Below are 48,908 nucleotides of genomic sequence, written 5' to 3' on the forward strand. Positions count from 1 at the left end.
AGCTCAGCCGCCCGATGATCAACGCGAAGACATAGATCATCGCGCCGAGCAGCAGCATGCGCCAACTCCATGCGGCCAGCGTGACGAGAACGCGGGGAACCGCGGCGTCTTCACGCTCACTAGGCGAGATCACGCGTCAAGCCTGGCACGTTCTCCGCCCGAACGCGCACGCCTTTTGTTCACGCTCTGCATTTGCCACAAACGCAGCGTCCACATGAGGTATGCACGCCTCCCCTGGGCGTGATCATGCACAGGTTCGCGGAAGTGTGCCCTGACCTGCGTCGCCACCGGGCGTGATCATGCACGGATTCGGAAAAACATGCCACGACCTGGCCGTTTCCGCTCCGTGATCATGCATGGGTTCCCAGACGTATGCCCTGATGTGCAGAAACACCATCCGTGATCTGACAATGACAGCGGAACTGCCAGATCACGGCGCAGCCCGCACCTGCTCAGACGGCGCATTCGCGAATCTGTGCATGATCACACTCGGCTTCTGCGCAGGTCAGAGGGCATGTTTCCGAACCTGTGCATGATCGCGCCCGGTGAAGTGGCAGGTCAGGGCGCACTTCCGCGAACCTGTGCATGATCACGACCCGGGGAGGGGCTGGCCGGGAAGGAGATCTACGAATGTGTGCATGATCACGCCGAATGGCGTGGGGGTGTTTGCGATGGGTAGAGACTAAGGTCATCACTGAGGAGGAACCATGGCGGACAATACGCGGGCTGACGCGGACAAGCCCGACATGCAGTGGCGGATCGTGGGCGGTCTCGTGGGGCTCGCCGTGGGCTTCGCCTCACGCAAGGTGCTCTCGTACGCCTGGGAGAAGTCCACGGGCAAGAAACCCCCGGCGAGCGCCGACTCTCTGGAGATCAGCCTCGGCGAGGCCATCGCCTACGCCGTCGTGATGGGCCTCGGCATGGAGGTCGCCCGGATCGTGGCCACCCGCGCCGCCGCCAGGAAGTGGCGGTCGTGGAAGGACGCGGCGAAGGACCTCCAGCCCTAGTGGGCGTCGAGGGCCGTGAGGAAGTCGCTGGCCCACTTGTCGACGTTGTGCGTGGCGACCCTGCGCCTCAGTGAGCGCATCCTGCGGCCCAGTTCGTGCGGGGTCGCCCGCATGGCCGCGATCATGGCCCGTTTCATCCCCTCGATGTCGTACGGATTGACCAGGAACGCCTGCCGCAGTTCGTCGGCCGCCCCGGCGAACTCGCTCAGCACCAGCGCGCCCCGCAGGTCGTGCCGGCAGGAGACGTACTCCTTGGCCACCAGGTTCATGCCGTCACGCAACGGGGTGACCACCATGACGTCGGCCGCGCAGTAGAGCGCCGCCAGTTCGGCCTTGCTGTACGACTGGTGGAGATAGGTGATGGGCTGGCTGCCCAGCATGCCGTGCTCGCCGTTGATCCGGCCCACCTTCAGCTCGATGTCGTTGCGCAGCCGGATGTACTCCGCGACCCGTTCCCGGGTGGGCGTGGCCACCTGCACGAACGCCGCCTCGCCCGGCTTGACCGTGCCGTCGCCGAGCAACTCGCCGAACGCCTTGAGCCGCTGGCCGATGCCCTTGGTGTAGTCGAGCCGGTCCACCCCGAGCAGCACATGTTCGGGATCGCCGAGTTCCGCCCTGATCTCCTTGGCCCGGGCCTGGATCCGCGGCTCGCGGACCATCTGGTCGAGCTCGCCGAAGTCCACGGAGATCGGGAACGCGTCGGCCCGGACGGTCCGGCCGTCCACGAGGATCTCGTTGCGGTGGTTCTGCAGGCCGAGCAGGCGGCGGCAGAGCCGGATGAAGTTCGAGGCGCCACCGGGACGCTGGAATCCGACGAGGTCGGCGCCCAGCAGTCCCTCGAGGATCTCGTTGCGCCAGGGAAGCTGCCAGAACAGCTCCGCGGGCGGGAACGGGATGTGCAGGAAGAACCCGATCTTCAGGTCGGGGCGCAGCCTGCGCAGCATGGCGGGCACGAGCTGGAGTTGGTAGTCCTGCACCCACACGACGGCCCCCGGGGCGGCGGCGTCCGCGGCGGCGCGGGCGAACCTGTCGTTGACCGCCCGGTAGGCGTCCCACAGCACTCGCGAGTAGACCGGGGCCGCGACCACGTCGTGGTAAAGCGGCCACAGGGTCGCGTTGGAGAAGCCCTCGTAGTAGAGCTCGACTTCGAGGGCGGACATCGGCACCGGGATCAGGTGCATGCCGTCGTCGTCGAAGGGTTTCAGCTCCTCCTCGGCGGCGCCGGTCCAGCCGAGCCAGGCCCCGTTGCGCCGCTGCATCACCGGCGCGATCGCCGTGACGAGTCCGCCGGGGCTGCGCCGCCATTCCTTCTCGCCCACGCGGTCCACGGGAAGCCGGTTCGCGACGATCAGAAACGAGCTGGTGCCATGCATGAAGCCCCTCCAGGGTCGCCTGTGCCCCACCATATGAAAGGCCACTGCGATCGCCCATACCCGTAAGGACGTGCACAATTCGCAAAGGGCGATGTGAGGATGATCTCACGCAGCTCACAGCCACCCGCCAAGAGGTTTAGACCAATTGGCCATACTTCGCTACCGGGCTTCACGGGCCTGCCCCAGATCAGGCGAGGGACAGGCCGGAAATCAGGCGGGAGGCAGGGCCCGTTGCCGGCGCAGATCCGCGCGTACGGCTTCCGCGAGCCTCTTGGTGGCCGCCCGGTTGAGCGCGCCACCGGCGACCGCGCCGGTCAGGAAAGGGCCGAGGGTGGTGAGGTGCCGGCCGAGCGTCCGCATCAGGCGGTTGCGCAGCGCCGTCTTCGCCGCCGCCCCCAGAGCGAAGGTGGCGGAGCCGGGAGTGAGGGGGTTCACACCACGCTGCTTCGACCAGGCCATGGTGTAGGCGGCCGCCCGCTGAGAGCCGTTGCCCTCGACCGACACGCCGTACACCTCGTGCAACTCGGCGAGGAGCTTGACCTCGATCGCGGCGACGACCAGCGTCTCGGCCACGAGCTGCGCCGGAGCGGACAGCAGCAGGGGTGGGGCCGCGAACTCGGCGGCGGCGAGGGCTCCCCCCACCGCGCCGATGGCCGTCGTGGCCTTCGCCGCTGTACGGACCAGATCGTCGGCCAGTTGCTCTCCCGTCAGGCCGTAATGATGCTCCTGCAAGGTCGCGTAGTCGCGGATCGGCAGCCGCTGGGCGATGTTGACGAACACGTCGGCCAACCATCGTCCCCGCCCCGCACCTGACCCGCGGGCGTTCTTCGCAGACCTCGCGAGCGCCTTGCTGAGGCGGCCGAGCAGCCGACGCCGCTCGGCCCCGTCCGCCTCCTCAGGGGCCACCAGCTTGCCGACCAGGTCGGCGACCTCTTCGTTCGATCGATCCGTTTCGGGAGTCAACGGACCCTCCTCAAGAGACTCCTAGGCCGCACACTCTCGGCAGACCTGCTGACCGTTCTTCTCGGAGGCCAGCTGGCTGCGGTGATGCACCAGGAAGCAGCGAGAGCAGGTGAACTCGTCCGCCTGCCGCGGAATCACACGAAGAGACAGCTCCTCGTTGGAGAGATCAGCCCCCGGCAGCTCGAGCGACTCGGCAAGATCCGTCTCGTCGATGTCGATGCTGCCCGACGACTTGTCACTGCGCCGCGCCTGAAGCTCCTGAAGGCTGTCCTCATTCAGGTCGTCATCAGTCTTGCGCGGGCTGTCGTAGTCGGTTGCCATTTGCGTACTCCATCCCCCTCATCTATCTGTCTGCGCCTACGTCGCGCGTCTTCAACGCTCGGGAGGCGGAAATTGTGCCCGTCGCCGCCGGGAGATTTGCAATCGGTACCCGCATCGACGAACACTCAACCTCCCAACACGAGAGGGGCATCCCGCACTAGGCTCTGGTTAGCCAAATATGGCGAAAACCACAGTATCGACGGTATGACCCACCGCGTTTCGACGGCACATCCAACCACATGTGCGGCGCGGGCGCTCCATCAGCGCGCCGACTGCACCCCACCGGTGGTCACCCCGACCCCCGACAGACGCACCGTCATCACGAGTCCTCCGCCGTCACGGGGGACGGCGCTCACCGATCCGCCGTGCGCACGGACGATCCCGCGCACGATGGACAAGCCGAGACCCGCGCCTTTGGCCGACTGGATCCGGTCGGCGTTCAGTCTCCTGAACGGCTCGAACAGACTGTCCACCTCGTACGCGGGGACATGCGGTCCCGTGTTCGCGATCTGAACAACGGCACCCCCGTCGACAATTCCCGTCCGGACCCACACTTTTCCTGAAGGACCGGCATTGTGCTTGATGCCGTTCTCGATCAGGTTCGAAACGCAGCGTTCGAGAAGAACCGGATCACCTGTCGTGGTCGCGGGATGAAGGTCGTATTCGACGGCGATCTCTTCCTCCGCCGCGAACGAGGCGAGTTGGTCGATGGCCGTCCTCGCGACCTCCTGAATGTCCACCGGTTTGCGTACGGACAACTCCCGATCACTTCGCGCGAGCAACAACAGCCCCTCGATGAGACGCTCATTGCGCGCGGTGGTCCCCAGAAGAGTACGGCCGAGCACCTTCAGGTCTTCGGACGCCTCTGGATCGGCGAGCGCGACCTCCAGAACCGTCCGGTTGATGGCGAGAGGCGTCCGGAGCTCGTGGGAGGCGTTGTCGACGAACCTGCGCTGGGCGTCGAAGGCCGCGTTGAGCCTGATCAGCATCGCGTCGAAGGTGTCGGCGAGCTCCTTGAGCTCGTCGTCGGGTCCGGTCAGGTCGATGCGCTCGTGGGCGAGCGACGTCTCGGACAGCTTCCGCGCCGTGGCGGTCATCTGCTTGATCGGGCGCAACGCCCGGTCGGCCACGACGTACCCGAGGATGAGCGCGATGACGCCGACACCCAGGAGCGCCAGGAGGCCGCGGGTGACCAGCGCGCCGAGCACCGCGTCGCTCACGGAGGCGTTCCTGACCGTGATCTCCTGCTTCCAGTAGTCGATGAGCCACTGGGGCGTGTCGCCCGGGACGGTGAGGTAGAGGTCGAGGGCATTGGTCAGAACCGGCCGTACCAGCAGGTACATCACGAGGAGGAGCAGGGCTCCCGCCACGAAGAAGAGCGCGCTGTAGGTGATCGTCAGCCGCCATCGGATGCTCATGCGGTCCGACAGGGCCTTGATCTGGTCGAGGAGGCTTACCTTCACGGGGTTGGCCACGAGGGGTGGCGGTCCGTCCCAGGCGGGCGGGCCGCTGGGAGGCGGCGGGACCTGGCCGCGATAGTGCCCGCCGGCACCCGGCCCGGACCGCCTGCCGCCTGCCGCGACGGGCAGTTCCTCGGTCCGCTGACGTTCCTCTACGCGCGGCGCCACGGCGGGCGGGGAGAGCATCGGCGGGCTCTCCGTCCTGTCCCCCGGGCGGGCGCCGGATTCATCCGGTCCGCTCACCATGTCACCTCGAACTCCTGGCGGCCGCGGAAGCCCATGCCGCCGACCTGCCCGTTCACAACCGGTATCCCACCCCTGGGACGGTCTCGATGGCCTGGGGCTCACCGAGCTTCTTTCGCAGGGTCATCATGGTCACCCGTACGACATTGGTGAACGGGTCGATGTGCTCGTCCCACGCCTTGTCGAGGAGATCCTCCTGGCTCACGACCGCGCCCTCGGCGCGCATCAGCTCCTCGAGGACCGCGAACTCCTTCTTGGTCAGCGCGATCTCCTTGCCGTCCCGCGCGACGAGTCGCTTGCCCGGGTCGAGGCGGATCCCCGCCCGCTCGAGCACGGGGGGCAGCGGCGGCGCAGACCTGCGGCCCAGCGCGCGCACCCGGGCGACCAGCTCCATGAAGGCGAACGGCTTGGCGAGATAGTCGTCGGCGCCCAGTTCCAGGCCCTCGACCTTGTCGTCCACGTCGCCGGCGGCCGTCAGCATGATGATCCGCGAACCCGACCGCTGGGTGACGAGCTCGCGTGCCACCTGGTCACCGTGGACCTTCGGCAGATCACGATCGAGCACGATCACGTCGTAGTCGATGTAGCCGGTCTTCTCCAGCGCGGCGGCACCGTCGTACGCCACGTCCACGGCCATCGCCTCGCGGCGCAGCCCGGTCGCGATGGCATCCGCGAGCACACGCTCGTCTTCCACCACAAGTACGCGCATGTAGGTCCTCCTCAGCTGGAATGACGTCCTCATTCTCCCAACACCCGGCGTAAGCCTGCGGTAAGCGGTTCCCCGCGATCACGTGATGCAGAGCACATGAATTGGGTGGTTTGCGGCAAGCCCGTCAATGGGTACTGGGGTCTACACCCCAATTGTCGTGCGCCGGGGAAGGTTTACCCTCCCCAGGATCCGCTGCGGGGTCTGCACACGGCATGTTTCGCCCCGAGAAAGAAGGTGAGATGGGCGAGTTCACCAGCACGATCGAATCCCGGCTCGACCAGGCCTACAAGGGTCTCGAGGAGGCCCGGTCGAGCGGAGACGCTTTCCTCGCCGACGCCCTCACCGCCGAGATCGAGGACTTACGCCGCCTGGCCGACGATCACGGCATCCCGATCCAGCGATAGGACGGCACACACCTCAGGGGGCTCGCCAGTACGGCGGGCCCCCTTCGCCGTCTTCGACCGGCGCTCAGCCTTTGATCCGGGTCGGGCAGCGCTCAGTCGTGGTCGAGCGGCGCTCAGTCGTGGTCAGGGTCGAGCGGGGCCAGCAGGTCGTGCAACTCCTCGAACAGCCCAGGTGCGGCGCACATGACCAGGTCGGGATGGACCGGCCTGCCGTACAGGCCGTCGATCCTGGCGCCGGCCTCGGCCGCGATCAGCCCGCCCGCCGCGTGGTCCCAGTAGTTGGTGCCGCGCTCGAAGTAGGCGTCGACCCGGCCGGCGGCGACGGAGCAAAGGTCGATGGCGCAGGAACCCGACCTCCGGATGTCCCGGATCCGCGGCATGACCTGGGCGAGCACCTCGGCCTGGACGCGCCGCCGGTCGGCTCCGTAGCCGAACCCGGTGGCGACGAGCGCCCGGTCGAGGGGGACACCGGTGTTGCACCACAGGCGCTCTCCGTCCAGCCACGCCCCCTCGCCCTTGGCGGCACTGAACAACTGGCCGCGGGGGATGTTGTTCACCACTCCGGCGACGATCTCACCGTCCACCTCCACACCGATGCTCACCGCCCAGTCCGGCAGGCCGTACAGGAAGTTGACGGTGCCGTCGATGGGGTCCACGATCCACCGGGCGCCGCCCTCGCCAGGGGTGTCGCCGCCCTCTTCGCCGAGTACCGCGTCGCCGGGCCTGGCCTGGCCGATCCGGGCGCGGATCAACTCCTCCGCGGCTTTGTCCAGGGCGGTCACGACGTCGGTCGGGCTGGATTTGGTCGCCAGGACCTCGGGCCGTGCGGGACGCTTGGCGAGGAGCATCTCCCCTGCCTCACGGGCGATGTCGGTAGCCAGCGCCAGCAACTCCCCCGCCGTCACCCCTTCGCCGTGATCATGCACACCTTCGCGATCATCCACGGTGACCTGCCCCCTCACATTTCGTGATCATGCGCAGGTTCGAGATCATGCCCCGCCACCTGCGCGGACTCCTCGCATGATCATGCAGTCCGGATATTTCCGGACTGCATGGTCACGAACGACATCCTCCCAGACCAGCGTTCACCGGCCCGAAGACGTGCATGATCACGGCCGGTGACGCCGCAGGTCACGACGCCGATCCCCGAACCCGTGCATGATCACGGACAGCGTCGGTGCAGGTCAGCGGGGATACAACCGAACCTGTGCATGATCACGCGCGGAGGGGCGGGAGGTCAGGGCGGGTGAACACGAACCTGTGCATGATCACCACAAGTGTTCAGGGGGAATTCAGCTCAGGGACTCGGGGGGTGTCCAGGGGGTGCCGAGGACGTGGTGGGACAGGAAGGCCAGCACGGTCTCGTACCAGGCGATGGCGTTGCCCGGCTTGAGGACCCAGTGGTTCTCGTCGGGGAAGTAGAGGAACTTCGACTCCACACCCGACCGCTGGAGATCCCACCAGAGCCGCAGGCCCTCCCCGATCGGCACCCGGTAGTCCTTGTCGCCGTGGATCACCATCATCGGGGTGGTGATCTTGTCGAGCGAGTGGTGCGGCGACAGCCGTGCGTAACGGTCGGAGCCGGGCGTGCCGAACTCCCGCTGCCAGTACATCGAGGCGTCCGTGGTCCCGGCGAACTGGTCCAGGTTCCACAACGAGGCGTGGGTGACGATGGCCTTGAACCGGTCGGTGTGCCCGGCGACCCAGTTGGCCATGTATCCGCCGAACGATCCGCCCATGGCCGCGATCCGCTGGTCGTCGATCTCCGGCCGCTTGAGGCACTCGTCGGTGATCGCCATCAGGTCGGCGTGCGTGACCGGTCCCCAGTCGCCCCAGCCTCTGTCGATCATCGACTGGCCGTATCCGGTGGACAGCGCCGGGTCCGGCAGCAGCACGGCGTAGCCGCTCTTGGCCATCAGCCACGGGTTCCAGCGCCAGGACCAGTCGTTCCAGCTGGACACCGGGCCGCCGTGGATCCACAGGAGGAACGGCGCCGGGTTCTCCGCCGATGCCTCGGAGGGCACGACGAGCCAGCCCCGGATCTCCGTCCCGTCCTCGGCGGTGGCGCTGACCTCGGTCAGCGTGCCGGGCAGGTCCAGGGACGGCGCGGGCGAGGGCAGGTCGGCGACGGAGCCGTCCGGGGAGATCCGCACGGGGCGAGGGGGCGAGTCGACGGCGCCGCGCAGGGCGTAGAGCGAGCCGTCGGGAGCCGGGCACAGCTCCTGGTAGGCCCCGTCGTCCGAGGTCAGCCGGGTGACGACGCCATCGAGCGCGATCCGGAACACCGGCCGGCGGCCCAGGTGATCGGCCACGATGTAGATCACGTCCGACGAGGGCGCCCACGCGACGGCGGACGGGAACAGTTCGCCGCCCAGCGCGCGGCCCTCTCCGGTCTCCAGGTCGACGACCCACAGCTCGAGCGACGTCGAGAGTTCCTGGTCCCCCAGCCGTTCCCGCGTGCAGGCGACGTGACGCCCGTCCGGCGACACCACCACGGGGCCGCCGAACTCGTGACCGTCGGACGCGGCCAGTGTCCGCCGGGAGCCCGTCTGGATGTCGACGGCGACGAGGTCGGCCCGCATCTCGCCGTTGGGCAGGAAGACCTGCCAGGTCGTGATGACCGAGGCCCCGTCGGGGGTGACGGCGAACGACGCCCTGTCGAGCGCCCGTCCCGGCTCCGGCGTCAGGTCCGCGGCGTCGTCCAGGCCGTCCCGTACGGCACCGGCGAGCAGACGGGTCTGCGCCGGCCCGAGGTCGTGGTCCCAGTACCGGATGGGGTACTGCTCGTGCAGGATCGCGCTGATGCCGGCGTCCTTGCGAGCCTTGCGGCGGTCCTCCTCCGTGGCGGAGTCCCCGGGCAGCACGTCGGCGGCGAAGACCACCACGCCGCCCGCGGACCGCACGCCGCCGATCCCGCCGGGTCTGGACGCGATCCGGCGGGGCTCGCCGCGCTCGGGCAGCAGCCACAACGCCGGGACGTTCTCGTCGTTGTCCTTGACGGTCTCGTCGGGCCGCCGGGAGACGAACAGCAACTCGCCCTCGGCGGTGAACTCCGCGCCCGCCTCCCCCTTCGCGGACCGCGTCAGCCGGTACGGCTGGGCCTCGGCGCCGAGGGGGATCTCCCACAGCGCGGTGCCGTACGACGAGCGGTCGGGGCTGAGTGACTGGACCACGGACACGAGCCTGGTCCCGTCAGGGGAGAGCCGCAGCGACACCACGCGCGGCAGGGCAACGTATTCACGGATGTCCGGAAATTGGCTCACCGCTCGAACCTACCCGGATCTCCACGTGATCCCAACGGAGCGCACCTCCGGAGGAGACCGGGCCGGATCCTGCGTAGGCTGGACAGTCATGGGGAGCACCTTGCCTTACGACGCCTTGCTCGTCGTCTCGTTCGGCGGGCCGGAGAAGCCCGCCGACGTCATGCCGTTCCTGGAGAACGTCGTACGCGGCCGGGGAGTGCCACGCGAACGGCTGCTCGAGGTCGAGGCGCACTACCAGGGCTTCGGCGGGGTCAGCCCGATCAACCAGCAGTGCCGTGACCTGATCGACGCGCTCGACGTCGACCTGCCGATCTACTGGGGCAACCGGAACTGGCACCCCTTCCTGGAGGACACCGTCCGCCAGATGAAGGCCGACGGGGTCAGGAAGACGGCGGCGTTCGTCACGGCCGCCTACAGCTCCTACTCGAGTTGCCGCCAGTACCTCGACGACATCGCCCGCGCGCGGGCCGCGGTCCCCGGCGCACCCGAGATCGTCAAGCTGCGGCACTACTACGACCACCCCGGCTTCATCGCGGCGATGGCCGACCACACCCGTGCCGCTCTCGACGCACTTCCGCCGGCCGTACGGGACACCGCGCGCTTCGTCTTCACCGCGCACAGCATCCCGGTCTCGATGGCGAGGTCCGCGGGCCCCGCGGGCGGGGCGTACGAAGCCCAGCTCAGGAAGGCCGCCGCGCTGGTCACCGAGCAGGTGGACGCCGGCCGGCCCTGGGACCTGGTCTGGCAGAGCCGCAGCGGCCCGCCGAGCGTCCCCTGGCTGGAGCCGGACGTCTGCGACCACCTGGAGGCGCTGCACGAGGACGGCGTCCGCGCTGTCGTGGTGGTGCCGATCGGGTTCGTGTCCGATCACATGGAGGTCGTCTACGACCTCGACGTCGAGGCGGCGACCCTGGCTGAGAAGCTCGGCATGGCGCTCAGCAGAGCGGCCACGGCGGGCACGCACCCGCGCTTCGTCTCCATGGTGAGCGAGCTGATGGCCGAGCCCGAGCCCGTCCCCTGCGCCGCGACCTGCTGCCCGGCGCCGATCCGCCGGTCCTGAGCCGGCGTCGAAGCGGCCCCGAGAGCGTCACCGAACCGCGTCCTGACACCGGCACCCGATCCGCCGGCCCTGGGCGCCACCGGGCGGATCGGGGCCGCTCAGGGATACTTCCGCGCGTACGACGTCGCCAGGCCGAGGACCTTGTCCACGTACGACCACGAGTGGTTGTAGAACCAGACGGCCTTCCTGAGCTTGTCCCCGCCGCTGCCGGCGCCGTTCGCGCAGAGGTATTTCGCGGCCGCCGGGACGGCGTCGTAGGGGCTCCATATGTCCGACTCGCCGTCGCCGTCGCCGTCGACGCCGTAGGACTTCCAGGTGGCGGGCATGAACTGCATCGGCCCGAGCGCGCCCGCCGACGACGGCCCGTTGTTGCGCCCGTGGCCGCTCTCCACCTGCCCGATGGCGGCGAGGACGGTCCACGACAGGCCGGGGCAGACCGTCGCGGCCCGCTGGTAGAGCTCCAGGTAGCTGCCCGGCCGTCCGACCAGCCCCGACGTCGAGGTGGTCTTCGCCGGGGTGGTGGCGGGGGCTCGGCTCGCCCCCACGGTCACGATCTGCGCCTTCTGCCCGAGCAGCCGGCCGACCGCGCGCTTGTCGGGCGTGCCACGATCCGCGTGGATGAGGACCACGACGTCGGCGGCGAGCCCCAGTCGCCGTCCCAGGTCGGTGCTGACCAGGCCGTCGACACCGGGCAGCCCGAGCGGCGCGGACGCCGCCAGGCGCACCCGCGGGCCACCGTCGATCTGGAGATCGGTTCCGAGGGCCATGCCCGGCCGGTCGACCGTCTTGCTGTCGGCCACGACCTCGTTGCGCGCGAGCGCACTCCAGACCTCGGGCTGGTCGGCCACGGGCTTGGGCGTCCACGAACGGAATTCGGTGGGGTCGACGGCGAGCAACTGCAGCCCCTGGCCCGCCGTGCGCACCGCACCTCCGCCGGCGCCCGCCACCTTCCGCACATGCTTCAGACCGGCGATCGCCTGCAACGTCCCGGCGGACACGGGAGCCGGGGTGATGGCCAGCATGCTCGGCGGCGTGACCCGCACGCTGACGACGTCGACGACGGGCGGGCTCGAGGGGAGCGCCACATCGGGGACGACCGTTCCCGCGGCCGGATGATCGGCCGCGACGGGCTGCCGGCCCTCATCGGCGGAGACCAGCAGGACCACGCCTCCGGCGATGACCCCGACGATCAGGACGGTCAGCCCGGCCACAAGTGCACGAAGACGCGTGGACCGGGGAAGAAGGCGCACCCGACCCAGGTTAATCCCTTCACCCCAAAGACGTAAAAATCACTTGCCATACGCCGGGGTTGTGCGCGAGGGTCGAGCTGCGTAAGCCACGTCCGCGTGCCATGAGGAAGATGCTCATGGCCGCCGCCGCTCCCAACCGGTGTGCCCGGACGCACAGCGTGCTCTCATCAGCCGGCCCCGACCGGAGCGGGAGCGCGCGGCGACACAGTGCCGAAGGGATGCGACATGGTGGGGCAGTACCGAGGCCTGTTCGGCACGCCCGGGGCCAAGGGCTTCGTCATCACCGGCTTCATCGGGCGGATTCCCATGTCGATGCTCGGCATCGGCGTCGTGCTCCTCGTCTCCGCGATCACGGGCTCGTATGCCACCGCCGGCGCGGTGTCGGCCGTCTTCTCGCTCGCCTACGCCATGGCGGCCCCGGTGTCCGGCCGTCTCGTCGACAGGTTCGGCCAGGCGAAGGTCCTGGTGCCGTTCGCCCTGCTCCACGGGGTCGCCCTGAGCGGCCTGATGGTGTGCGCCCACGCGACGGCCCCGATCTGGACGCTGTTCGCGACGGGCGCCGCCGCGGGGGCCACCGCCACGTCGCTGGGCTCGATGGTGCGCGCCCGCTGGTCGCACGTCCTCAAGGACTCCTCGCAACTGCACACCGCGTTCTCGTTCGAGTCGGTGGCCGACGAGGTCATCTTCGTCGGCGGCCCGGCCTTCGTGACCGCGCTCGCGACCACGGTGAACGTGTACGCCGGGATCATCGTCGCCATCGTCCTCACGCTCGTGGGCACGCTGGCGTTCTCCGTGTTGCGCGGCACCGAACCGCCCGCCGTCCGGCACAGGGAACACGCGGGCTCCCCCATCGCGATCCCCGGGGTGGCCCTGCTGTCGGCCGTCTTCCTCGCGATGGGCGCGGTGTTCGGCTCGGTCGACGTCATCACCGTCGCCTTCGCCGACGAACAGGGCAGCAAGGTCGCGGCGGGATTCCTGCTCGCGTCGCTCTCCGGCGGGAGCATGGTCTCCGGCCTCTGGTACGGCTCCCGCCACTGGAAGATCAGCCTGCGCAGCCGGTTCATCAGAGGGCTTTCGATCTTCGCGGTGGGGCTCACGCCGGTCCTGCTGATGAACGACATCCGCCCGATGGCCGTGGCCCTGTTCTTCGCGGGCCTCGCGATCTCGCCCACTCTGATCACGGGCTTCTCCCTCATCGAGCGCCTGGTGCCGACGTCGCAGCTCACCGAGGGCATGTCGTGGATCTCGACGTCGATCGGGTTCGGCGTGGCCATCGGCGCCTGGGCGGGCGGTCACCTGACCGACGTGTACGGCGCGTCGAACGCCTACGGGTTCACCTTCGCCTGCGCCCTCGCCGCGGCGGTCGTCGGCGTGGCGGGGTCCACGCTGGTCCGGATGGAGCACCGCACCAACTGAGGCGCGGCGCGGCGGCGGGGCCATAGGCAGCCGCCGATTTTATGAGTAGTGTTCATGTTCCACGACGGGGGCGTGCGGTTTCACTGCGCGAGGAGGAACATGGGCGCCTTCGTCAACTGGGCACGCAACCAGTCGGTCACTCCCTCGGAGTTCCGGACGCCCACGTCCGCCGCCGACGTGGCGCGGGCTGTCACGGATGCCGCGCACGGTGGGCGGCGGGTCCGCATGCTGGGCACCGGACACTCGTTCACCGGCGTCGCGCTCACCGACGGCATCCTTCTCAGACCGGACGCGCTGACCGGGATCATCGAGACCGGCGACGGCCGCGTCAAGGTCGCCGCCGGCACACCGCTCCGCGCGCTCAACGAGGAACTGCAGGCACGCGGGCTGGCCCTGGCCAACATGGGGGACATCACCGCCCAGACGGTCGCCGGTGCCATCCAGACCGGCACCCACGGCACGGGACGCGAGATCGGCGGTCTCGCCGACCAGGTCCTCGAGATGGACATCGTCCTGGCCGACGGCTCGACGACCACCGTGAGTGAGGGCGATCTGTTCGACGCGGCACGTGTCGGCCTGGGCGCCCTCGGCATCCTCACCGCCGTGACGTTCCGGGTCGAGCCGTCGTTCCTCCTCCACTCGCGCCGCGAGCCGATGCCGTTCAGCCGCATCCTGGACTCGCTCAACGAGCTCACGGGAGACAACGAGCACCTCGACTTCTTCTGGTTGCCGCACACCGACACCTGCCTGGTCAAGCGGAACAACCGCTCCCCCGGCCCGGCCAGGCCGCCGGGCGCGTTCAAACACTGGCTGGACAACGTCTTCCTGGAGAACACCCTCTTCGGGGCGATGTGCGCGGTGGGAGCCCGCGCCCCCGGGGCCGTCCCGCGCATCAACAGGCTCTCGGCGAGTGTGCTGAGCGCGTCGGAATGCGCGGACGCCTCATACAAGATCTTCACGTCGGTCCGCGAGGTGCGCTTCCTCGAGATGGAGTACGCCATCCCCCGCCACCACCTCGCCGAGGCCCTCCGTGAGACACGAGACCTGATCGAGCGGTCGGACTGGAAGATCACCTTCCCGGTCGAGGTCAGGGTCACGCCGCCGTCCGACGCCTGGCTCTCCACCGCGTACGGCAGGCCGTCGGCGTACATCGCGTGCCACATCTACCGCCCGACGCCGAACCCGGATTACTTCGCGGGCGTCGAAGAGATCATGATGCGGTTCCAGGGCCGCCCGCACTGGGGCAAACTGCACACCCGGGACGCGGCATACCTCCAGACGGTCTACCCGAGGTTCGCCGACTTCCACGCGTTGCGTGCCAGGCTCGACCCCGACGGGCTGTTCGCCAACGACTATCTGGACCAGGTGCTCGGGACGGCACGCGCGAGTTCCCCCGTAGACGGCCCGGAAACCACGGCCACGTAAAGAGAACCCCCTTGTGAGGCTTTCCCGGCGTGTCGGGTTGCCTCACCTGACCGGCTTACGGGCACATTGCGAGGCACGGGCAGCCTGAGCCCGGCGTGCCACTCGAACCCGGGGGAGCAAGTGCACATCAACCCCTCCCGCAGGCGGGGCCTGACGGCCTCTTCAGCGGGGGCCGCCGCGACCGCCGCGGCGACCACGACGCCACCCGTCGCCGTGCCGGCGCCGGGACGGCCGCATCCACGGACAGTGAGCGCGCATCACCTCAGGAAGAACGACCCACCATTCTCTCGCGTCATGAGCCGACTCCACCCCGCGGGGCGGCGTCGTACGGGACAATCCGTCGAGGACACCTGCCCGCTTGCCGTACCCCGGCGGGCTGTAGCAAGGTGAGCGCGGAAAATGTGACCGGCGTCACAACATCTGCCCCACCCCTGGGCGAGGCGATGTTCGGACATGCCGGGTACGGTGCTGGAAGGCAACCGGCTCACGCGAGAGACTCAAGGGTCCGGGGGAAGACGCAGCACGATGACGAAGGGACTCGCATGCAGGAGCTCCGTCTCGTCGCGGTAAGTGAGGACGGCACGTATCTCGTCCTGGCCACGGCCGGACGGGGCACGCGGTTCACGCTTCCCGTCGACGACCGGCTCCGCGCCGCGGTCCGCGGCAACTTCTCCCGTCTCGGCCAGTACGAGATCGAAGTGGAGAGTCCGTTGCGCCCCAAGGAGATCCAGGCTCGAATCCGCGCCGGTGAGACGGCGGAGGAGATCGCGGCCACCGCCGGCATCCCGGTGGAACGCGTCCGCTGGTTCGAGGGACCCGTTCTCCAGGAGCGCGAGTACATGGCCCAGCAGGCGCAGCGCGCCCCGGTCCGCATGCCCGGAGACAACACCCCGGGTCCGACGCTGGGCGAGCTCGTCGCCGAGCGTCTCACCCGCCGCGGCGTCCCCGCCGACGAGATCGACTGGGACTCCTGCAAGCGCGACGACAACCTGTGGCGGGTGAAGCTGGGCTTCGTCTGGAACGGGCACACCCGGCACGCCGAGTGGCTGTTCGACCCGCGGCGCCGCCACATCACCCCCAACGACGACGAGGCCATGCGCCTGTCGGCGGCCGAGTACGTCGAGCCCGACAGTGACGACTCGACCGTCCGTCCCTTCGTGCCGAGGCTCGCGGCCAAGCTCGCCCCCGTGGCGCCGCTCCCGGGCTCCGGCCGGCAGGACACATACGGCCGCGCCGAGCCCGGCTACGACCGCCCTGCCGTACGGCACGAGCCGCCCGCCCGTCTCGACCCTCCGCTGCGCCAGGAACCGCCGGCGTGGAACGAGCCCCGCCATGAGGAGCCCCCGGCCTACCGGCCCGAGCCGCGCCACGAGGAGCCTGCCGCGTACCGGGCCGAGCCCGCTCCGGTGCCCTTCAGGCTGCCTGAGCCGCTGATCGAGCCCGACGAGGTGGAGGAGCCTCCCGCCTTCCGGCTGCCTCAGGCGACGCCCCTTCCGCAGGCTCCGACGCCGCTGCGACCGGTCGCCGACGACCGGCCCGTGAACCACCCGGCGGTTTCCGCGCCGGAACGTGCGTCGACTCTCCCGATCCCCGAACTTCTTCTCCCCTCCACGACCGAGCCCCCCATGCCGGACGCGCCCGAGCCCGTCCTCGACGGCTCGCAAGAGCCGCGGGACACGTCCGCGCGTGACACGGCCACGGAGACAGAGCCGGAGACGGCGGAGCACGAGACGGCCGGGGGCGGAACCGTGAACCAGACGCAGGACCAGACGGACGACGAGAACGCGCCGGTGAGGGAGGCCGCGGCTACCGAGGATGCCGCGAGGGCTTCCGCCGAAGTCGCCGCCACCCAGGACGAGCGCGCCACCGAGCCTGTCACCGAGACGGTCGTGGAGACGGCCGCCGTCGGCGAGAGGCGAGAGGCGGCCCCGGCGGACGTCTCCGGAGACCAGGCCGGGGACAAGGCTGGGGACAAGGCTGGGGACAAGGTCGGCGACACCGCCCGCCCCGCGGCCCCCGTCGCGGCTCCCGTGAAGGCGCCGGCCGTACCTGCTCCGGTTCCTCGGCCGACGCCTGCTCCGCGGCCGGTTCCCGCTCCCCCGCGTGCCGCCACCGGTACGGCACCGGCCGGCGGTTCACCGGCGCCGGTCCCGGCATCGAAGGGGGCGGAGAAGGCCGTTCCTGCGCCGTCCAAGGCACCCGCTCCTGCTACGACGGGACATGAGGTGCCCGCTCAGGCGCCTGCCGCCGCGCGTGCCGGTGCGCCCGCCGCGAACGGCAATCGTCCCGGTGGCGGGAGAGACGCGGCGGCGGCTCCAGCGGCCAAGGACGCCGGCGAGCCCGCGGCGAAGGAGGCCGCCAAGGCTCCGGCGCAGGGTGCCGTCAAGGAAGCGCCCAAGGACGCGAAGCCGGAGACGCCCGCGCCTCCCGTGCCGAAGCCGGCACCGGCGCGGCCGCGCAAGTCGCGGGGCCGTCGGGCCTCCGTGCCGACGTGGGACGAGATCATGTTCGGCGCGCGCAAGCCCGAATAGGCCTTCGCGAGCGACGTCCGATGTGAGCCTGACCGGCCCGGCGTGAGCCCGACCGGCAGGCCGAGGCCTGGAACATGAGCCTGACCGGCGTGAGCCCGACTGGCAGGCCGAGGCCCGGCACGTGAACATGACCGGCGGGCCGGGCCTCGCGTCGTGAACGTGACCGGCGGCCTCGTGCCGGAACGTCGCGATGCGCGGTCCGCCTCGTGCGGAAAGCCTCTATCGAGTCGGTGGGGCGAGGAACGGGCCGATCCAGTCGGGAGTGACCTCGGCCGCGAACTCCACGCCCTGGGTCTCTCCTGTGTCGATCGCGGAATAGCCGCCGGTTCCCGCGCCGACTCCGGCGACCACGGTCAGCACTCCCGACATCCGCTGGAACACCGTCTGCCGCAGGGTCCACCCCACCACCGCTCGGCGCTCGACGACGGCCTGTCCCCGGCGCAGAGACCCGTTGCGCACCGACAGTCTCGTGCCGTCGTAGGCGTGCCCGAGAGAGCGGTATCGGTCCAGCCCGAGCGGTATCCCGAGCAGCGCCAGGACCAGGGCGGCCGACGCGGCCACCTCCCATCCCAGCAGGAACATCGCCGCGGCGACGACCAGCCAGGGCGTGACGGCCCGGAACAACCTGCGACGCCGTGCCTGGGACGGGTGCGGCCGCAGCGGGATGGCGAAGGGCCCGATGGCGTCCGAGGCGACGTCGACGGCGTACGTCCGGGGTGTCACCGGCAGCAGTTGGCCTCTGGTCTCGGAGTCCCCGAGGCCGGTGACCACCGCCCACAGCCGCACGACCTTGAACCGGCGTTCGATCAATCCGTCGACCAGTTCGTATCCACGGATCCGGCGGCGCTCCAGCGAAACCGTCCGGCGGGTGACCAGGCCGCGCTCCGCCACGAGGTACCCGTCCCGGGTGCGCAGGGTGAAGTCCCAGTTGAAGACGGCGTACATGATGCCCCCGACCACGGGCATGGCCAGGATCAGCAGCACCACGCCGGCGACCAGCAGCGCGGGATGTCCCTCCACCCAGGTGAACGCCACCCTCGCCGTCCGCGCGTCGACGCGCAACTCGCCGCCCACCTGGAAGGCCAGGCCGACCGCTCCGGCGATCAGCGCGAAGGGCGTCAGCAGGTACGCGCCGGACAGCGGGCCGTACCTGAGCCAGGAACGCGGCACACGGCCGATGATCCGCTCGTCGTGGTGGCCGGAGGTCCGCCCGGTGGCCGCCCCTCGTGCCGGAACCGCCCCGTCCCGAGCCGCCCCGTCCCGAACCGCACTGTCCCCCGCGGCACCGTCCAGCGCGACGCCGTCCCGTGCGGGGGCGCCCAGCGCGGTGCCCTCCGGCGCCGCCGAGTCCTCCGTCCGGTGACGCGGTGTCACCGGACGGCGGGCCAGCAGCACCGCCCGGAGGCTCTCGGCATCCTCCACCGTGAGCGCGTCGAGCTCGCCCTCCTGTTCGCCGCCGCCTGCGCCCGTGTCGAGTTTGAGGACGGCGAGGCGGAGCAGGCGATGCAGGGGCGGGGTGGTGATGTCGATGCCGCGGACCCGTTCCAGGGGGATCGTCCGCACCGACCGGCTGATGAGCGCGCGGGTGAGCTCCAGCCGGTCGCCGGACACGCGGTAGGTGAACGTCGACCAGCGGACGACCGCGTAGACCACCGATCCCCCTACGCCGAGAGCCGCCCAGCCGAACGACGCGGGCGAGAATCCGCCCGCCACCAGGACACCTGCGAGCGGCAGGAGCAGCGTGGGCAACATCCGGATCGGGTCGATCAGCAGGACGCGAGGGCTCAGCCGCCGGGCCGCCCCCGCCTCGCCGTACGGCGTCCCACCGGGACGGACGGGAAGGCCGCCGGGGCCTGACGGCCAGGACCCGGGCTGACCTGGCCCCGGCTGTGCGGGTCCCTGATGTGCGGGTCCCTGATGTGCGGGACCAGGCTCTGTCATGTCGCGTCGTCCCTGAGTTCCTGAGCCCGGCGGGCCAGCTCCTCGGCGAAACCGGCGGCCACGTCGTAGTCGAGTCCCTTGATCGTCGACGACCCGGCGTGCGACGCCGTGCGGATCTCCACGGTGGCCAGGCGGAGCGCGCGCTCGAACCAGCCCTGCGCCTTGTCCACCGTCTGGATCCGGCTGACGGGGACGAACACCCATTCCCTGCTCAGCCAGCCCGATCTGGCGTACACGACGTCGCCCGACAACTCCCACCGATGTACGGCGTAGCGCCACAGCGGTTCGATGATCACCAGTGGAGCCATCACGACGCCGACGACGAGCGGCAGCAGCCATGCGTGGTCGGACAGCCAGCCGGGCAGGACCGCCCAGTCGCTCCGGCCGATCCAGAACGCGAGCAGCAGGGCGCCGCCGAAGAAGATGGCGAACCCGATCAGCGACTCGACCAGCCACAGGGCGATCGCTCGCCGTGACACCCGATGAGCCGGATCCCGTAATGGACCTTTCACAACCCCACCCTAAAAGATCGGACCCCGCCGTCAGCGATATGTCAGCGGCTGATTGCGACGCTCAGTGAACTGTCAGTGGCATGCCGCAAGGTGATGGTGTCCACAACGAGGAAGAGGAAATCCATGAGATACGCGATCCAGGCACAGGGCCTGGCGAAGCACTACGGCGAGACCCGGGCGCTCGACGGGGTCGATCTCGAGGTGCCCCAGGGGCGGCTGCTCGGAGTGCTGGGGCCCAACGGCGCGGGGAAGACCACCGCCGTCCGCATTCTCGCCACCCTGCTGCGGCCGGACGGGGGCCGGGCGCAGGTGGGCGGTTTCGACGTCGTGAAGCAGGCGCATCAGGTGCGGTCACTGATCGGCCTGACAGGTCAGTACGCCGCGGTCGACGAGACGCTGACCGGCGTGGAGAACCTCGTGATGATCGGCCGGCTGCTCGACATGACGCGGGCCGACGCTCGGCGGCGCGCCGCCGAGCTTCTCGAGCGCTTCGACCTGACCGACGCCGGGGGCCGCGCGACGAAGACCTACTCCGGCGGCATGCGCCGCCGCCTCGACCTGGCGGCCAGCCTGATCGGCCGTCCGCAGGTGCTGTTCCTCGACGAGCCGACGACGGGGCTCGACCCGCGCAGCCGCACCGAGTTGTGGGGCGTCGTGCGCGGGCTCCAGAACGACGGCGTGACCGTGCTGCTGACGACGCAGTATCTCGAGGAGGCCGACCAGCTCGCCGACGACATCGTCGTGTTCGACCACGGGAAGGTCATCGCCGCCGGCACGTCCGACGAGCTCAAGGCCACGACCGGGGGCCAGGTGCTGGAGGTCCGCCCGGCGGAGACCGCCCATCTCGACCTGGTGGCGCGCGTGGTGGGCGACATCCTCGACCTCGCGCCCACGGTGTCCGGCGGCGTGGTCAGGGCCGGTGTGCGCGACCCCGCCGTCGTCCCCGCGATCGTCCGGCGCCTCGACGACCTCGGCGTGATCGCGGCCGAGCTGTCCCTGCGCAAGTCGAGTCTCGACGAGGTCTTCCTCGCTCTCACCGGCCACGCGGCCGAGGAGAAGGCGCAGCCCGCGGAGGTCGCGGCATGACACGCACGGCCACGACCCGAAGGGTCCCCGAACGACCACCGGCACCGGCACGACCGGCCACGACACCGACGACCCTGAACCCGGCACCATCCGGGACACGACCGGCCACGACACCGACGACTCTGAACCCGGCGCCGTCCGGGACACGACCGAGCACCCGCGACGGCCACCACGAGGAGACATCATGACCGCGATCGCCCAGACCGCGACGGGCGCCGTCGCCGCCCCGAGGGTCAGCCCCTCGGCCACGCTCCGCCACACCATGACGCTGTCGTGGAGAAGCCTGGTCCAGATCAAGCACAATCCGATGGAGCTGCTCGACCTGAGCGTCCAGCCCGTCATGTTCCTGCTGCTGTTCACCTATGTCTTCGGCGGAGCGATCGCGGGGTCGACCGGCGACTACCTGCAGTTCGCGCTGCCCGGCCTGGTCGCGCAGAACATGTTGTTCGCGAGCATGACCACGGCGGTCGGGCTGAACACCGACATCACGAAGGGCGTCTTCGACCGGTTGCGAAGCCTGCCGATCGCCCGTTCGGCGCCGCTGGCGGGACGGATCGTGGCCGACACCCTCAAGCAGGTGTGGGCGTTCGCCCTCTTCCTGGGGCTGGGCCTGGTCCTCGGGTTCCGCGTCCACACGGGCCTGATCGGCGTCGCCGGTGCGCTCGCGGTGCTGCTGGCCTTCGCGCTGGCCATGTCCTGGGTGGCGGTCCTGGTCGGACTCAGGGCGTCCGACCAGGAGAAGGTCCAGATCCTGATGTTCTCCCTGATGATGCCGATCACCTTCACCAGCAACGCCTTCGTGCGGACCGACACGATGCCCTCCTGGCTGCAGAAGTGGGTCGAGGTCAACCCGGTCAGCCACCTGTCCGACGCGGTCCGGGGGCTGCTCAGCGGTGGTCCCGTCGCCTCGCACGCCGGCATCTCGCTGCTCTGGGCGGTCGGCATCGTGGTGGTGTTCGCGCCGCTGTCGATCCGGGCCTTCCGCAACCGCATCTGATGACGGCGGCGCCGGTGCTAGCCCGCGAACGCCACGACCTGTTCCCGGGTCATCGCCCGGCCGCGCTCGTAATGCCGGGAGAACACCTCCTGGCCGAGCGCGGCCGTGGCCGCCTCCGTGGCCCGGAGATGGTCGTAGCCGACGACGTCCACGATTCCGCGTACGGCGGTCGCCCCGCCGAGGAGCACCGCCGCCCTCTCGTGATCACCTTCGAGAGCGGCGAGACCGGCGTACGCCACGATCACATGGGCCACCACCGGCCCGTCCTGCGACTCCACCGCGAGGGCCAGAGCCTCGCCATGGAGGCGGCGAGCCCTTCTGAGGTCGCCCTCCTGCGCGGCCAGCATGCCGAGCGACGAGCTCAGCGTCGCGTGCAACTGCCGGGCCGACGACATCTCGGGCCTGCCCAGCAGCCGCAGCGCCTCGTGGTAACACTCGCGGGCGGCGTCGAAGTCGCCTCTCTCCCGCGCGAAGTCGCCGCGGACGTGCTCGGCACCGGCCTTCCCCATGGGATCGGCGTTGTCGACGCAGATGCGCATGGCCTCCTCCAGCACCGCGTCGGCGGCCGTCCGGTCACCGGCGATGTTGAGCACGATCGCCAGGCGGGTCCGCATGTACGGCGTGTCCTCCACGGCGCCGACCGCGTCGACGAGTGCGATGGCCTCCCGAAGGATCTCGATGGCCTCGCCGGTGCCGCGCATCGTGCCCGTCTCCGCCAGCGACGCGAGCGCGTTGCCCGTCCCCCATCTGTCGCCGACCTCCCTGAACCGGTCGAGTGAGGCCCGCAGGTGGCTCTCCCCCTCGGCGACACGGCCCGTGTTGAAGTACACGTTCCCGCGGAACATGTACGCGGCGGCGGCCACCCACGGATCCGGATGGCCGAACAGGTCCTCCAGATGAGCGTTGGCCTCGAAGTCCGAGCCGAGCAGAAGCGCCAGGATCGGCCCGGCCATCGCCACCACCGGGTGCGGTGGACCCGGGACCGGATTGTCCCGCATGAGCTGTATGGCCGTCTGCAGGCTCTCCCGCGCCCTGTCCCACTGCAGGTCCGCGGCGGCCCATGTCAGGCCGAGCACCGCGTGGGCGAGCGCGACCTTCACCGGGTCAGCCCCGGAGTCGCCCTCCGCCATGCGGACGACCTCCTCGGCGCGCTGCGCGCCCTCCCGCCGGTGCCCCACCAGCCACCAGTACCAGCCGAGGTTGCCGACGAGCGTCAGCGCGATGTCGGTCTCGCCCTGGTCGGTGGCCCAGAGCAGGGCCGACGAGAGGTTGTCGTGTTCGGCCCACAGCCGGGGGAGCCACTCGACCTGCTCGGCCCGGCGCAGGTGCGGGTCGGCGGTCACGGCCATCTCGGCGAAGAAGCGGGCGTGGGCCAGCCGGATCTCGCGCTCGTCGCCCATCTCCGCCAGCCTGTCGCCCGCGTAGGCGCGGACCGTTTCCAGCATGCTGTAGCGCCCGCCGTCGAACACCACCAGTGACTTGTCGACGAGGCGGCCGAGGACGTCGAGATCGCCGCGGCACACCTCTTCAGTGCTCTCCAGCGTCCCGCCGCCCGCGAAGACGGACAGGCGCGCCGCGAGCGTGCGCTCCTCCTCGTCGAGCAGGTCCCAGCTCCACTCGACGACCGCGCGCAAGGTCTGGTGGCGCGGCATGGCCGTACGGCTGCCGCTGGTCAGCAGGCGGAAACGGTCGCCGAGCCGGTCGGCTATCTGCTCCGCGGACAACGTCCGCAGCCTGGCGGCCGCCAGCTCGATGGCCAGGGGCATTCCGTCGAGCCCGCTGCAGATGCGCTCGACCGCGAGCCTGTCGTCCCGCGCCCGGTAACCGGGCCGCGCCGCGGCCGCACGGTCGGCGAACAGCCGTACGGCATGGTCGAGGCCGAGCGGCTGAACCGGCCAGAGCACCTCTCCGGTGATGCCGAGCGGCTCGCGGCTCGTGACCAGGATCCGGACTCCGGGGCAGTCGGCGAGCAGCCGGTCGGCCAGCGTGGCCGCGGCGCCCACGAGGTGCTCACAGTTGTCCAGCACGATCAGCTGAGCGCGTCCCGACAGCGCCGTGACCAGGCGGTCGGCCGCGTCGGCGGCGGCGGCCGGGCCTGCCGCCGGGCGCACGGGCACGAGCCCCATGTCCCGGAGACCGAGCGCGGCCAGCACGGCGTGCGGGACCTGGGCCGGGTCGAGCACGGACGCCAGTTCCACGAGCCACGCGCCGTCCGGGACGGAGGACGCGAACGCCTCGGCCGACTCGACGGCGAGCCTGGTCTTCCCCGCGCCGCCGGGGCCGAGGAGGGTGACGAGGCGGTTGCGGGCCAGCGACTCCCCCACCTGCTCGACGTCGCCCTCCCTCCCGACGAAGCTGGTCAGGCGGGCGCGCAGGTTCCCCTTCCGCACCGGCGACCGTACGACGAGCGGCTGGGCCGGTGTCCGCGCGGGCGGCCGGGCCTGTGCGGGTCGCGCACCGTCGCCGCGCAGGATGGACAGGTGCACCTCCGCCAGCGCCGGCGAGGGGTCGGCGCCGAGCCGGTCCGCGAACGTGGCGCGCGCGTCCTCGTAGGCGGCGAGCGCCTCCACCTGCCTGCCGGAACCGTAGAGGGCGCGCATCAGCAGCCCGCGCAGCCGCTCCCGCAGCGGGTGGGCGGCGACGAGCCGCGACAGTTCGGATACGACGTCCGGACGTGGTCCCAGCCTGAGCTCCGCGTCGATCCTGTCCTCGGTCGCGGCGATCCTGATCTCCTCGAGCCGGGCCACCTCGACCGCACCCGCGGGCAGATCGGTGAGCGGGGCGCCGCGCCACAGGCCGAGAGCCTCCGTGAGCGCCCGTACGGCCAGGCCGGGATCGCCCGTCTCCAGGGCGCGGCCTCCCTCGCGGGCCAGCCGGGTGAAGCGGTGGAGGTCGACCTGATCGGGCGGGACCAGGAGGCGATAGCCAGACGGATCGGCCACCACGAGTGCGCGGTCGATCGTCGCCCGGAGCCGGGAGACCAGCGCCTGGAGCGCGTTGCCCACGCCGTTCGGCGGATGGTCGTCCCACACGCCGGCGACCAGGGCGTCGGTGGGGACGGTGCGGCCGGTGTCGAGGAGCAGGAGCGTCAGCAGCGCGCGCAGCCGCTGCCCGCCTATCTCGATCAGGCGGCCGTCGTCGCGCACCTCGAGAGGTCCGAGGACGGCGAAGTTCACACTGGTTTCCCTCGTCACCCCCTGCATGCCTCGATTGTCGCCGAAAACGACCCTTGCCCGCGCGGTCAGTACCCTCATGCGGGACCGGATGGTCGAAGTGGGACGAATCGAAGGACGGGACACAGCAGGTGAGAGCGGTACGCCCAGCGGGACAGCGGCACGGATCAGCCCGATTCGGTCGGTGCACCATCCCGATCCGCGTAGCATCATCGGGCATGGGGTCGCCGACGAAGTCCATGGGCGCACGGTGTGCCGTCATCATCACGGCGGTAACGCTCGCGGCGTCGGGCTGCGGGATCCTGGGCGGCGGATCGCCCAGGAACCTCGACGTGATCAGTGTGTCGAGCCCGCGCTTCCGTGACGGGGCGCCCCTGCCGCACGGCTATTCCTGCAGCGGCGGGCTGGGCAATCCTCCCCTCCGCTGGTCGGGGACGTCGGGTGCCAAATCCGTCGCCATAGTGGTCGACGACAACAGTGCGAGGAGCAGCGCGGTGAACTGGGTGGTGTTCAACATCGACCCGAACACCACCGAGCTGGCCGAGAACGGCGTCCCGAGGGGCGCCAGGCAGGGTCAGGCGTCGAACGGCAAAGTCGGCTATACGCCTCCGTGCCAGACCGAGGGCCGTTACCGTTTCACTGTCTACGCCCTCGACACGAAACTCGATCTCAAGCAGGGCGCACCCCTGGCCGAGACGCTGGAGCACATCGCTGATCACACGATCGCTCGCGGTCGCCTCACGGCGGCCAACATCGAGTGACATGCTGAACGCCGGAGGTAGTCGTGCTACACCAATCTTCGCCTAGGGTGTGACAACGGTCATTGTGGTCAAGCAGAATCGGATCCAATTGCTGAGCGCAGGTGGTCAGAGGGGGCAGGTCGCGTCGATGGCCGCGCGATCTCACCGGCGCCGCTGGCAGGCCATGGCCTTGAAGGTGGTGCTATGACCGCGGTCATTATGGGCCTCGTCGCCGTCGTGCTCTTGGTGCTCGTCGTCGTGGCTCTGGGCATGCGCTCGATGAACCGCAGGGAGAGCGCTCTTTCTTCCGAGCGGTTAAAAGCGATGGCCGAGAACAAGGGGCCCAAGCCCCGCCGTCCCGCCGAGGAGACGTTCTTCGAGAGCTTCCCCCAGGGTTTCGACGCCTTCGAGGACCCCTCCGAGAAGGAGAAGGCCGCACCGAAGCAGCGGCCCGCCGGTGGCCGTCCCGCGGCCAAGCCCGGAGGCCGGCAGGCGACGCGTCCCACGCAGCGCAGCGCGGGTAAGCAGCCCGCCGCTCCACGTGGCCGCCGCGGCGTCGACGAATGGGGCGAGTCCGACGACTACGACGACGAGTACTGGAGCCGCGTGCGCGCCGACGACGGCGGCTTCAGCGGGCCCGGTGCCCGGATGGCCACTCCCCGTCCTGTGGGCCGGCCTTCGGGCGCGCCGTCCGGCGACCTCCCGCCGAACACGCCGCCGGCGGCCAAGCCCCGGGCGGCCGACCCCGACGCCGCGACCGTTCAGGCTCCGCTTCCGCTACGCGCCGGGTCCGACCGCCCGAGCGGCCGCAAGTCCTCACGGGTGACCCCCGCGTCGGCAGCCGCCGACCAGAAGACCGTGGCGTTCTCCGCGCCGACTCCCGACGTCCTGGGCGCTCTCGGAACGCCCGCACCGGCCCGCCCGTCCGCGGACCCGTTCGACGTGAGTCCCGCCACCGGGGCCTTCGACGTGAGCCCGGCCGCCGGGTCTTTCGACGCGAGCCCGGCGACCGGATCGTTCGACGCGAGCCCCGCCACCGGGTCTTTCGACGCGAGCCCGGCGACCGGGATGTTCAGCACGCCCCCGGCAAGCGACTCCTTCACCCCGCCGCCCCGTCCGGCCGGCTCGGCCGCGTCCCGGTCACCCAGGTCCGGCAGGTCCTCGCGGTCCGCCCGCCGTTCCGCGGCGGGTCCGGCCGACACCGGCGCCGGCCGCGCGAGCGGGTCGTTCGAGGCGCCCTTGGGCACCGGTCCACTGGGCGGCGGCTTCGACGCGACGCCGTCGACGGCCCCCGCACCCGGGTTGTACACCACCGGCACAGGCCCGTTCGACACGGTGCTTCCCACGGCAGGGACGCCCGGGGCCTCTCCCGCCGATCCGCTGACGCCGTCCACGCCGCCCGCTCCCGGCACGGGATCGTTCGACAGCTGGACGGCCTACGACGCGCCGCGCAGCACCGACTCCTACGACCTGCCCCCCGGCTCCACCGGCCTGTTCACGACCGCGGACACGGGGCCTTCCTACACGGTGCCGCCGACCGCGCCGCCCGTCACCCCGATCCCCTCCTCCCCGACTCCCCCCGCCCCGGGTGACAACTCCTGGCCGCCGGCCGCCTCGCCCGGCCCGGCCACGTCGCCGTCCTGGTCGGGTGTCCGTGACATCCTCGACGACCCCGAGCCGCCCGCACGTGGCGGCACGACCTGGCCCGGCGTCGAGACCTACCAGCCGCCGGCCGCCCAGCCGCCCGGCTACTCCCCGTACTCGAACGACCCGGGATACACCGCCACCCCTTCGTCCTCCTCTTATGAGGTGAGCGCGGGATGGGCCACGATCGACGACGCCGACTCCGCGGCGGGGCCCACGGGCGCCCACACGGGCCCGGCTCGTGCGGTGTCACCGTACGAGTCGGCGGGTTACGACGTCCCCTCCGGGCAGAGCCCCTACGCCTACGACCAGCAACAGGGCCAGGCCAACGGCACCGGCAACGGCCAGCAGTCGTGGCCGGAGCAGAACAACACGGGCGGCAGCTGGCCGTCCTACGACGAGCTCTACGGGAACGCCCCGCAGTCGACGAGTGCGCGCAGGGGCAGCCACCGCCAGCCGGAAGATGAGCCTGACTATCCCGACTATTACCGGTGATTTTCCGCCGGCTTGCCTGAGGAGCGGGCGGCCCCTGTCATAGGGTCGCCCCATGACACAGAGTAGTCAGGCGAGTCCCCAGCGTTACTGGAGGTCGGTACTCCAGCACGATGTGCCGGCTTCTCTCGTGGTGTTCCTCGTGGCGGTGCCCCTGTCCCTGGGCATCGCCGTCGCCTCCGGAGCACCAATCGCGGCGGGCCTCGTGGCCGCCGTCGTGGGCGGCGTGGTCGCCGGCGCGCTGGGCGGATCGGTCGTCCAGGTCAGCGGCCCGGCGGCCGGTCTGTCGCTCGTCGTCGCCGAGCTCGTCCACACGTACGGCTGGCGCGCCACCTGCATGATCACGCTCCTCGCCGGGCTGCTCCAACTCCTCCTCGGCGCGTTCCGGGTGGCGAAGGCCGCGCTGGGCGTCTCCCCCGCCGTCGTCCACGGCATGCTCGCCGGAGTGGGCGTGGTGATCGCGCTCTCGCAGCTCCACATCGTGCTGGGCGGCAAGTCCCAGAGTTCAGCGCTCGAGAACATCCTGGAGCTGCCGTCGCAGATCGTGAACAACCACAGCCACGCCGTCATGGTAGGCATCCTGACGATCGGCATCCTGGTCGTCTGGGCGCGGGTGCCCCGGCTCCGCGTGGTGCCCGCACCCCTGGCGGCGCTGATCATCGCCGCGATGACGGCGGCCGTGCTCGGCTGGGACCTGACGCGGGTCGACCTGTCCGGAGGCTTCTCCTCGCTGGAATCCCCGCTGCTGCCGCAGGGCGACTGGCACGCCATCGCGGGAGCGGTCGTGCTCGTCGCGCTCCTCGCCGGAGTCGAGTCGCTCCTCACCTGCGTGGCGTCGAACCGGCAGCACGACGGTCCGCGCGCCGACCTCGACAGGGAGCTCGCGGCGCAGGGCGTCGCCAACGTGGTGTCGGGGGCGCTCGGAGGCATGCCGGTGTCCGGAGTGGTCGTGCGCACCACGACCAACGTCAGAGCGGGGGCACGCAGCCGCTGGTCGACCGTGCTCCACGGCGTGTGGGTGCTCCTGTTCACCGCCGCCTTCGCCTGGATGATCGCGCTCATCCCCCTCGAGGCCCTGGCGGCGCTGCTGCTGTTCATCGGCGTCCAGATGGTCAACCTCGGGCATGCCCGCAACCTGCGGGGGCACCGCGAGATGCCCATCTACTTCGTGACGATGACCGGCGTCGTGGTCATCGGCCTCGCGGAGGGCGTGGCGCTCGGCCTCGGCCTGGCCGCGCTGCTCGCCCTGCGCCGCCTCGCCTGGATCTCCGTGGTGGTGCGGCAGGCGGGCGACCGCTGGCGGATCGTCGTCACCGGGTCTCTCACCTTCCTCGGCGTGCCCCGCCTGACCGAGTCCCTGGCGGCCATCCCGCCGGGCACGGCGGTGGAGCTCGACCTGAACCTCGACTTCATGGACCACGCCGCCTTCGAGACCCTCCACGCCTGGCGGCTGGAGCACGAGCGCGGCGGCGGGACGATCGACATCGACGAGATGCACGGCGAGTGGTACGCCGCGGCCGTCAGCGGCGCGCGCATGCTGCCGGCCAGGACCCCGCCCAAGCACGAGCGCTTCTGGCTGCCCTGGGCCTACCGCCGGCGTGTCGTCGATTCCGCGCGCCAGGCCGACAGCCTGTGCGCCTACGACGAGATGTGCGAGACCGGTCCCGGCCTCCCCGGCGACGCGCAGGCCGCACCGGACCTGCTGGAGGGGACGCGGGAGTTCCACCGCAGGACCGCGCCGCTCGTCCGGCCGCTGCTGCACCGGATGGCCCGCAAGCAGACTCCCTCTCACCTGTTCATCACGTGCGCCGACTCGCGGGTCGTGCCCAGCATCATCACCGCGAGCGGCCCGGGCGACCTGTTCACGGTGCGCAACATCGGCAACCTCGTGCCACGCGCCTCGTGCACGCCGCCCGACGACTCGGTCTCGGCGGCCGTCGAGTACGCCCTGAAGGTGCTGGAGGTCCAGACGATCACGGTGTGCGGCCACTCGGGATGCGGCGCGATGTCCGCCCTCCTCGGTGAGGCGCCCGAACTGCCCGCGCTGCGCAACTGGCTGCGGCACGGCCGGCAGAGCCTGGCCCGGTTCGTGGCGTCCCCCGAGGAAGACGACGACGCGGGCCCGCTCGACCGGCTGTGCCGGGTGAACGTGATCCAGCAGCTGGACAACCTGGAGAGCCACCCTCTCGTGGAGAGCCTCGTGCGTGCGGGGAGGCTGGAGCTCACGGGACTCTACTTCGACATCGCCGCCGCCCGCGTTCACGTGCTCGATCGGGGGCGTTTCTCGGCGGTTCCGGAGCTGCGCCGCGGCTGAGCCGTCCGTCCGCTGTGAGCGGAGACCGTCCGCTGATCGTGAAACCACGGCGACAAGGCCGCGCGGCGTCGCTGAGGATGGGCGCATGAGAGTTCTGATCATCGGCGGTTCGGTGTTCCTGGGCCGCGCTATCGTGGCGGAGGCGCTGTCCCAGGGCCACGAGGTCACGACGTTCAATCGAGGCGTGAGCGGACCCGGCCTGCCGGGCGTGCACGCCGTACACGGCGACAGGGAGGTCCCGGCGGACCTCGACCGGCTGGCCGGCGGAGGTGAGTGGGACGTCGTCATCGACGTCTGCGGCTACACGCCCGCGTCCGTCCGCGAATCCGCACGGCGGCTCTCCGGACGCGCCGGCCACTACACGTTCATCTCCAGCATCTCGGCCTATCCGGACTTCCCGGGCAAGCCCGCGGTGGACGAGACCTTCCCGCGGCATGAGTGCCCGCCCGACGCCGACGCGGACTTCGGCGAGTACGGCGTGCTGAAGGCGGGGTGCGAACGGGCGGTCGAGAAGTACTTCGACGGTCCTTCGCTCATCGTCAACCCCGGCCTGATCATCGGGCCGTACGAGAACGTGGGCCGCCTGCCGTGGTGGCTCACGCGGATCTCCAAGGGCGGCCGGGTGCTCGCACCGGGAGATCCCGGCCTGCCGATCCAGCTCATCGACGCCAGGGACATCGCCGCCTTCACCGTCGACCAGGCGAAGAAGGGCACCACGGGGCGGTTCCTCACCGGCGGCGTCCCCGCGAACGCGACCTTCGGCAGTTGGCTGGCCGACTGCGTGCGGGTCACCGGCTCCGATGCCGAACTGGTGTGGGCCGACGACCGGTTCCTGCTCGACCACGACGTGGAGCAGTGGACCGAGCTCCCCCTGTGGCTGGCCGAGGGCCCGGAGACCCCGGGCGGCTGGACGCACTCGTCGGCGAAGGCCCTGGCCGCGGGGCTGACCTGTCGTCCGGTCTCCGAGACCGTCGCGGACACCTGGGCCTGGTTGAAGGACATCCCGGAAGGGGAGCGCAGCTTCGGCAACAGGATGTTGCGGCACGGCATCGCCCCGGAGAAGGAGGCCCGCATCCTGGCCGACTGGGACGCGCGCGCCTGATCTTCCGGACCGTAGGCTTGGCGGCATGAACTGGTGGATCGCGGGTGTGATCGTGCTCGCCGGAGTCGGCTTCGCGGTCGCGTGGCGCTTACGGGGGCCCGCCGCGAAGACGACGTCCGGGCGTCCAGGCGGCGCCCGGGCGTCCAGGCGTCCGGTGCCGAGGCAGCCGTCCCGGCGGCCTGCTGCCCGGCCGCGCGCCCGCCGCCCGCTCAGCCGGCCGGCCCGGACAGGTCCGCGGCCTGGTGAGATCTGGTGGGCGGACGTTCCGTTCGAGGACGGTCCCGGATCCAAGGTCCGGCCGTGCGTGGTCCTGCGGACCCACCGGGACGGCGCCGAGGTGCTGAAGATCACCAGCCAGGACCGGCGGCACCGTCACGATCATGTCGAGATCCCCACACGGACCTGGGATCACGACGCCGACCACAACAGCTTCCTCGATCTCACCGGTCCGCTCCGGGTGAAGGCCGCGTCCTTCGACAACAGGGCCGGCACGCTGGACGCGGTCATCTGGGGCAAGGTGTGCGAGCTGTACCGGCTTCCGGCCGGAAGGGGCTGAGCGGGCTCAGTCTCCGGCCTGCGGGAGGCGCGCCGCGATGCCGTCGAGCAGGCGCTCGAGCCCGTAGGCGAACCGGTCCCCCACGTCGACGTAGTCCTGGCCGCCCTCCGTCAGCATCCTCGCGACCATGGGGTATCGCCCGCTCGCGACGACGGACTGCAGGTAGGGGCCCTGCAGGGCCATCCACTCCATCAGGTCGAGGCCCGTACGGCGCAACGCCTCGGCCTCGGCCAGCTCACTCTCCACGAATCCGTTGACGTAGGCGAAGACCGTGCCGATCACCGTCAGCATCTCGTTGAAGCTCAGACCGAGACCGTCGACCATGCGCAGTGCCGTGTCGAGCATCCGTACCCGGTTGGGGCTCGGCTGCTGCCGGGTGCCAGACAACGGGGCGATCCACGGGTGGCGGAGCATGACCTTCCGGACCCGGTCGGCGAGCCCGCGCAGGTCGGCCCGCCAGTCCCCGGACAGCACGAGGTCCGGCGGGATGTAGTCCGCCACGACGGCGTCGATCATCAGCTCGATGACGTCGTCCTTGCCCGAGACGTACCGGTAGAGGGACATCGTCCCCGCTCCGATCTCGGTGGCGAGCCGCCGCATGGAGATCGCGGCGAGGCCCTCCGAGTCGGCCACCTGGATGGCCGCCTCCGTCAGCCTGGGGCGGCTGAACGTCGGCCGTGGCCCCCGGGCCGGCTGCTCCGGCCTCATCCAGAGGTTCTCGCGACTCGTCATCCTCACCGTCTCTCGCTGTGTCGGAACTGAACTGGTACCACACGTCGACGACCTGATGCGAGGTCAACGATCCCTCGCGCCCAGATATTGCGTACGCCGTATCCGGTAAGTAATCTCGGCCACAAGAACCGAGTACGCCGTACTCGGTATGAGGCCTTGCGGGGGACGACTGGTGAACGTGTCACTTGCCGCCGTGGACGAGTTCGAGGCTCCGGGAGTCGGCATCTTCGATTTCCCGCCGCTCTGGGACGGTGCGCCGTACTGGCTGAACAAGCCCGTCGTCATGGCCGCGGTCGGCGTGGTTCTGGTGTGCGCGCTCGCGTGGAGCGCCTTCGCCCGTCCGAAACTGGTGCCGCGCGGTCTGCAGAACGCCGGCGAGTACACCTACGAGTTCGTGCGCGACCAGATAGCGCGGCCCTTCCTGGGCAAGGACGCCGAACGCTGGATGCCGTTGTTGCTGAGCATGTTCGCGCTGATCCTGCTGTGGAACTTCATGGGCGTCGTCCCCGTCATGCAGTTCCCGGTGAACTCGCACATCGCGTTCCCTGTGATCTTCGCGCTGGTGGTCTACGTGCTGAAGATCTATCTGGGCATCAGGCACCAGGGCGTCGGCGGCTATTTCAAGAACATGATGTTCCCGCCCGGCCTGCCGAGACCCCTCGCCATCGCGCTGTTCGCCCCGCTCGAACTGCTCTACAACTTCGTCACCGCGCCGTTCACGCATGCCGTACGGCTGTTCGCCAACATGTTCGCGGGGCATCTGCTGCTGGCGTTCTTCAGCGCGGTCGGCTTCTGGTTCCTGATCGCGCACCCGACGGTGCCGGGGGCGACGGTCGGCATTCTCAGCGTGGTGATGGCGGTCGCGATGACGGGCCTGGAGATCTTCATCCAGTTCCTCCAGGCGTTCCTGTTCACCATGCTCGCCGCCATGTTCATCGGCGGCTCGCTGCACCCGGAGCACTGACCGTCCCGCGGGACGCCGTCAGTCGAAGCTGAGTTGCTCGGTACGCCGGGGCATCAGCAGGAGAGCGCCCACGCTGAGCACGGCCACCACAACGAGTGCGAGGAACGTGTGGTGGGCCGCGTCGTAGAGCGACCGGCGGACGAAGACCCCCAGGGCCGACTCCCGGACCGCCGACCCCTGCCCTCCGAGCACCAGGCTGGTGGCGTCGACGCTCTTCGGCAGGTGGCCGGCGACACCGGCCGGAGGGTGGGCGAACCGGTCGGCCAGCGTCGCGTTGGAGATGGCCCCCAGGACGGCCGCGCCCACCGCGCTGCCGATGGAGCGGCAGAACATGTTGGTCGCGGTGACCACGCCGCGCCGTTCCCAGCCGACGACCGACTGAACGGCGACGACGGTCGGGCTGGACGACAGGCCGAGGCCGGCGCCGACGACGAAGCACGCCGCGGCGACCTGCCACACCATGGCGTCCTGGGCGAGAAGCGCGCACAGGACGGCGCCGGCGACGATCAGCAGGCTGCCGACCAGCGCGGTGTCCCGGAAGCCGATGCGCATGTAGACACGTCCGGACAGGGCGGCGGCGATGGGCCACCCGATGGTCAGCGCGGCCAGTGTGAAGCCGGCCATCAGGGCTCCGGTGCCGAGGACTCCCTCCACGTAGGTCGGCACGTACGAGCTCAGCCCGATCAGGAGCGCGCCGACGCCGACCGCGACGAGGTTGCCGCCCGCGAGCGTGCGGTTGCGGAAAACCCACAGGGGCAGGACGGGTTCGGCCGCGCGCCGCTCGACCAGGACGAAGACGGCCAGCATGACGGCGCCCGCGACGAAGATGAGCACGCTCGGGACCGAGCCCCAGCCCCACGCCACTCCGCCTTCGAGGAGACCGAGGATGAGCAGGGAGGAGCCGGCCGTGAGCAGGGCCGCCCCGGTGTAGTCGATGCGGTGCGAGCCCGGTTTCACGTTCTCCTTGAAGCGCCGGGCGATCATCCACATCGCGACGGCGCCGAGGGGCAGGTTGATGAAGAAGATCCACCGCCAGGAGACGTACTCGGAGAAGACGCCGCCCAGAGTGGGGCCGAGCACCGAGGCGATGCCCCAGACGCTGGCGACGTAGCCCTGGACGCGGGCCCGCTCCTCGACGGTGTAGAGGTCGCCGATCATCGTCATGCTGATCGGCTGGACCGCTCCGGCGCCGATGCCCTGGATCGCGCGGAAGACGATGAGGGCGGGCATGCTCCAGGCGAACCCGCACAACACCGACCCGGCGAGGAAGGCGGTGATGCCGAGGAGGATCACCGGCTTACGTCCCGCGATGTCAGCGAACTTGCCGTACAGCGGGACCGTCACCGCCTGCGTCAGCAGATAGATCGAGAAGAGCCAGGGGAACTGGGAGAAGCCGCCGAGATCGCTGACGATGGACGGCACCGCGGTCGCGATGATCGTGCTGTCCAGTGCCACCAGGCCGGTGGAGAGCATGACGGCGGCGAGCACCGGACCACGCTCCGACCGGAGACCGACGCCCTTCGAGATCGTTGTTGCCACGTGGGGGAATTCTCCTTGCGGGTCGAGCACGTAAACACGATGGGACTCGCCCGCCGGGAGGCACACCAGACCCATCAAGCGCCAACCGTGTCCGTGCCCTTCCGCATTCCCACCGCCGCCCGGTCAGTGGCTCACGCCCCTCCCCCCGCGTCCCCCGCTGTCCCTCTGGCCTGCCGCCGCATGAACAGTCGTGACCTGGAGCTTCCGACTCACTGAGGGCGCAGGACCCCGACCCGCGGATACGGCGGCCTCGTCCCCACAAGGTCGCCGTATCGGAGCTTCTTCGTCGAGGTCGCCCTAGAAGGGGCGCGACGTGCGGGCCTCAGGCCAGTGCGGGCGCCGGGGACCAGAGACCGTCGATCTCCTGCTCCGCCGCGGCGAGGCTCTTGGCGGCCAGCGGGATCAGGTCGGCCATGGCGGGCGTCACCTCGGCGAGCGTGAGCTCGGCTGCGATGAACCGCGGTTCCAGACCCGTGGCCGCGAGACCGTGGGGAAGCCACGTCCCGGCGTGGTCCCACCCTTCACGGGGCGCGCCCGTGCTGTAGCCGCCACCCCGGCTGGCGACCACGACGAAGTCGCGCCCACCGAGCAGACCGGCCCTGGTCTCGGGGTCGAACGACAGCCCCGGCGCGATGAGGTGGTCGACCCAGGCCTTGACGCTGCTCGGCGCGCCGTAGTTGTACAGCGGGAGCCCCAGCACGACCGCGTCGGCTTCCTTCACTTCATTGACCAGGAGTTCGGTCAGCGCCCAGGACTCCGCCTGGGCGGCGGTGTGCTGATCACGCGGTACCAACCGGGCCATGCCTCCGGCTACGTCAAGGTGCGGCAGGGGTTCGCCGCCCAGGTCGCGGTAGGTGACGGTGCCGCCGGGGTGTGCGGCCTGCCAGACGGCGGCAGCCCGGGCACTGAGCTTGCGACTGACGGATCGATCGCCCTGGATGCTCGCGTCGATGTGCAGCAGCTGAGCCATTTCACTGACCTCCCATAGATAGTTAGTGCTACATCAATGATTAACGCTCTATGGGTAAAACGTCAACTCGTCTAGACTTGGCCCATGACCTCGCTGCCCGTCGCAAACCAGCCGGTGCATCGATCAGGCGCACTCCTCGACCACCTCGCTCGCCGTGTGCGCCTGCGCTCTGAGACGGTGCTCGCGCCGCTCGGTCTTCGGCCTCGCCACCTCATCGCCCTCACCGTGCTGCGAGAAAGCGCGGGCAGCACACAGCAGGCGCTCGCCGCCACGCTGGAGATGGATGGGACGAACATCGTCGGGCTGCTGAACGACCTCGAAGCCGAGAATCTGGTCGCGAGACGACGCTCGCCCGAGGACCGCCGCCGCCACGTCGTCGAGCTCACGGACGCCGGCGCGAAGCGACTCGCCAAGGCCGAGTTCGCGCTCGCCGCGGTCGAGGACGAAGTGCTCGGAGCCCTCAGCGAAGCCCAGCGCGAGGAGCTCTACTGCCTGCTCCAAAAGGCGCTCGCCGGCAGCGACGCGAGGTGCACGACCGCCCTCGACGACTAGCGCCGGGCTCAACCCTCTCGGGGAGGCGCCGGATCACCGCCCCCGATATCGAACGCACGCGGAAAGCCTGCGGAGCTGAATCATCGATCTCGGTGTTGCAGCCGAGCTGGACCTCAGCATCCGACGGCCCGGCTGGAAGCCGCTCCCCGACCGATCCGCGATGTCGGGGGTCCTCTACTACAGTTGATCCGGGTCGTGACTGGCGCTGAGGTGGAGCACCACCGGGGAGCGGCCCGGCGACCTCCGTCGATGCCGTGCGCCTGGGCGAATCACGAACGCCTGGGAGAAGCACATGCCTCAAACGCAGACCGCCCGCCTCATGGACGGCGCCGCCCTGGCCCGCCATGTCCTCGATCACACCGCGGCCATGTCGTCGGCCATCTCGCATCGAACCGGTAAGGCCCCATGCCTGGCGACCGTACTCGTGGGAGAAGACCCCGCTTCGGCGACCTATGTCCGCATGAAGCGCACTCGATGCGAAACGGTCGGCATCACCTCTCGGCATCTGCCTCTGCCGGCCACGACCACGACCACGGAACTGGTGGACGCCATCACGTCCCTGTCGGAAGATCCCGAGGTGCACGGCATCCTGCTGCAGCACCCGGTGGGAGGTCACATCGACGAGAGAGCCGCGTTCGAGGCCATCGCCCCGCACAAGGACGTCGACGGAGTCACGATGCGTTCGTTCGCCGCGATGAGCTTCGGCCTGCCCGGATTCGTCTCCTGCACTCCGGGCGGCATCCTGCGCCTTCTGGACGCCTACGACGTCGACCTGGCGGGCAAACGCGCGGTCGTGGTCGGCCGAAGCGCGATCCTCGGAAAGCCCGCCGGGATGCTGCTGCTCGCCCGGGATGCGACCGTGACGTACTGCCACTCACGCACCCGTGACCTACGGTCGATCATTCGAGAGGCCGACGTTCTGATCGCCGCGGCCGGCCGTCCTCACTTCATCCACGGCGAGGACATCAAGATCGGCGCTGTGGTCGTCGATGCCGGCTACAGCCCGGGCAACGTCGGTGATGTGGACTTCGACACCGCCAAGACCCGCGCGAGCCTCATCACACCCGTGCCCGGCGGTGTCGGCCCGATGACCATCGCCATGCTGCTCTCACAGACCGCGGAAGCGGCTGCTCTGCAGATGGGCCTCGTACCCGCTGAACTCATCCCGTCGCAGGGGTGATGTGGCGGTCGTCACGCCGGCGGCCAGTTTCTGAGGACGGCGTCGAGGGCGTCCAGGGTTCTGGACCACGAGGCGTCCACCTCGCGGGGTGTGTGGCGGAACGCGCCCGCCATCTCCAGGCTCACGTACCCGTGGAACATACCGCCCAGCATCCGGACCGCATCCGTCTGGTCGGGCCCCGCCAGTTCGTATCCGCGCAGTATCGCCCGCGTCATCTCCGCGTGCCGGCCCGCCGCGCTGGTGGCCGCCGTCTCCGGGTCAAGCTCGATCTGCGTCGCGGCGTACCTCCCCGGATGCTCTTTCGCGTAGTTCCTGTAGGTGTTCGCGAACGCCACCAGTGCGTCCTTGCCCGCGCGGCCCGCCAAGGCGGTTGCGGCCCTGTCGGCGAGCTCCGCCAGGGCCAGCAACGCCACCCTGACCCGCACGTCCTGCGCGTCCTTGATGTGTGAGTACAGGGCCGCGGGCTTGACGCCGAAGCTGCGCGCGAGCGCAGAGACGGTCACGTTCTGAAAGCCGATCTCGTCGGCCAGATCCGCCGCCGCCTGGGTCAGGCGTTCCGCGGTCAGTCCCGCGCGTGCCATGTGTCGCCCTTCTCGCTTGCTTACAGCCTATAAGTATTTGCTTAATGCTATTAGGAAGACTAGCCTCCCCGCCCATGAGACCAGTCACCGAGCACGACATCCGCACGTCATTCGTCAACTGTTCCAAGGGGGAGGCCAAGCGTCTCAGCCTCCCCAAAGACCTCGCAGACCATCCTTGGAAAGATCTCGACTTCCTCGGATGGCGAGATCCGGGCGCGCCCGAACGCGCCTACCTGATCGCCGAACGCGACGGCGTCCTCGTTGGAATCGCGCTCCGGGTGGCGTCCGGGGGGTCGCGCCGCTTCACCTCACGCAGCATGTGTTCGCTGTGCCTGACCACGCACACCAGCGGCGGCGTGGCGCTGATGACCGCGCGCCGAACCGGCGAGGCCGGTCGCCAGGGCAACTCGGTCGGGCACTATCTGTGCATCGACCTCGCCTGCTCCCTCTACACACGAGGGAAGAAGGAGGCCGCAGGGACCGGAGGCATCGAGGAGACCCTCGCCCCAGAGGAGAAGGTCTCCCGGACCCGGGCCAATCTGCAGTCCTTCCTGGACAAAGTGGTCGCGTGAGCGGACGTGCCCGCCCCCTTCCACCCCCATCCGCCGTCGGGGGCCACGCGATCGAGATGGGTGTGCTCTGATCCATGAACGTGCTCGGAATCTTCAACCGGTCGGCGGGAATATACGTCCGTTCCGGCCCGCATTCATAGGTTTGGTACGGATTCTCCGACCATCAGCGGTAAAGATCGCAGCGGCAGTGGCGCCTGCTCGGCGGGCGGATTCTTGAGGTCGCTGATGTGCACGAACGCACCCCTCGGTTCCAGCATCTCCAGCACGGTCGCGGCGACACGATCCCGATCCGTCCAGTGGAAGGACTGAGCGAACACCACGACCCGGAACTCACCCAGACCGCCCGGCAGGTCCTCGGCACGGGCAGCCACTCAACGCGCGCCGGTCGCCCCGCGACGCTTGGCCTGTCGCTCGGCCTCGGCCAGCATCTCTTCATCAGGGTCAATGCCGACCGCCTCGGTGAAGAACCGCGCCAGGGCGAGCGTCACGGTGCCCGGTCCGCAGCCGACGTCGAGGAGTCGGCCCCGCCCGTCCAAGCCGAGGGCCGTGGCCAGTGTTTCGGCAAATCCTGGAGCATATGGCAGCCGTCCGCGCTCGCAGTACGCCGCACTTCCCTGAAACAGGGTGCCGTCCCACTGCCATCCATCAGGCATGCCAATCCCACTCCATGAGTTGCTGAACCAGCGCCGGCCACAACGTAAAGGGCTTCTCACATCCCATGCTGCCTGCACGCATGATGTGATCGAGTCCCGTTTTTGTGGTCAAGACCACACGCCGATTCCCGAAGATCCAGTCCGGGGGCGACGGTGAGATGCCCGTAGCCGTACCTCAAAGGCGTGCTGCCGAGTCAGATCCGGGCGGCTGAAGGGATGGGATCAAAGGGTTAACGGTGTCCCTCCAGCGACTTCTCCGCCGCTGCCGCAGGAGTGGCAGAACATGTCTGACCAGCGCTGATGTATCGCAGACCATATAAAATCAGACGGTCCCGGACAGGCGATCGACCATCCTTTGAGGGAGCCTCAGTGAACCGAACCATCCGCACGATGGACGATGTCATGGACCTGCTCGATGGGCTGTTCACACCGGACGCCGACCGATGGACGGGAAACGCGTCGGGATGGTGGGACCAGTTTTATACCGACCGCGCAAAACCGATCCCTTTCTTTGCGAGCAAGCCGGACGAAAATCTGATGTCCCACATTGAGCGGGGGTTGGTCAATCCGGGACGGGCTCTGGATCTTGGTTGCGGACCCGGCCGCAATGCCGTCCACCTGGCCTCGCTCGGCTTCGAGGTCGACGCCATCGATCTCTCCCCGCGGGCTGTGGCCTGGGCTGAGGAGCGCGCCCGGGAGGCGGGCGTAAATGTCCGTTTACACTGCGGGAACGCTTTCACCGCCGACCTCGAACCCGGCCGATATGACCTGGTCTATGACTCCGGCTGCTTTCATCATCTGCCGCCGCACCGCAGGGTGAGTTATCTGAACCTGCTGGACCGACTACTGGTTCCCGGCGGCCACTTCGCCCTGACTTGCTTCGCCGCCAGCGCCATGGGCTCCGAATTGCCCGATAAGGAGTTCTATCGCGAAGGCGGCCTCCATGGCGGCCTGGCATACACCTTCGACGAACTACGTTGGATCTTCTCCGACTACACAGAGGTGGAAATGCGCCATATGGAAGCACAATCGCCCAACGCGTCAGTCTTTGGTGTTCCCTTCCTCCTGGTTGCCCTGTTCCGCCGCCCAGCACATGGTGAATACACCCACCGGGGTTCGGACCCGCACAGTTCTGCGCTGTCCTGATCTCTCGTCAGCTGCCCCCCAGTCCGTTCGATGATCTGCCGCACTAAAGCCTGGCGCGTGTGAATTGCTCCGCGTCAGGCCGGGGCGAGGACGCAGAACTCGTTGCCCTCCGGGTCGGCCAGAACCGTCCACGGGACGTCGCCCTGGCCCACATCGGCGGGCGTCGCACCGAGGGCCTTCAGCCGGGCCACCTCCGTCGCTTGATCGTCACCGGGGTACGGCAGCAGGTCGAGATGGATGCGGTCTGGCACGGTCTTCACGTCGGGCGTGCGGAGGAACTCCAGATACGGCCCGACACCCTTGACGGAGCGCAATGCCGCATGTTCGTCGGTCGCCTCGTGCGGGGTCCAGCCGATCGCCTCGCCCCAGAACCGGGCCATGGCCCGCGGGTCAGAGCAGTCGACGGCCACCGCGGCGATCGGCCCGGTGTCCCGGTAGATCTCCCGAGGCTCCAGGACACAGAACTCGTTGCCCTCCGGATCGGCCAGAACCGTCCACGGGACGTCGCCCTGGCCCACATCGACGGGCATCGCACCGAGCTCCTTCAGGCGCGCGACCAACTCCGCCTGATGGGCCGCGGAGGCACTGGCGAGATCGAGGTGCACACGGTTCTTCGTTGTTGTCTTGGGTTCCGGGACGGGAACGACGTCGATGCCGACGGCGACCGGGTGCGGCCAAACGAAGCCGCCGGCGGGTCCAACGTAGGTGGTCACGCCGGGTCGGAAAACACTCCAGCCGAGGGCTTCCGCCCAGAACCGGCCGACCGCCAAGCCATCAAGAGCCTTGATATTCACCTGAACAAGTCGCAGCGCCATGCCGCCGATTCTGACATCCTCGGTCCCGCACGTTTCCCTCTGTCGTGGTCTCTCGTCTGCTGCCGACCCACCGCGAAGCGGGAAGTATGGCCCTCTGGTGCTTCTCGGTGCGGCTGCCGGTCTGCGACAGGGTGGGGCGTTCGGGCTCTCCTCGAATCAGGTCCGGTTCGCCGAATGACCTGAGCTGGGATTTCATGTTCTAGCAGTCAGTTTCGGAGATCTCTCGCGTTCCGGCGGAATAGAGACGAAACAGAGGTACGGGGAACCCTGGCCTTGGTATTGCATGCTGCGTTCTTAGCTAGATGCGGTTCTCGTTGGGTCTTTGAGGCCAGTCACGTGCGGGCAGATATGCGAATCTCCAAAGTATTGTAATGGAAAATACGTATACGCCATAGAAGGGAATCAAATAGAAAAGACAATCCCTGGCGCGATAGGACACCATGCGTGCGACCAGAGCGAGGGGCAGCATTGGAGATAGGAAGATGGCGAGATGGATTGAGTCCGACAGCACCATGGATTCTAGATCGATTCGCCGATCAGCCACGATGCTTAGATAATTGGGCGCCCCCACGAGTATGGCCCATAACAGAAGCGTCAATATGAAGCGAATGATCTTATGCTGCCGCAAACCAATCATTACTTGCCAGGCGATGCCGGGCGAGCTGTTGTTTGTCACTGTTTACATCCCAGCGATGCATGAACTTCGGCAGTCAATTCGTGATGATACTGCTCTACGCAGGAAGCGATCAAGGTTTCGCAATCAATTTAAATGGTCGATGAGCCATCGGCGTTCGATACAGAAACGCGGTCAGCCTGGCGGGATACCTGCACTCTCCCTGTCCATCCCCGTATGCCGTCGACCCGACCGCGGAGCGGCAGCGGGCCGACGACGCACGCTTGTTCAGATGCCATCCCGGAGCCGGAGCACGAACTCGGAACGGGACAGCTGACACTTGCCGTCGCTGCTCGGAGCCGCCCTCAAGGCCAAACATCGGGTGTGTCAGAGCCGTCTCGTGGTGAACAGGGTGGTCCCGTAGACCGCGTCCACTTCCTTCCGCTCGGTCTCGGTGAACCCGACCTTGGCCAGCACCCGGCGAGAAGCGGTGTTCCACTCCCAGACCGTGGCCCACAGACGTTCGTACCCGGACGATCTCGCCCAGTCCAGAACCGCCAACGATGCCTCGGTCGCGTATCCCTGACCCCAGACTCGGCGTAGCAGCTCGAACGCCAGTTCCGGTTCCCCTCCCGCTCCTCGTCCGCCGTCGATCAGCCCGCAGTAGCCGATGACGTCACGAACGGCCTTCCGCTCGACCGCCAGCAACCCGATCGACGATGGCTGGTTGGTACGGATCGAATCCTCGAGCTCCGCGACCGTGGGGTGTCCATCCGCGTCGATTCGGCGGTGCTGCGGCACTCGTGGATCACGTTCGGTCCACAGCTCACGCTGGACGACAGCGTCGGCTACCCGCCAATGCCTGAGCAGCAGGCGACCAGTTTCGAGGACAACCTCGCGCCCCGGCGTCACTCCAGCTGCCATGACAGCGACTCTCTCACGGGCGAACGCACTGTCATGCCGCTGACCGCGTGCTCATGCCGAGATGAGCACGCCCCCGCGTAACGACGGTGATCAGAGTGCGCACGCCCTCTACCTGCACGAATTCGCTCTGAACCACAAGCGACCAGGGAAATCACTTCCGTTCGTTGTCATCGCTTGCCGGCACTTTATGAAGCCGTGTGCCCCCAAAATGCCCCGGCCCTCTCTGCCCTCGACTCGCTGCCGATCGAGACAAACGTACAATTCCGATCATTGCTGATGTCTCGACCGACTCAACGGTTGCGAGTGCGGAATTCTCGCGACCGGAGGTGCGGGTTTCCCGGGCGATGCTTACCGCGATCATGGCATGGGTCGCGGCCTTCGCCGCCGGTGCCATGGTGAGCGGGCAGGTCATGCATGGGTGTGATTTTGATCTGTACAGGAAATCCTGGACCGCGGCATGCGGCCCAACGGGGATGTGGCTAACCATAGGTAGCTTCGGATGGCTTGCCACTCCCCTTGTTTGGCTGGTAATGGGGCTCTTCGTCGGCTTGGCGCCTAGGCGGTTGATCCGGGTTCGACGGACGGCACTTCAAGTAATGCCTGGCCTGCCAATGGCCATTATTGCGCTATGGGCTCTCGTCTTCGTCTTCTATTGGCTGGGGGTCCGCTGAGAGGGCGGTCCACGAGCTCGGGCGTCCCCTTCTGCCGATGAGCAGTCGCACGATCAGCCGTCGTCGCGACACAAGCAGAAGGGGTGGCCAGCCGGGTCGAAGAGCACCCGGACATTGTCTCGCGGCTGTTCCGCGGCGACCGAAGCTCCGAGGGCGATTGCCTCGGCAACCGCGGAGTCCAGATCTCCGACCTGGAAGTCGAAGTGCATCATCGGACGCTGCTGCCCGTCGGCAGGCGGCCAGACGGGAGCTTGGTAACCGGTCGCCTGCTGGAACACGACATAAATGGATCCTTCAGGAGCCGCGAGAATCGTCGTTCCTGGCTCCTCATGACCAATGGGCCATCCGAGCAGCTCGGAGTAGAACCTCGCCAAAGCGCCGGGATCGGGCGCCTCTGATAGCGGTTCCCCACCACATGCCCCCTGTTCGAGATCGCACCGGTGCACCTTCCCACGTAAGCGTCGATGTTGGTCGCGGGGACACGCTACAGCCAGTTGCGGACGTTCTACTTCCGGAATGGAGACCCACTGGGATCGTCGTGGCGCACCGCGTCGGACGCACCACGAGCCCATCGTCGAACACTGCTTCCGGCCCGCGCAGGTCACCCCCGCGGCACGTTCACACATGCCTGGCTCTGCAATTAACCCGTACGCCGACAGGGCACCCTCGACTGAGATTGGCGATGTCGTCGCCACGGCCGGTTGCGGCTTGTCGTGGTTCGAGACTGTGGGCAGTCTGGATCAGGCGGAGTTCCGATGCTGGGCGGCCTGATCCCGTATGGTGACGCGATCTTCAATCAGCGCCAAGTGCCGGTGCTGCTGAAGGAGTGGCCAGGCGTCAGTTCACCGGACCGTAGACGCAAACGCTCTCAAGGGCGTCCATGACGGCCTTGCGCTTATCAAAAACTGCCGGACCAGCGGCGAAATCGTCTGCGCGGCGCAGGTCGCCGCCGTACCCGGGCTCGCTGGACGTTACCTCGACGAGCGGCCCCGGCGGCAAGCCGGGCGGTGGCTCATCGAATACCTCGGCTGCGCCATCTCGCACGAGCTTCGTCGGACGACCGTCAGAGAAGTAGCGGTCCTCGTGAATGCCGTACGGATCCCGATACCACCCTTGCGGTTTCATCACACCTCCACGAGCCGTCGATCGACCACACCGAATTCTCCCACGCTCGTGTCCCGGGACATGCTTGACGGGCGCTGTGGTCCACCGATCTGGATGCTTGACACCGCGGGCGCAAGAGGCGAGGTGGTCCCATTGGTCGTTGTCACAGCAAGCTCGGCCCGGCCTGAACAGTGCCGTAGAGACCCGTGACAACCGCTGCCGTTCCCGGTGATTATTCCTGGCTGGTTGCCGATCCCACATTCGGGGCCAGTCGGGTCGCGAGTACGACCTCGGTCATGGCAAGTAGGAACCGCCGCACCGTGTCCAATTCCGCGTCGGAGAACGACCGCATCGCGGTCACCAACTCCGTGATCAGCGGGCCGAAAAATGACCAGCCCAGGGCGACGGCCTGCTCCTCGACGGCGAGCAGGACGCGGCGGCGGTCCTGGGTGTCACGAACCCGCCGGACATGCCCGGCCTTCTCCAACCGGTCGACGAGGCCCGTGGTCGAGGCCGAGTTGAGTCCCAGTTGTTCGCCGAGCCAGCCCGGCGTCGCCACGGTCCCGGCCCGGGCGGCGTCCAGGAGATGGATCAGTGCGCGCAGGTCAGTAGGGTGCAGGCGGTTCGTATTCGCGAACTCGGCCGCGAACAGGTCGAACTCCACCGTGAGACCTCGCAGCAGGTGAACCAACTGCAGCCCTGGCTCCTGGTCGTCCATGTTGCACGCTTACTCTCTTGACAGATTGGTATCTCGGTCACCGAGAATATCGCTTACCGTGACAATCGGACAAGCTGAGGTGACCAATGGTCGACGACGCCGCACCGAGCCCCGCCACCCGGCCCGCGTTCAACACCGGGCAGGGAGAAGCCGAGTACTTCGCGGCATACGACACCGTCCTGGCCCAGTGGCCGGTTGCCCTCGAGTCCGTCGACCTCCGGTCGCCGTACGGCACGACCCACGTCCACATCTGCGGACCCCGCGACGGCAAGCCCCTGGTCCTGCTGCACGGCCATGGCGCCACGTCAACCGTATGGTTCGCCAACCTGGGCGAGTTGAGCCGGGCCCACCGCGTATATGCGATCGACACCATCGGAGACGCCGGCCGCAGCGTCAACGACGGCCGACCCGTCGACACCCTGCCCAGGTTCATGGACTGGCTCGACGGACTGTTCAACGCATTAGACCTCGACGATGCGTCCCTTTGCGGCCACTCGTACGGCAGCTGGCTCGCACTCAACTACGCGCTGCACGCGCCGCATCGGGTGCACAAGCTCGCGCTACTCGACCCGACCGACTGCTTCACCGGCCTGAGGCTGAGCTACCGCCTGCACGCCGTGCCGATATTCATCAGGCCAAGCGCCGAACGAATGCGCGCCTTCATCAAGCGGGAGACCGCAGGCATGCCAGTCGACCCGGCATGGCTGAAGCTGATATGCCTCAGCGCCGAGTTCCCCCGCGCGAAAGTCGTCATGCCGCGCCACCCCGCCCCTGACCGGCTGCGAGCCGCGACCGTCCCCACACTGCTACTCCTGGCCGAGAAGAGCCGGGCGCACGACATCCACAAGGTGTCGGCCAACGCCCGCAAACTGATGCCCCACATCGCCACCGCGGTCCTGCCCGACGTGTCGCACCACACCGTCCCGACCGAGAACCCCGAGCACCTCAACCGCGCGCTAGGGGAGTTTCTCAGCTGAACATCAGCAGGTCATCCAGACGCGTCTTGGTCATGCCACGATCGCCGAGACCATGGACACGTACGTGCACCTGTTTCCGGATGATGATGACCTCGGTAGAGGTGCCCTCGAAGCCATGGTCACCGCAGCGCTGACGGAACAGCAGCGGAACAACACCGTGCGCCGTCCGGCACGGCGGAGCCTACGGTTCGATGACATCGGCAACTTCTCTGTGCCCCACGATGACCCGTATGCCATCCGCACGATGCGCTGATCAAGCCAGTGGCAACGACCCGCAAGCCGGGCGTGCCTCGCCTCAGGATTCGACGCATGCAGGCATAGAACGGGACCTGTCATCGTCGATCGACAGGGGAGGTCCCTCCATGCTGCGGCATTGGATGAGAAGCCCGACAGGCAACCGCGATCCCGAGGGTCCAGGCCGGAGGCCATGGCGCGGACGGCGGCCCCGGCTCCGGCCGTTGGTGACCGCGGCCGCCGTTGCGGCCGGGCTCACGCCGCTGACGCTCGTACCCGCCCCGGCCGAGGCCGCACAGCAGGTTCGGCAGTTCGCCTACGTGGCCAACATCGACAGCGACACGGTGTCGGTGATCAATACTGCCGACAACACCGTCGTCCAGACCATCGACCTCGCGCCCTTCGGCGGGGACGGTCCCGCCGGTGTGGCGTTCACTCCTGACGGGACCCGGGCCTACGTCACCAACCAGTTTTCGAACAACGTGTCGGTGATCAATACCATCACCAACACCGTGGTCGCCACCATCGACCTCGTAGTGCCCTCTGGCGCGCTGTTCCCGGTAGGAGTGGCGGTCACCCCTGATGGCAGGTTCGTCTACGTGGCCAACCGCGACTCGGACAACGTGTCGGTGATCCGCACTGACAACAACACGGTGCTCACGACCATCGACATCGCCGCGGCCGGCGGGCACGGGCCCTTCCTGCTGGCAGTGACCCCCGGCGGTGGCCGCGTCTACGTGGGGAACGCCTTCTCGGACAACGTGTCGGTGATCGACACCGCCACCAACATGTTGTTGCCCACCATTCCCACCCCCTCGGGAGACGCACCCCAAGGAGTGGCGATCACGCCCGACGGACGTCGTGTCTACGTGCCCAACTTCAACTCGGCCAACGTGACGGTGATCCGCACTGACACCAACCAGGTCGTGATGGTGCCCGCCGGCTCCGCCATTCCCGTCGGGACCAATCCCATCGGGGTGGTGATTACTCCTGATGGACGCCGCGCCTACGTGGCCAACCGCGGCTCGAACAGCGTGTCGGTGATCAACACAGCTACCAACACCGTTGTCGCGACCGTCGACCTCGTCCCGTTCGGGGGGAACGGTCCCGTCGGGCTGGCGATCACCCCTGACGGACGCCGCGTCTACGTCACCGGCACCTTCTCGGGCAACGTGTTGGTGATCGACACCGCCACCAACCAGGTCGTGCCCGTGCCCGCCGGCTCCGCCATTCCCGTCGGTACCACCCCCTTCGGGGTGGCGATCGCGCGCCTGGTCCAGAAGCCGACTGTGGCGAAGAGTTCGACCTCCACCAAGCAAGAGGGCGGCGGCACCGTCCGCAGCAAGAACGAGAACTTCACCGGCATCGTCGCCACGAGCAACGCGGACAAGCTCCACAAGAAGCTGCAGGACATCGGGACCTTGGTGGAGAACGTGAAGCAACGCCATCTTCACGATCCCGCGCTCACCAAACGCCCGCAGGTCATCGGCCCGCGCGGCTGACGGATCATTCACGACGGATCGGAATCAGAGCAGCCCAGGTCAGGAACGAACCCTGACCTGGGTTCTTCGCGTGAGCAGGCACGTCTATCCCTGTCCATCACTGTCTGCCATCGACCCACCGCGGAGCGGCCTGATGCAGAGCGCGGTAGACGGTGGCGTGATCCCAGCAAACCCCTGCTCTCGCGTTCCGCTCCCCCGTGTGAAAGCTCGCGTCGTCCAACCTCTCCCCGTGGCATCCGTGCTTGCGCTCGCCGACGCCATCACGCATGCAGAACGCCAAGCTGTCGCCGCTCAAGACCAGGGCGTCAAGGCGAACCCTCCGCGTGGATGACCTCGTGCTTGCGCAGATCACGACCCATATGCAGCAGTAACGGCACAAGTGCCGACGAGGTGCTGGTCACCAATCGGTCCGGCCGGCCGGTCCAGCGGTCGAATTTCGGGACGTGTTGGCGGGCGGCTGTCTCCAGAGCCGGCCTGCC

General features: G+C 68.9%; 45 protein-coding genes and 1 riboswitch (1 of these 46 running past the window's edge). Of the genes, 21 read left to right on the plus strand and 24 right to left on the minus strand.

What is annotated here, in order from left to right:
* Positions 1 to 133 carry the start of an AI-2E family transporter gene (locus tag Psi02_RS13240; protein ID WP_239094850.1) on the minus strand. It extends 1,136 nt beyond the left edge of the window, so the window shows 133 of its 1,269 coding nt (coding positions 1–133); it begins with the start codon at positions 131 to 133; its stop codon lies beyond the left edge, outside the window.
* A gap of 574 nt (positions 134 to 707) precedes the next feature.
* Between Psi02_RS13240 and Psi02_RS13245 the strand changes: the two genes are divergently transcribed.
* Positions 708 to 1,007, plus strand: coding sequence for a DUF4235 domain-containing protein (locus Psi02_RS13245; RefSeq protein ID WP_203973916.1), 300 nt, complete (start codon positions 708 to 710; stop codon positions 1,005 to 1,007).
* Here the strand turns inward: Psi02_RS13245 and Psi02_RS13250 are convergent.
* From Psi02_RS13250 to Psi02_RS13270, 5 genes are all read right to left on the minus strand, one after another.
* On the minus strand, positions 1,004 to 2,380 hold the full coding sequence (locus Psi02_RS13250) for an alpha,alpha-trehalose-phosphate synthase (UDP-forming) (protein ID WP_203973918.1): 1,377 nt from the start codon (positions 2,378 to 2,380) through the stop codon (positions 1,004 to 1,006). The genes Psi02_RS13245 and Psi02_RS13250 overlap by 4 nt on opposite strands.
* A 210-nt stretch (positions 2,381 to 2,590) precedes the next feature.
* Positions 2,591 to 3,343 carry a hypothetical protein gene (locus Psi02_RS13255; RefSeq protein ID WP_239094851.1) on the minus strand — a complete coding sequence of 251 codons (753 nt, stop codon included), beginning with the start codon at positions 3,341 to 3,343 and terminating at the stop codon, positions 2,591 to 2,593.
* 21 nt (positions 3,344 to 3,364) lie between these two features.
* Positions 3,365 to 3,664, minus strand: coding sequence for a DUF4193 domain-containing protein (locus tag Psi02_RS13260; protein WP_030505490.1), 300 nt, complete (start codon positions 3,662 to 3,664; stop codon positions 3,365 to 3,367).
* A gap of 260 nt (positions 3,665 to 3,924) precedes the next feature.
* Positions 3,925 to 5,370, minus strand: coding sequence for a sensor histidine kinase (locus tag Psi02_RS13265; protein ID WP_373317628.1), 1,446 nt, complete (start codon positions 5,368 to 5,370; stop codon positions 3,925 to 3,927).
* A gap of 52 nt (positions 5,371 to 5,422) precedes the next feature.
* Entirely contained in the window at positions 5,423 to 6,076 is a 654-nt protein-coding gene (locus Psi02_RS13270) for a response regulator transcription factor (RefSeq protein WP_203973920.1), read from the minus strand.
* A gap of 239 nt (positions 6,077 to 6,315) precedes the next feature.
* Between Psi02_RS13270 and Psi02_RS13275 the strand changes: the two genes are divergently transcribed.
* Positions 6,316 to 6,480: a hypothetical protein gene (locus tag Psi02_RS13275; RefSeq protein ID WP_203973922.1), complete on the plus strand. Its 165-nt coding sequence runs from the start codon at positions 6,316 to 6,318 to the stop codon at positions 6,478 to 6,480.
* A gap of 113 nt (positions 6,481 to 6,593) precedes the next feature.
* Here the strand turns inward: Psi02_RS13275 and Psi02_RS13280 are convergent, their stop codons facing one another.
* Positions 6,594 to 7,424 carry an inositol monophosphatase family protein gene (locus tag Psi02_RS13280; protein WP_275415191.1) on the minus strand — a complete coding sequence of 277 codons (831 nt, stop codon included), beginning with the start codon at positions 7,422 to 7,424 and terminating at the stop codon, positions 6,594 to 6,596.
* Positions 7,425 to 7,772: 348 nt separating this feature from the next.
* Complete coding sequence (locus Psi02_RS13285) at positions 7,773 to 9,743, minus strand: S9 family peptidase (RefSeq protein ID WP_203973924.1); 1,971 nt, start codon at positions 9,741 to 9,743, stop codon at positions 7,773 to 7,775.
* 88 nt (positions 9,744 to 9,831) lie between these two features.
* Between Psi02_RS13285 and Psi02_RS13290 the strand changes: the two genes are divergently transcribed.
* Entirely contained in the window at positions 9,832 to 10,803 is a 972-nt protein-coding gene (locus tag Psi02_RS13290; protein ID WP_203973926.1) for a ferrochelatase, read from the plus strand.
* Positions 10,804 to 10,901: 98 nt separating this feature from the next.
* Here Psi02_RS13290 and Psi02_RS13295 read toward each other — a convergent pair whose 3' ends face one another.
* Positions 10,902 to 12,053 carry a lytic transglycosylase domain-containing protein gene (locus Psi02_RS13295; protein ID WP_239094853.1) on the minus strand — a complete coding sequence of 384 codons (1,152 nt, stop codon included), beginning with the start codon at positions 12,051 to 12,053 and terminating at the stop codon, positions 10,902 to 10,904.
* A 225-nt stretch (positions 12,054 to 12,278) separates the two neighbouring features.
* On the opposite strand from Psi02_RS13295, the gene Psi02_RS13300 reads away from it, so the two are divergent.
* The 3 genes from Psi02_RS13300 (at position 12,279) to sepH (ending at position 17,425) form a co-directional block, all read left to right on the plus strand.
* Entirely contained in the window at positions 12,279 to 13,469 is a 1,191-nt protein-coding gene (locus Psi02_RS13300; protein ID WP_203973928.1) for an MFS transporter, read from the plus strand.
* A gap of 99 nt (positions 13,470 to 13,568) precedes the next feature.
* A complete protein-coding gene (locus Psi02_RS13305) occupies positions 13,569 to 14,894 on the plus strand; it encodes a D-arabinono-1,4-lactone oxidase (protein ID WP_203973930.1) in 1,326 nt (441 codons plus the stop codon).
* A gap of 542 nt (positions 14,895 to 15,436) precedes the next feature.
* The gene (gene sepH, locus Psi02_RS13310; RefSeq protein WP_203973932.1) at positions 15,437 to 17,425 is read left to right on the plus strand and encodes a septation protein SepH; all 1,989 of its coding nucleotides are present in this window, start codon (positions 15,437 to 15,439) and stop codon (positions 17,423 to 17,425) included.
* Positions 17,426 to 17,644: 219 nt separating this feature from the next.
* Here sepH and Psi02_RS13315 read toward each other — a convergent pair whose 3' ends face one another.
* Together Psi02_RS13315 and Psi02_RS13320 are read right to left on the minus strand one after the other, a co-directional pair.
* Positions 17,645 to 19,366: a PH domain-containing protein gene (locus tag Psi02_RS13315; RefSeq protein ID WP_239094854.1), complete on the minus strand. Its 1,722-nt coding sequence runs from the start codon at positions 19,364 to 19,366 to the stop codon at positions 17,645 to 17,647.
* Positions 19,363 to 19,845, minus strand: a complete 483-nt coding sequence (locus tag Psi02_RS13320; RefSeq protein WP_239094855.1) for a PH domain-containing protein — start codon at positions 19,843 to 19,845, stop codon at positions 19,363 to 19,365. Before Psi02_RS13320 ends, Psi02_RS13315 begins: the two co-directional genes overlap by 4 nt.
* A gap of 156 nt (positions 19,846 to 20,001) precedes the next feature.
* Here Psi02_RS13320 and Psi02_RS13325 point away from each other — a divergent pair, with 156 nt between their 5' ends.
* Together Psi02_RS13325 and Psi02_RS13330 are read left to right on the plus strand one after the other, a co-directional pair.
* Positions 20,002 to 20,964 (plus strand): ATP-binding cassette domain-containing protein, encoded by a 963-nt coding sequence (locus tag Psi02_RS13325; RefSeq protein WP_203973936.1) that lies wholly within the window; start codon positions 20,002 to 20,004, stop codon positions 20,962 to 20,964.
* Between the two features lie 184 nt (positions 20,965 to 21,148).
* On the plus strand, positions 21,149 to 21,961 hold the full coding sequence (locus Psi02_RS13330; protein WP_203973938.1) for an ABC transporter permease: 813 nt from the start codon (positions 21,149 to 21,151) through the stop codon (positions 21,959 to 21,961).
* A gap of 17 nt (positions 21,962 to 21,978) precedes the next feature.
* On the opposite strand, the gene Psi02_RS13335 is transcribed toward Psi02_RS13330, so the two are convergent.
* The gene (locus Psi02_RS13335) at positions 21,979 to 25,164 is read right to left on the minus strand and encodes an ATP-binding protein (RefSeq protein WP_203973940.1); all 3,186 of its coding nucleotides are present in this window, start codon (positions 25,162 to 25,164) and stop codon (positions 21,979 to 21,981) included.
* Between the two features lie 188 nt (positions 25,165 to 25,352).
* On the opposite strand from Psi02_RS13335, the gene Psi02_RS13340 reads away from it, so the two are divergent.
* The 5 genes from Psi02_RS13340 to Psi02_RS13360 all read left to right on the plus strand — a co-directional run bounded on the left by Psi02_RS13340 (position 25,353) and on the right by Psi02_RS13360 (position 31,982).
* Positions 25,353 to 25,895: a YbhB/YbcL family Raf kinase inhibitor-like protein gene (locus Psi02_RS13340; RefSeq protein ID WP_203951525.1), complete on the plus strand. Its 543-nt coding sequence runs from the start codon at positions 25,353 to 25,355 to the stop codon at positions 25,893 to 25,895.
* Between the two features lie 183 nt (positions 25,896 to 26,078).
* Positions 26,079 to 28,013, plus strand: coding sequence for a hypothetical protein (locus Psi02_RS13345; protein ID WP_203973942.1), 1,935 nt, complete (start codon positions 26,079 to 26,081; stop codon positions 28,011 to 28,013).
* 52 nt (positions 28,014 to 28,065) lie between these two features.
* The gene (locus tag Psi02_RS13350) at positions 28,066 to 30,324 is read left to right on the plus strand and encodes a SulP family inorganic anion transporter (RefSeq protein ID WP_203973943.1); all 2,259 of its coding nucleotides are present in this window, start codon (positions 28,066 to 28,068) and stop codon (positions 30,322 to 30,324) included.
* An 85-nt stretch (positions 30,325 to 30,409) separates the two neighbouring features.
* Positions 30,410 to 31,426 carry an NAD-dependent epimerase/dehydratase family protein gene (locus Psi02_RS13355; protein ID WP_203973945.1) on the plus strand — a complete coding sequence of 339 codons (1,017 nt, stop codon included), beginning with the start codon at positions 30,410 to 30,412 and terminating at the stop codon, positions 31,424 to 31,426.
* 25 nt (positions 31,427 to 31,451) lie between these two features.
* A complete protein-coding gene (locus Psi02_RS13360; RefSeq protein ID WP_203973947.1) occupies positions 31,452 to 31,982 on the plus strand; it encodes a type II toxin-antitoxin system PemK/MazF family toxin in 531 nt (176 codons plus the stop codon).
* Between the two features lie 6 nt (positions 31,983 to 31,988).
* On the opposite strand, the gene Psi02_RS13365 is transcribed toward Psi02_RS13360, so the two are convergent.
* Positions 31,989 to 32,714 (minus strand): TetR/AcrR family transcriptional regulator, encoded by a 726-nt coding sequence (locus Psi02_RS13365; protein ID WP_203973949.1) that lies wholly within the window; start codon positions 32,712 to 32,714, stop codon positions 31,989 to 31,991.
* Between the two features lie 172 nt (positions 32,715 to 32,886).
* Between Psi02_RS13365 and atpB the strand changes: the two genes are divergently transcribed.
* The gene (gene atpB, locus Psi02_RS13370) at positions 32,887 to 33,678 is read left to right on the plus strand and encodes a F0F1 ATP synthase subunit A (protein ID WP_308442235.1); all 792 of its coding nucleotides are present in this window, start codon (positions 32,887 to 32,889) and stop codon (positions 33,676 to 33,678) included.
* Between the two features lie 18 nt (positions 33,679 to 33,696).
* On the opposite strand, the gene Psi02_RS13375 is transcribed toward atpB, so the two are convergent.
* Together Psi02_RS13375 and Psi02_RS13380 are read right to left on the minus strand one after the other, a co-directional pair.
* Positions 33,697 to 35,217, minus strand: a complete 1,521-nt coding sequence (locus tag Psi02_RS13375) for an MDR family MFS transporter (protein WP_239094856.1) — start codon at positions 35,215 to 35,217, stop codon at positions 33,697 to 33,699.
* Between the two features lie 322 nt (positions 35,218 to 35,539).
* A complete protein-coding gene (locus Psi02_RS13380; protein ID WP_203973952.1) occupies positions 35,540 to 36,187 on the minus strand; it encodes an FMN-dependent NADH-azoreductase in 648 nt (215 codons plus the stop codon).
* 84 nt (positions 36,188 to 36,271) lie between these two features.
* Between Psi02_RS13380 and Psi02_RS13385 the strand changes: the two genes are divergently transcribed.
* Together Psi02_RS13385 and Psi02_RS13390 are read left to right on the plus strand one after the other, a co-directional pair.
* Positions 36,272 to 36,739, plus strand: coding sequence for a MarR family winged helix-turn-helix transcriptional regulator (locus Psi02_RS13385; protein ID WP_203973954.1), 468 nt, complete (start codon positions 36,272 to 36,274; stop codon positions 36,737 to 36,739).
* A gap of 185 nt (positions 36,740 to 36,924) precedes the next feature.
* Positions 36,925 to 37,012, plus strand: a riboswitch (ZMP/ZTP riboswitch).
* Positions 37,013 to 37,031: 19 nt separating this feature from the next.
* A complete protein-coding gene (locus tag Psi02_RS13390) occupies positions 37,032 to 37,919 on the plus strand; it encodes a bifunctional 5,10-methylenetetrahydrofolate dehydrogenase/5,10-methenyltetrahydrofolate cyclohydrolase (protein WP_203973956.1) in 888 nt (295 codons plus the stop codon).
* An 11-nt stretch (positions 37,920 to 37,930) separates the two neighbouring features.
* Here the strand turns inward: Psi02_RS13390 and Psi02_RS13395 are convergent, their stop codons facing one another.
* Positions 37,931 to 38,500, minus strand: a complete 570-nt coding sequence (locus Psi02_RS13395) for a TetR/AcrR family transcriptional regulator (protein ID WP_203973958.1) — start codon at positions 38,498 to 38,500, stop codon at positions 37,931 to 37,933.
* A gap of 74 nt (positions 38,501 to 38,574) precedes the next feature.
* On the opposite strand from Psi02_RS13395, the gene Psi02_RS13400 reads away from it, so the two are divergent.
* On the plus strand, positions 38,575 to 39,072 hold the full coding sequence (locus Psi02_RS13400; RefSeq protein WP_203973960.1) for an FBP domain-containing protein: 498 nt from the start codon (positions 38,575 to 38,577) through the stop codon (positions 39,070 to 39,072).
* Between the two features lie 134 nt (positions 39,073 to 39,206).
* Here Psi02_RS13400 and Psi02_RS13405 read toward each other — a convergent pair whose 3' ends face one another.
* Both Psi02_RS13405 and Psi02_RS13410 read right to left on the minus strand, forming a co-directional pair.
* The gene (locus Psi02_RS13405; RefSeq protein ID WP_203973962.1) at positions 39,207 to 39,443 is read right to left on the minus strand and encodes a hypothetical protein; all 237 of its coding nucleotides are present in this window, start codon (positions 39,441 to 39,443) and stop codon (positions 39,207 to 39,209) included.
* The gene (locus Psi02_RS13410; RefSeq protein WP_203973964.1) at positions 39,444 to 39,725 is read right to left on the minus strand and encodes a class I SAM-dependent methyltransferase; all 282 of its coding nucleotides are present in this window, start codon (positions 39,723 to 39,725) and stop codon (positions 39,444 to 39,446) included. It abuts the gene before it with no gap.
* Positions 39,726 to 40,094: 369 nt separating this feature from the next.
* Between Psi02_RS13410 and Psi02_RS13415 the strand changes: the two genes are divergently transcribed.
* Entirely contained in the window at positions 40,095 to 40,871 is a 777-nt protein-coding gene (locus Psi02_RS13415; RefSeq protein ID WP_203973966.1) for a class I SAM-dependent methyltransferase, read from the plus strand.
* Between the two features lie 74 nt (positions 40,872 to 40,945).
* Here the strand turns inward: Psi02_RS13415 and Psi02_RS13420 are convergent, their stop codons facing one another.
* From Psi02_RS13420 to Psi02_RS13445, 6 genes are all read right to left on the minus strand, one after another.
* A complete protein-coding gene (locus tag Psi02_RS13420) occupies positions 40,946 to 41,686 on the minus strand; it encodes a VOC family protein (protein WP_203973968.1) in 741 nt (246 codons plus the stop codon).
* A gap of 298 nt (positions 41,687 to 41,984) precedes the next feature.
* Complete coding sequence (locus Psi02_RS13425) at positions 41,985 to 42,362, minus strand: hypothetical protein (RefSeq protein WP_203973970.1); 378 nt, start codon at positions 42,360 to 42,362, stop codon at positions 41,985 to 41,987.
* Positions 42,363 to 42,686: 324 nt separating this feature from the next.
* Positions 42,687 to 43,223, minus strand: coding sequence for a GNAT family N-acetyltransferase (locus tag Psi02_RS13430; RefSeq protein ID WP_203973972.1), 537 nt, complete (start codon positions 43,221 to 43,223; stop codon positions 42,687 to 42,689).
* Between the two features lie 724 nt (positions 43,224 to 43,947).
* Positions 43,948 to 44,520, minus strand: a complete 573-nt coding sequence (locus Psi02_RS41300; RefSeq protein WP_425564538.1) for a VOC family protein — start codon at positions 44,518 to 44,520, stop codon at positions 43,948 to 43,950.
* A gap of 211 nt (positions 44,521 to 44,731) precedes the next feature.
* Entirely contained in the window at positions 44,732 to 45,019 is a 288-nt protein-coding gene (locus tag Psi02_RS13440) for a hypothetical protein (protein WP_203973976.1), read from the minus strand.
* A gap of 211 nt (positions 45,020 to 45,230) precedes the next feature.
* A complete protein-coding gene (locus Psi02_RS13445; RefSeq protein ID WP_203973978.1) occupies positions 45,231 to 45,716 on the minus strand; it encodes a MarR family winged helix-turn-helix transcriptional regulator in 486 nt (161 codons plus the stop codon).
* Between the two features lie 86 nt (positions 45,717 to 45,802).
* Here Psi02_RS13445 and Psi02_RS13450 point away from each other — a divergent pair, with 86 nt between their 5' ends.
* From Psi02_RS13450 to Psi02_RS13460, 3 genes are all read left to right on the plus strand, one after another.
* Positions 45,803 to 46,693: an alpha/beta fold hydrolase gene (locus Psi02_RS13450; protein WP_203973980.1), complete on the plus strand. Its 891-nt coding sequence runs from the start codon at positions 45,803 to 45,805 to the stop codon at positions 46,691 to 46,693.
* Between the two features lie 52 nt (positions 46,694 to 46,745).
* Positions 46,746 to 46,946 (plus strand): hypothetical protein, encoded by a 201-nt coding sequence (locus Psi02_RS13455; RefSeq protein WP_203973982.1) that lies wholly within the window; start codon positions 46,746 to 46,748, stop codon positions 46,944 to 46,946.
* 124 nt (positions 46,947 to 47,070) lie between these two features.
* Positions 47,071 to 48,429, plus strand: a complete 1,359-nt coding sequence (locus Psi02_RS13460; protein WP_203973984.1) for a beta-propeller fold lactonase family protein — start codon at positions 47,071 to 47,073, stop codon at positions 48,427 to 48,429.
* Positions 48,430 to 48,908 lie beyond the last annotated feature (479 nt).

The organism is Planotetraspora silvatica (assembly GCF_016863315.1).
In the GTDB taxonomy this organism is placed as follows: domain Bacteria; phylum Actinomycetota; class Actinomycetes; order Streptosporangiales; family Streptosporangiaceae; genus Planotetraspora; species Planotetraspora silvatica.

Bases quoted from the DNA above. Each gene is read 5' to 3' on its own strand.
- Psi02_RS13410 (WP_203973964.1), bottom strand. From the start codon at position 39,725: ATGCCTGATGGATGGCAGTGGGACGGCACCCTGTTTCAGGGAAGTGCG.
- Psi02_RS13350 (WP_203973943.1), top strand. From the start codon at position 28,066: ATGACACAGAGTAGTCAGGCGAGTCCCCAGCGTTACTGGAGGTCGGTA.
- Psi02_RS13300 (WP_203973928.1), top strand. From the start codon at position 12,279: ATGGTGGGGCAGTACCGAGGCCTGTTCGGCACGCCCGGGGCCAAGGGC.
- Psi02_RS13385 (WP_203973954.1), top strand. From the start codon at position 36,272: ATGACCTCGCTGCCCGTCGCAAACCAGCCGGTGCATCGATCAGGCGCA.
- Psi02_RS13245 (WP_203973916.1), top strand. From the start codon at position 708: ATGGCGGACAATACGCGGGCTGACGCGGACAAGCCCGACATGCAGTGG.
- sepH (WP_203973932.1), top strand. From the start codon at position 15,437: ATGCAGGAGCTCCGTCTCGTCGCGGTAAGTGAGGACGGCACGTATCTC.
- Psi02_RS13330 (WP_203973938.1), top strand. From the start codon at position 21,149: ATGACCGCGATCGCCCAGACCGCGACGGGCGCCGTCGCCGCCCCGAGG.
- Psi02_RS13250 (WP_203973918.1), bottom strand. From the start codon at position 2,380: ATGCATGGCACCAGCTCGTTTCTGATCGTCGCGAACCGGCTTCCCGTG.
- Psi02_RS41300 (WP_425564538.1), bottom strand. From the start codon at position 44,520: ATGTGTGAACGTGCCGCGGGGGTGACCTGCGCGGGCCGGAAGCAGTGT.
- Psi02_RS13270 (WP_203973920.1), bottom strand. From the start codon at position 6,076: ATGCGCGTACTTGTGGTGGAAGACGAGCGTGTGCTCGCGGATGCCATC.
- Psi02_RS13420 (WP_203973968.1), bottom strand. From the start codon at position 41,686: ATGGCGCTGCGACTTGTTCAGGTGAATATCAAGGCTCTTGATGGCTTG.
- Psi02_RS13275 (WP_203973922.1), top strand. From the start codon at position 6,316: ATGGGCGAGTTCACCAGCACGATCGAATCCCGGCTCGACCAGGCCTAC.
- Psi02_RS13455 (WP_203973982.1), top strand. From the start codon at position 46,746: ATGGACACGTACGTGCACCTGTTTCCGGATGATGATGACCTCGGTAGA.
- Psi02_RS13355 (WP_203973945.1), top strand. From the start codon at position 30,410: ATGAGAGTTCTGATCATCGGCGGTTCGGTGTTCCTGGGCCGCGCTATC.
- Psi02_RS13335 (WP_203973940.1), bottom strand. From the start codon at position 25,164: ATGCAGGGGGTGACGAGGGAAACCAGTGTGAACTTCGCCGTCCTCGGA.
- Psi02_RS13360 (WP_203973947.1), top strand. From the start codon at position 31,452: ATGAACTGGTGGATCGCGGGTGTGATCGTGCTCGCCGGAGTCGGCTTC.
- Psi02_RS13390 (WP_203973956.1), top strand. From the start codon at position 37,032: ATGCCTCAAACGCAGACCGCCCGCCTCATGGACGGCGCCGCCCTGGCC.
- Psi02_RS13340 (WP_203951525.1), top strand. From the start codon at position 25,353: ATGGGGTCGCCGACGAAGTCCATGGGCGCACGGTGTGCCGTCATCATC.
- Psi02_RS13265 (WP_373317628.1), bottom strand. From the start codon at position 5,370: ATGGTGAGCGGACCGGATGAATCCGGCGCCCGCCCGGGGGACAGGACG.
- Psi02_RS13380 (WP_203973952.1), bottom strand. From the start codon at position 36,187: ATGGCTCAGCTGCTGCACATCGACGCGAGCATCCAGGGCGATCGATCC.
- Psi02_RS13430 (WP_203973972.1), bottom strand. From the start codon at position 43,223: ATGGCAGCTGGAGTGACGCCGGGGCGCGAGGTTGTCCTCGAAACTGGT.
- Psi02_RS13450 (WP_203973980.1), top strand. From the start codon at position 45,803: ATGGTCGACGACGCCGCACCGAGCCCCGCCACCCGGCCCGCGTTCAAC.
- Psi02_RS13325 (WP_203973936.1), top strand. From the start codon at position 20,002: ATGAGATACGCGATCCAGGCACAGGGCCTGGCGAAGCACTACGGCGAG.
- Psi02_RS13260 (WP_030505490.1), bottom strand. From the start codon at position 3,664: ATGGCAACCGACTACGACAGCCCGCGCAAGACTGATGACGACCTGAAT.
- Psi02_RS13365 (WP_203973949.1), bottom strand. From the start codon at position 32,714: ATGACGAGTCGCGAGAACCTCTGGATGAGGCCGGAGCAGCCGGCCCGG.
- Psi02_RS13445 (WP_203973978.1), bottom strand. From the start codon at position 45,716: ATGGACGACCAGGAGCCAGGGCTGCAGTTGGTTCACCTGCTGCGAGGT.
- Psi02_RS13460 (WP_203973984.1), top strand. From the start codon at position 47,071: ATGAGAAGCCCGACAGGCAACCGCGATCCCGAGGGTCCAGGCCGGAGG.
- Psi02_RS13440 (WP_203973976.1), bottom strand. From the start codon at position 45,019: ATGAAACCGCAAGGGTGGTATCGGGATCCGTACGGCATTCACGAGGAC.
- Psi02_RS13345 (WP_203973942.1), top strand. From the start codon at position 26,079: ATGACCGCGGTCATTATGGGCCTCGTCGCCGTCGTGCTCTTGGTGCTC.
- Psi02_RS13305 (WP_203973930.1), top strand. From the start codon at position 13,569: ATGGGCGCCTTCGTCAACTGGGCACGCAACCAGTCGGTCACTCCCTCG.
- Psi02_RS13315 (WP_239094854.1), bottom strand. From the start codon at position 19,366: ATGACAGAGCCTGGTCCCGCACATCAGGGACCCGCACATCAGGGACCC.
- Psi02_RS13395 (WP_203973958.1), bottom strand. From the start codon at position 38,500: ATGGCACGCGCGGGACTGACCGCGGAACGCCTGACCCAGGCGGCGGCG.
- Psi02_RS13400 (WP_203973960.1), top strand. From the start codon at position 38,575: ATGAGACCAGTCACCGAGCACGACATCCGCACGTCATTCGTCAACTGT.
- Psi02_RS13290 (WP_203973926.1), top strand. From the start codon at position 9,832: ATGGGGAGCACCTTGCCTTACGACGCCTTGCTCGTCGTCTCGTTCGGC.